Source organism: Candidatus Lernaella stagnicola (assembly GCA_030765525.1).
Taxonomy (GTDB): Bacteria; Lernaellota; Lernaellaia; order Lernaellales; family Lernaellaceae; genus Lernaella; species Lernaella stagnicola.
Genome location: JAVCCK010000042.1, coordinates 115,344 through 173,014 on the forward strand (window position 1 = coordinate 115,344; position 57,671 = coordinate 173,014).

Annotated in this window: 42 protein-coding genes (2 of these 42 cut by a window edge); 11 read left to right on the plus strand and 31 right to left on the minus strand. The window is 59.4% G+C overall.

Annotated features, from left to right (window positions below; all coding sequences use genetic code 11):
* Positions 1–569, minus strand: the 5' portion of a protein-coding gene (lsrF, locus tag P9L99_20120; GenBank protein ID MDP8225677.1) for a 3-hydroxy-5-phosphonooxypentane-2,4-dione thiolase. The gene continues 253 nt to the left of window position 1, outside the view; only the first 569 of its 822 coding nucleotides appear in the window; the start codon lies at positions 567–569; its stop codon lies off the left edge, out of view.
* A gap of 235 nt (positions 570–804) precedes the next feature.
* Between lsrF and P9L99_20125 the strand changes: the two genes are divergently transcribed.
* Positions 805–3,198: a hypothetical protein gene (locus P9L99_20125; protein MDP8225678.1), complete on the plus strand. Its 2,394-nt coding sequence runs from the start codon at positions 805–807 to the stop codon at positions 3,196–3,198.
* Positions 3,199–3,387: 189 nt separating this feature from the next.
* The gene (locus tag P9L99_20130; GenBank protein ID MDP8225679.1) at positions 3,388–7,410 is read left to right on the plus strand and encodes a S8 family serine peptidase; all 4,023 of its coding nucleotides are present in this window, start codon (positions 3,388–3,390) and stop codon (positions 7,408–7,410) included.
* A 226-nt stretch (positions 7,411–7,636) separates the two neighbouring features.
* Here P9L99_20130 and ftsZ read toward each other — a convergent pair whose 3' ends face one another.
* The 16 genes from ftsZ to P9L99_20210 all read right to left on the minus strand — a co-directional run bounded on the left by ftsZ (position 7,637) and on the right by P9L99_20210 (position 25,929).
* The gene (ftsZ, locus tag P9L99_20135) at positions 7,637–8,893 is read right to left on the minus strand and encodes a cell division protein FtsZ (protein MDP8225680.1); all 1,257 of its coding nucleotides are present in this window, start codon (positions 8,891–8,893) and stop codon (positions 7,637–7,639) included.
* Between the two features lie 55 nt (positions 8,894–8,948).
* A complete protein-coding gene (ftsA, locus tag P9L99_20140) occupies positions 8,949–10,181 on the minus strand; it encodes a cell division protein FtsA (GenBank protein ID MDP8225681.1) in 1,233 nt (410 codons plus the stop codon).
* On the minus strand, positions 10,178–11,032 hold the full coding sequence (locus P9L99_20145) for an FtsQ-type POTRA domain-containing protein (protein MDP8225682.1): 855 nt from the start codon (positions 11,030–11,032) through the stop codon (positions 10,178–10,180). The genes ftsA and P9L99_20145 overlap by 4 nt, the downstream gene beginning before the upstream one ends.
* Positions 11,033–11,983: a D-alanine--D-alanine ligase gene (locus tag P9L99_20150; protein ID MDP8225683.1), complete on the minus strand. Its 951-nt coding sequence runs from the start codon at positions 11,981–11,983 to the stop codon at positions 11,033–11,035.
* Positions 11,970–12,905, minus strand: a complete 936-nt coding sequence (murB, locus tag P9L99_20155) for a UDP-N-acetylmuramate dehydrogenase (GenBank protein ID MDP8225684.1) — start codon at positions 12,903–12,905, stop codon at positions 11,970–11,972. The genes P9L99_20150 and murB overlap by 14 nt, the downstream gene beginning before the upstream one ends.
* Entirely contained in the window at positions 12,902–14,284 is a 1,383-nt protein-coding gene (gene murC / locus P9L99_20160) for a UDP-N-acetylmuramate--L-alanine ligase (protein MDP8225685.1), read from the minus strand. The genes murB and murC overlap by 4 nt, the downstream gene beginning before the upstream one ends.
* Before the next feature lie 2 nt (positions 14,285–14,286).
* Positions 14,287–15,465: a putative peptidoglycan glycosyltransferase FtsW gene (locus P9L99_20165; GenBank protein MDP8225686.1), complete on the minus strand. Its 1,179-nt coding sequence runs from the start codon at positions 15,463–15,465 to the stop codon at positions 14,287–14,289.
* Positions 15,462–16,793: a UDP-N-acetylmuramoyl-L-alanine--D-glutamate ligase gene (murD, locus tag P9L99_20170; GenBank protein ID MDP8225687.1), complete on the minus strand. Its 1,332-nt coding sequence runs from the start codon at positions 16,791–16,793 to the stop codon at positions 15,462–15,464. The genes P9L99_20165 and murD overlap by 4 nt, the downstream gene beginning before the upstream one ends.
* The gene (gene murF, locus P9L99_20175; protein MDP8225688.1) at positions 16,790–18,196 is read right to left on the minus strand and encodes a UDP-N-acetylmuramoyl-tripeptide--D-alanyl-D-alanine ligase; all 1,407 of its coding nucleotides are present in this window, start codon (positions 18,194–18,196) and stop codon (positions 16,790–16,792) included. Before murF ends, murD begins: the two co-directional genes overlap by 4 nt.
* 2 nt (positions 18,197–18,198) lie before the next feature.
* Positions 18,199–19,716: a UDP-N-acetylmuramoyl-L-alanyl-D-glutamate--2,6-diaminopimelate ligase gene (locus tag P9L99_20180; GenBank protein MDP8225689.1), complete on the minus strand. Its 1,518-nt coding sequence runs from the start codon at positions 19,714–19,716 to the stop codon at positions 18,199–18,201.
* A 10-nt stretch (positions 19,717–19,726) separates the two neighbouring features.
* A complete protein-coding gene (locus tag P9L99_20185) occupies positions 19,727–21,814 on the minus strand; it encodes a penicillin-binding protein (GenBank protein ID MDP8225690.1) in 2,088 nt (695 codons plus the stop codon).
* On the minus strand, positions 21,801–22,175 hold the full coding sequence (locus P9L99_20190) for a hypothetical protein (GenBank protein ID MDP8225691.1): 375 nt from the start codon (positions 22,173–22,175) through the stop codon (positions 21,801–21,803). The genes P9L99_20185 and P9L99_20190 overlap by 14 nt, the downstream gene beginning before the upstream one ends.
* Positions 22,176–22,214: 39 nt before the next feature.
* Positions 22,215–23,147, minus strand: coding sequence for a 16S rRNA (cytosine(1402)-N(4))-methyltransferase RsmH (gene rsmH, locus P9L99_20195; protein MDP8225692.1), 933 nt, complete (start codon positions 23,145–23,147; stop codon positions 22,215–22,217).
* The gene (locus tag P9L99_20200; protein MDP8225693.1) at positions 23,144–23,605 is read right to left on the minus strand and encodes a hypothetical protein; all 462 of its coding nucleotides are present in this window, start codon (positions 23,603–23,605) and stop codon (positions 23,144–23,146) included. The genes rsmH and P9L99_20200 overlap by 4 nt, the downstream gene beginning before the upstream one ends.
* A 210-nt stretch (positions 23,606–23,815) precedes the next feature.
* Complete coding sequence (locus P9L99_20205; GenBank protein MDP8225694.1) at positions 23,816–24,220, minus strand: NUDIX hydrolase; 405 nt, start codon at positions 24,218–24,220, stop codon at positions 23,816–23,818.
* Between the two features lie 8 nt (positions 24,221–24,228).
* Complete coding sequence (locus tag P9L99_20210) at positions 24,229–25,929, minus strand: serine/threonine-protein kinase (GenBank protein ID MDP8225695.1); 1,701 nt, start codon at positions 25,927–25,929, stop codon at positions 24,229–24,231.
* A gap of 270 nt (positions 25,930–26,199) precedes the next feature.
* Here P9L99_20210 and P9L99_20215 point away from each other — a divergent pair, with 270 nt between their 5' ends.
* A complete protein-coding gene (locus tag P9L99_20215) occupies positions 26,200–26,823 on the plus strand; it encodes an MBL fold metallo-hydrolase (protein ID MDP8225696.1) in 624 nt (207 codons plus the stop codon).
* An 11-nt stretch (positions 26,824–26,834) separates the two neighbouring features.
* Complete coding sequence (gene coaBC, locus P9L99_20220; protein ID MDP8225697.1) at positions 26,835–28,016, plus strand: bifunctional phosphopantothenoylcysteine decarboxylase/phosphopantothenate--cysteine ligase CoaBC; 1,182 nt, start codon at positions 26,835–26,837, stop codon at positions 28,014–28,016.
* On the opposite strand, the gene P9L99_20225 is transcribed toward coaBC, so the two are convergent.
* Genes P9L99_20225 through P9L99_20240 form a run of 4 tightly spaced genes read right to left on the minus strand, consistent with a single transcriptional unit; the run spans position 28,013 to position 31,533 of the window.
* On the minus strand, positions 28,013–28,399 hold the full coding sequence (locus P9L99_20225; protein MDP8225698.1) for a hypothetical protein: 387 nt from the start codon (positions 28,397–28,399) through the stop codon (positions 28,013–28,015). The two genes, coaBC and P9L99_20225, sit on opposite strands and share 4 nt — an antisense overlap.
* Positions 28,400–28,449: 50 nt before the next feature.
* Positions 28,450–30,072, minus strand: a complete 1,623-nt coding sequence (locus P9L99_20230; GenBank protein MDP8225699.1) for an alkaline phosphatase family protein — start codon at positions 30,070–30,072, stop codon at positions 28,450–28,452.
* A 4-nt stretch (positions 30,073–30,076) separates the two neighbouring features.
* Positions 30,077–30,934 carry a hypothetical protein gene (locus P9L99_20235; GenBank protein MDP8225700.1) on the minus strand — a complete coding sequence of 286 codons (858 nt, stop codon included), beginning with the start codon at positions 30,932–30,934 and terminating at the stop codon, positions 30,077–30,079.
* Positions 30,935–30,954: 20 nt separating this feature from the next.
* Positions 30,955–31,533: an ATP-dependent Clp protease proteolytic subunit gene (locus P9L99_20240; GenBank protein ID MDP8225701.1), complete on the minus strand. Its 579-nt coding sequence runs from the start codon at positions 31,531–31,533 to the stop codon at positions 30,955–30,957.
* Between the two features lie 124 nt (positions 31,534–31,657).
* On the opposite strand from P9L99_20240, the gene P9L99_20245 reads away from it, so the two are divergent.
* Positions 31,658–34,249: a penicillin acylase family protein gene (locus P9L99_20245; GenBank protein MDP8225702.1), complete on the plus strand. Its 2,592-nt coding sequence runs from the start codon at positions 31,658–31,660 to the stop codon at positions 34,247–34,249.
* Between the two features lie 16 nt (positions 34,250–34,265).
* Positions 34,266–34,664, plus strand: coding sequence for a rhodanese-like domain-containing protein (locus tag P9L99_20250; GenBank protein MDP8225703.1), 399 nt, complete (start codon positions 34,266–34,268; stop codon positions 34,662–34,664).
* 129 nt (positions 34,665–34,793) lie between these two features.
* On the opposite strand, the gene P9L99_20255 is transcribed toward P9L99_20250, so the two are convergent.
* From P9L99_20255 to P9L99_20280, 6 genes are all read right to left on the minus strand, one after another.
* Entirely contained in the window at positions 34,794–34,958 is a 165-nt protein-coding gene (locus P9L99_20255; GenBank protein ID MDP8225704.1) for a hypothetical protein, read from the minus strand.
* Between the two features lie 457 nt (positions 34,959–35,415).
* Positions 35,416–37,752, minus strand: a complete 2,337-nt coding sequence (locus P9L99_20260; GenBank protein MDP8225705.1) for an MBL fold metallo-hydrolase — start codon at positions 37,750–37,752, stop codon at positions 35,416–35,418.
* Positions 37,727–40,834 (minus strand): hypothetical protein, encoded by a 3,108-nt coding sequence (locus P9L99_20265; protein ID MDP8225706.1) that lies wholly within the window; start codon positions 40,832–40,834, stop codon positions 37,727–37,729. Before P9L99_20265 ends, P9L99_20260 begins: the two co-directional genes overlap by 26 nt.
* A gap of 218 nt (positions 40,835–41,052) precedes the next feature.
* A complete protein-coding gene (locus P9L99_20270) occupies positions 41,053–42,270 on the minus strand; it encodes a glycosyl hydrolase family 18 protein (protein ID MDP8225707.1) in 1,218 nt (405 codons plus the stop codon).
* Positions 42,271–42,447: 177 nt separating this feature from the next.
* Positions 42,448–44,379: an acetate--CoA ligase gene (gene acs, locus P9L99_20275; protein ID MDP8225708.1), complete on the minus strand. Its 1,932-nt coding sequence runs from the start codon at positions 44,377–44,379 to the stop codon at positions 42,448–42,450.
* A gap of 55 nt (positions 44,380–44,434) precedes the next feature.
* Positions 44,435–44,584, minus strand: a complete 150-nt coding sequence (locus P9L99_20280) for a hypothetical protein (protein ID MDP8225709.1) — start codon at positions 44,582–44,584, stop codon at positions 44,435–44,437.
* Between the two features lie 332 nt (positions 44,585–44,916).
* Here P9L99_20280 and P9L99_20285 point away from each other — a divergent pair, with 332 nt between their 5' ends.
* Positions 44,917–45,936 (plus strand): creatininase family protein, encoded by a 1,020-nt coding sequence (locus P9L99_20285; protein ID MDP8225710.1) that lies wholly within the window; start codon positions 44,917–44,919, stop codon positions 45,934–45,936.
* A gap of 84 nt (positions 45,937–46,020) precedes the next feature.
* Positions 46,021–46,704, plus strand: a complete 684-nt coding sequence (locus P9L99_20290) for a tetratricopeptide repeat protein (GenBank protein ID MDP8225711.1) — start codon at positions 46,021–46,023, stop codon at positions 46,702–46,704.
* Positions 46,705–46,717: 13 nt separating this feature from the next.
* On the opposite strand, the gene greA is transcribed toward P9L99_20290, so the two are convergent.
* Both greA and P9L99_20300 read right to left on the minus strand, forming a co-directional pair.
* Complete coding sequence (greA, locus tag P9L99_20295) at positions 46,718–47,194, minus strand: transcription elongation factor GreA (protein MDP8225712.1); 477 nt, start codon at positions 47,192–47,194, stop codon at positions 46,718–46,720.
* Between the two features lie 50 nt (positions 47,195–47,244).
* Entirely contained in the window at positions 47,245–49,479 is a 2,235-nt protein-coding gene (locus P9L99_20300; protein ID MDP8225713.1) for a transglycosylase SLT domain-containing protein, read from the minus strand.
* Positions 49,480–49,590: 111 nt separating this feature from the next.
* Between P9L99_20300 and P9L99_20305 the strand changes: the two genes are divergently transcribed.
* The 3 genes from P9L99_20305 to P9L99_20315 all read left to right on the plus strand — a co-directional run bounded on the left by P9L99_20305 (position 49,591) and on the right by P9L99_20315 (position 55,041).
* Entirely contained in the window at positions 49,591–50,388 is a 798-nt protein-coding gene (locus tag P9L99_20305) for a nitrilase-related carbon-nitrogen hydrolase (protein MDP8225714.1), read from the plus strand.
* Positions 50,389–50,467: 79 nt separating this feature from the next.
* Positions 50,468–52,033: a hypothetical protein gene (locus P9L99_20310; GenBank protein ID MDP8225715.1), complete on the plus strand. Its 1,566-nt coding sequence runs from the start codon at positions 50,468–50,470 to the stop codon at positions 52,031–52,033.
* A gap of 104 nt (positions 52,034–52,137) precedes the next feature.
* Positions 52,138–55,041 (plus strand): pentapeptide repeat-containing protein, encoded by a 2,904-nt coding sequence (locus P9L99_20315; protein MDP8225716.1) that lies wholly within the window; start codon positions 52,138–52,140, stop codon positions 55,039–55,041.
* 3 nt (positions 55,042–55,044) lie between these two features.
* Here P9L99_20315 and P9L99_20320 read toward each other — a convergent pair whose 3' ends face one another.
* On the minus strand, positions 55,045–56,805 hold the full coding sequence (locus tag P9L99_20320) for a hypothetical protein (GenBank protein ID MDP8225717.1): 1,761 nt from the start codon (positions 56,803–56,805) through the stop codon (positions 55,045–55,047).
* On the minus strand, positions 56,802–57,671 hold the 3' portion of the coding sequence (locus P9L99_20325; protein MDP8225718.1) for a HEAT repeat domain-containing protein. Its footprint extends 615 nt past the window's final position; 870 of the gene's 1,485 nt are visible here — the last part of the coding sequence; the start codon falls outside the window, past its right edge; the stop codon is at positions 56,802–56,804. The genes P9L99_20320 and P9L99_20325 overlap by 4 nt, the downstream gene beginning before the upstream one ends.

Below are 57,671 nucleotides of genomic sequence, written 5' to 3' on the forward strand. Positions count from 1 at the left end.
TCTTCGCAGAAGTAGGTCTTGACGATGTGGGCACCCAGTTCCGCCGCGATGCGGCTGGCCAGCGAAAGGTAGCGCGCGTCGCGAGCCATGTCGCGCCCCACGGCGGTCACGGCCAACACGGGGATGCCGAGTTGCTCGCCGGAATTCACCAGATCCGACAGGCCCAACAGCGTTTGCCGCTCGTAGTCGCCGCCGACAAAAATGGAAATCGCCATGCCCGCCACGTTCAAGCGGACGGCGTCGTCGACGTCCACCGTGACGCCTTCGTTCGAAAGTTCGGTCAGCACGCTCGTGCCGCCGGACACCCGCAGCATGATGGGCGTTTGACGGGCATCTTCCGGTGAAACGCAGTTACGCAAAACGCCGCGGGTGATCATCAGCGCGTCGGCGTAGGGCACCAAGGGTTTGAGCAACGAAGCAGGGTCGCCTAGACCGGTGGTCGGCCCTTGAAAATATCCGTGGTCGACCGCCAGCATCAGGCAGCGGTTGTCGGTCGGATTGATGATCCGCGCCAAGCGGTTTTTCATACCCCAGTCCATTTTTTCCTCCGTTTGGAAGGTGTTTGTCATTTTGTGCCGTAACCAAGTGGCGAATGTACCACGAGCGAGGCGCCGGTCGCAATTTGAATGAGATTCTCGCGCAATCTGCGTCGCAAGCACCTCATCCCTTAACTCGACACATTCCGCGGCCGGGGTGACTGAGGCGGGCTCGCTTACCGCCACAAAACGAGCGCTGATGCTTGCGGAAGGTTGCGCATTTATGCTAACTTTTTAGAGTGTTTTGCTTTTTGAAAAGGCATTTATTATGAAAACTATTTTTCTCTCCGCGGTATTTTTATTGATTTGCCTCCTCGCACTCCTAACTGGCGTCTCCGGGTGTACCAACGACGACGACGATGACGACGACAACGACAATGACGACAACGATGACGACAACGACGATGACGACAACGACGATGACGACAACGACGATGACGATGACGACAACGACGATGACGACGATAACAATGACGATAACGACAATGACAATGACGATGACAATGACAATAACGACAATGACAATGACGATAACGACAACGATGACAACGACGACGACACATTTTCCGTGCCGGAAGGCATCTCATACGAAGTGGTTGAAGGCGGCGCGCCGGGGTATTCCGGCACATCCATCGCCCGTGGACCCGATGGCGCACTTCATATCGCCGCGGTAAAAGAACGCGACCTGAATATCTACACGGTAACGGCCAAGTCGATCACCGTTGAAACGCCGGCCTCCCTGGCGTCCGGACCGTTGTTGAGAGCGGACGCGGCCGGGCATCTGTATCTTCTCTATACGGACTTGACGCGACAGCAACCCGTTTACGGGACCAATGCGACCGGCCAGTGGACCTTCACCGATCTGGTTTCCACCGGCGGCCCGGTGACGAATCGAACCATGGCCGTGGATTCTCAAGGCGCGGCACATATCCTTTTACAGGCGGGCGAGTATCGAAGCTACGGCTTGTATTACCAGACAAACCGCGGCGGCAATTGGCAGGAAACGCTGATCGCCGAAAACGTGCTCGGCAGCAACTCGATCACGATCGACGGGGAAGACAACATTCACGCTGTGTATGCGCGTAACGTGACGCCGTTGGCGACGTTGGTCTACGTCACCGACGAAAGCGGGACGTTGACTACTCGCGTGCTCGCCTCGGCTATGTACACCGAGATGCTCGGCTCTTCCTTCCACTACCCGGCGATCGCGATGGACCCGACGGGCGAGCCGAATATCATTTACCAAGTGAATTACAGGTATCCTTTGGGCGGCGACTCCTGGCAGGTGCATGCACTCAGGGCGGGCGAAACGTGGACCAAAACCGAATTACCGAGCTTGTGTTTCGGAGGCCGCCTGACCATCGACGAGAACAACATCGCCTCGGTGATCGGCACGAACCGGACCAGTTCGTCGTATCGATCGCACTACCTTTGCTTCTCGTCCAATGCGACGGGCACGTGGCAAACCGAAACCGTCGATGAGGACGGCGGTATCGGCACGGCGATCGCCCTGGACGGAACCGACGTGCTCGTCAGCCATGTGGACGACCTACGTATGAACCTCAAACTGGCCCGCAACCACAACGGGAATTGGGACACGATGCTCGTAGATGATTCGGGATGCTCCGGCGGGTCGTCGATACTTTTTCGGGATTCCGACGACGCCCTGAACATCGTTCACCTCAGCTACGGGGAATCGGCGTTGCGCCACACGACCGACCGAACCGAATCGTGGAGTTCGGAAAACATGGCGGATGTTTCGTTTATGGACTTCGATTACGCGGGTTGGTACGAGGTGGCAGCCGGCGCAGGCTCCGAAGGCCATATCCACGCGGCATTGCACGATGCGCATTACGGCTATTTGAAATACGTGACCAACCACTCCGGCACATGGACGTCCGAAACACTCAGTGAAGACTGGGAGGCACTGGAATGCGACCTGGCCGTGGATTCGCTAGACACGGTTCATTTCGTGTTTCTGGAGGAAATCGACTATAGCGGACAGTATTCCATACGTTACGGGACCAACGACGGCAGCGGATGGACCTTCGAAAACGTGCTGCCGACCGCCGCAAATACCGGTTTCAGCCTCTCGATGGCGTTGGACGGCAGCGATCGCGCGCACCTGGTTTTTATCAAGCCCGGCGCCGGTGGCACCGTGAAATTGGTTCACGCCCTCAACGATGGCGGTTCCTGGCAATTCGAAGACGTGTTGTCGGAAACGGCAGGCCCGTACTATGGTTCGTCTAGCCTCCAGATCGACACCGCCGGCGTGTCGCACGCCACGATCACGCGGTTCCACACCGGTAATTCTCAATTGCTTTACCTAAGCAACGTCGCCGGAACTTGGGCATCGGAATTGATTGATTCGACGGACTTTGACTTGATGCAAATGCGGATTTCGGAACTTTCACTGGCGGTCGATGCGAACGGCGCGGCCTACATCGCATACCACTTTTCGCCGACGGGCTTGAGCGCGTTAAAATTCGCCACGAACCAAGGCGGCACCTGGCGGACGTTCTTTCTCGATCGCCGACTCACGGGAACGCCCGGATTCATGCCCTCGGTACTTGTGGAACCATCCGGCGAATTACGCGTCGCGTATTCGAACTATCACGCCCTGCAAATGGCGCAGTTCCCCGCGACGATCGGCGGGTTTTAGCACCTCGACACATGTCCTTTCGTCCTGTGCGCCCGCACAGAAAAGATGTCGGAAACGCTGCCCGGCGACCGTTACGGGTAATATAAACCCGCCGCATTTGAATCACCATTCAGCAAGCTTGGCGAGCGATAACGGGAATGCTAAAGTACCCCGGCCTTGTGGACCGAGCTCTTATTCCCGGAGTGTGTCATGAAGCGTCTGAGCGTCCTAATTCTCTCGTTATTCGTAGTCATCGCGTGCCCCGCAGCTTCTTGGGCTTTCGGCGTCGTGTCGATGCAGCCGCATTACGATCGTTACTTGGTTTACACCGAGGAGCCGCTCGTAATCGTCTTCGACGCGTCGCTCGATGCAGCGACCGTTGGCGGCGACAGCCTGACGATCACGAACCTGCGTGACGGCACGACGGTTTCGGGAGTCATCACGCTGGGCACTACCACCCTTGCTAACGACACCCTTACCTTCACACCCGACGGGCGATTCCCCTTCGGGCGGCGGCTGTCGGTGGAAGTGAGCGGCGATCTGGAGGACATCGGCGGTGTCGGATTTACCGGCGCCTTGCCCAGCCAGGGCGTGTTCGTGGCCAACATGCCTAACGACTTGGATCCGCCGGACCCCAACGATCCGCTCAGCGCCGCCGCTTCGTTCTACGGTTTCAACCCCGTCGACCCCGAGGGTACCGACCCGACACAAATCAATAAGATCACCGGCATGAGCGTCACCGAGGCGTGGAAAATGTCGACCGGCCGGCCCGATGTGGTAATCGCCATTATCGACGTGGGTATCGAACGCTTCGACAAAATGGAATTCGCCGACAATATCTTCCTGAACCGCGCTGAGCTACCGCAGCCGACCGCGAGTGGCACGCCGTGCACCGATTGGGATTGCGACGGCGACGGCGAATTCACCGCCCGCGATTATGCCGACGATCCGACATTCTCCGACCAGAACGCCAATGGATGGGCCGACCCGGAAGACCTCTTCTTGCTCTATGAAGACGGCGCCGACAACGACGACAACGGATTTGTCGACGACATCGCCGGGTGGGATTTCTTCCGCGACGTCAACACACCCTACGGCGTCGACGAATTCCCCGAAGGCACCCACGGTGACGGTATCGGCCGTGACGCGGCGGGCATCGCCGACAACGGCCACGACGACAAGCCCGGAACCTGCCCCGACTGTTCGCTGCTCTTCCTGCGGGTCGGCGACGCGGTCGTCAACAACCACAACACGATGGCGGCGGCAATCGATTACGCCGCGGCCATGGGCGCGGATGTGGTCGGCATCGCCAACGGCGCGTACAACTACAGTGGCCAGGCGGCCCAAGCCTTCATCGACGCCTTCGAATCCGGTGTGTTCATCACGGCGGCCTCCGGCGACGAGCTCGGCTTCCACCATATCTACCCAGCGGCGGGCGACGACGTATACAGCATCAAGGCTGTCCTCCCCTTGCCGCCCATGGAACTGTTCGGACCGATCGATCTCTCGCTCATCGCCTTCACCGAGAGCTATTGCACGAACTACGGCCCCTCGATCAACACCTCAGTGTCCTCCGACCAATGCACTTCCACCGCCACCGGGCACCTCGCGGGCTTGGCGGGCCTGCTCAAATCTTGGGGCCGCGACAACGGTCTCGAATTGAGCCCGACCGAAATCAAGATGCTCTTCAACATGACGGCCGACGACATCAAGCGCAATTGTTTCTCGTTCAATCTGCGCGGCTGCAAAGAGGGCTTCGAGGAAAACTTCGGCTACGGCCGGGTGAACATGAAACACGCGATGGAAGCGATCGGTGATCCCGTCTTCAGCTTCCCGCAGCAGATTCCGCCCGCGGTGCGCGTCACCGATCCGGCTTGGTGGGATACGATCGACCCGGTTCAGAATCCGTCCTTCGACATCGTCGGGGAAATCGACGCCCGCGGTCGCTCCTTCCAGTATGAGATTCAAATCGGTTTGGGTCAGGAACCCAACGACGCCGATTTCGAAGTCGCGGCCACCGGCAGCGGCACTGACAGTTTCAGCGGCGTCTTGGGCAGCGTCAATGCGCTGGACTTCGTTGATACGGGCTGGCTGCGCCGGACCCCGACGGAAGCCAATTCCCATACCGTCACGATTCGCGTGCAGGCTTGGTACAACACCGACAAAGGGCGGGTGTACGGCGAAGCGCGCAAATTGCTGGGCTGGCACACTGACGACGAACAGAATACCGGTCTGCTGCCCGGGTTCCCGCTGCGAATCGGCGAATCCGGCGATTCCAGCCCCGTGCTCTACGACCTGGACCGCGACGCCGACGGCGCGCTGGAAATCATTATGGGAACGTCGTTCCCAGCCATCGAGGCGTTCAAACGCGACCCGGCCACCGGCGAGTATGTCGAGGCGCCGGGCTTCCCCGTGGTGCTGCCGCTCGAACGCCTGTGGCGCGATTCGGTGTTGGCCTCGGTCGCCATCGGACCGCTATTCGGTGACGGCGTGCCCTATATCGTGGCCTCGACGTGGTACGGCAAAGTCTACGTCGTGCATCCCGACGGCGAATTGCACGAGGGCGGCCCCTTCCTCGAAGGCTTCCCGGTTAGTGCCGACCCGCGCGACAACAGTTCAGCCCTTTCCTACGGACACGGCAATTCCTTCCTAGCCAGCCCGGTGTTGGCCGACCTCGATCTCGACGGCATGCTGGAAATCATCGCCGCGTGTTCCGATCAAAAACTTTATGCGTGGAAGCCCGTCGACGAAGACCTCGACGGCGCGGCCGACCCCCTGCCCGGTTGGCCCGTGCCGCTGGATTCCAGCGACGACGCGGGGCTCGTCCCGCCGGCCAAACGTTGCCAGGCGCAAGGCGCCGCACAGGTGTTGGGCACTCCGGTTGCGGGTATTCTCGACCCGGATCACGACAATCCCGATATCTCCGGACACCCGGCGATTGTCGTAGCGACTACCGAGACCTGCGAAGAGGGTTTGCTGCCCACGGGCCGTGTGTACGCCGTGTACTGGAACGGTATGGACAATGCGCGCGGCCCCTTCCTGCCGGATTGGCCCGCTGAACCACTCGCCCCGTTGGGCGACGCGCTGCCGATTCCACCGCTCACCGTCGGCATGACAGCCAGCCCGGCCGCCATCCGTTTCGACGGGCAACTCATGGTCGGCGTCGGCGCGTTCTTCTGGTTCCCGCAAATGATTTACTGGGATGGCGAAAACACCAGCGTGCGGCACCTGCGCTCGAGCTTGAACCTCGGCGCTTCGGCCGCCGGTACCTTCGGCCGCTTCGACGGTAGCGACGTACCCTGGTACTTCTTCCCGACCGCCGGAATTTTGCAGAAAGTGAAGGGGATCAATTCGCTGATCGACTTTACGATTGTCGGTTGGCGCCTCGACGACATCGAGGGCCGCACGCCCTTCGTCCTTGGCTTGGACGACATCAATCTCTTCCTTAACCCGGTCCTGGCCGACCTGAACGCCGACGGCCGCCGCGAACTTATTGCAGGCAGCGGTGGCTACCTCGTACACGCGGTCGATCCGACGGGCGCCGAGCCCGCCGACTGGCCGAAATTTACGCTCGGTTGGCAGACCGGCGCGGCCGCCGTGGCCGACCTGGACGGTGACGGTCTGGTGGAAGTCGTAGCCTTCAACCACGAGGGCAACCTGTTTGCCTGGCACACGATCGGCAACGCCTGTGATGCGGGCCAACTTAACGGCGATTGGCCCAAATTCCACCACGACCCTTACAACTCGGGCCTTTCCGGACTCGACGCCTATCCGCCGCGCATGGTCACCGACCTGACTGTTTACAACACCGACGACTCCGACGTGTTCGAAGTTCACTTAACCGCTCCGGGCGACGACCTAGCCTGCGGCAAAGCCGCCGTATACGACTTGCGCTACGCCACCGATTCCGGTGTTGATTTGCGCGACGAAGACACGTGGCAAAATGCCACCGCTTTGACCGTCGAAACCACCGTGATGGGTGGCACGGAGATCGTCGCCACCGTCACCGCGCCGGGCGCGGCTGTTTTTGCTTTCCGATCCTATGATGACGAAAACCTCGTGTCGCCGATCTCCAACTTGGCCGAGCCCGAAGACGCCCCGGTCGATGACGACGACACCACCGACGACGACTCCGGCGACGACGATGACGACACCTTCGCCGACGACGATGACGACGCCGCGGCCGACGATAACGACGACAACGACGATGACGACGGGGGCTGCGGCTGCTGAGACACGTGCCGCGAATTTCACCGCACCGATGGGCGAGCTGGTAACGGCTCGCCCTTCTTTATTGTTCGCGATCTCCTATCACTTAACAAGAAACCGCCGGGCCAAAACCCGGCGGCTATACGGTTGGGCCAAAAGGTTGGATGGCCCGTGTCTATAAGCGCGGCGCTGGGCGCATGCGCCACGCGGCTTGATTCAGGACGATGGACTTGACCGCCGACTTGGCGGCTTAGTCCGGACGACGACGATTGCGCAGGATCGCCGGCTCCATGTCGTAGGCGTCCACGTCGCCCGACAATCCGGGGCGCCGCTGCGTCCACATCTTATGGGTGCTGCTGGTGTGAACCCGCGTGCCGCGGTCGCCGCCGGCCGCTACCTGCTGTTCTTCCTCTTCCTGCATCTCCGCCTCAACAGGCCTTTCCGGACGTGATAAAGACGTCGGGCGCGCGGTCCGCTCCTCGCCGAAGTGCGGTTTGTGCTGATTCAGGGGCGAAGGCCGGGTGCGGGTCAACATTTGCTCGCGAGCCTCGTCGAAGCCGGTGGCGATGACCGTCACGCGGACTTCCTCCTGCATGGCCGGATCGATCACCTGGCCCCAGAAAATCGCCGCGTCTTCGCTGCACGACTTCATGATCAACTCGGCCGCTTCGTTGACCTCCGACAGGCGCAAATCGATGCCGCCGGTGATGTTGATCAGAACTCCGCGGGCACCGTCGATGCTGACATTTTCCATCAGCGGGCAACTGATCGCCTCGGCTGCCGCGTCGACCGCGCGCTTATCGCCGGTGGCCACGCCGGTGCCCATCAGCGCCAATTCGCCGGTGATCTCGGTGGCTTTCATCACCGATTTCACGTCTGCGAAGTCGAGGTTGACGTGCCCTTCCTGCACCACCAGGTCGGCGATCGAACGTACGCCCTTGAGCAACACGTCGTTGGCCTTTTTGAAGGCTTCCATGAGCGTCGTGTCGCTGCCGGCGACGGCGAGCAGTTTCTGGTTGGGGATGACGATGATCGTGTCCACCTGCGAGCGCAATGCTTCGATGCCCTCTTCGGCCACCCGCATGCGGCGACGTCCCTCATAGTTAAAGGGCTTGGTGACCACGGCCACAACCAGGGCACCCAGTTCCCGGGCGACCTCAGCCACGATCGGCGCCGCGCCGGTGCCCGTACCGCCACCCATGCCGGCGGTGATGAACACCATGTTGGCGTCTTCCAAAGCGTCACGAATCCGCTCGGTGGAATTCTCGGCCTCGCGTCGACCGGCTTCCGGGTTGCCGCCCGCGCCCAATCCGGCGCCCAGTTGAATGCGCAGGGGTGCCAGGTTGTTCGCCAGCGCCTGCTTGTCGGTGTTGACCGCGATGAACTCCACGCCCTGCACGCCATCGTCGATCATAGTGTTCAAGGCGTTATTGCCGCATCCGCCGACGCCAACCACCTTGATTCTCGCCGCGTGATCCTGCTCGATCACATCAAATTTCAAGCCCATATCGTCCTCCATTGCATAGGAGCCTCACGGCTCATTTCGCATTGACGCCACCGCGTCATGTAATTAATTTCCCAACTTTGTCTTTCAACCACCGCCCGGCCCGAGAGACGACCGACAGCTCGGTTCGACTGAACTTCGATAACGCCAGGTCCTGGGCGCCGAGCAACACCAGACCCACGGCGGTTGAATACATCGGGCTGGACACCACATCGATCAGCCCGCCGATATGTTGCGGTTTGCCCACGCGCACGCGTTTGCCCGTGAACACCGATTCCGCCAGCTCCACAATGCCGCGCATGCTCGCCGAACCGCCCGTCAGAACAATCCGCCCGAACACGTTATGCAGGTCATTGCGGTGCATTTCCTCGTAAGCGATTTGCAGTACTTCCAGCACGCGCGCTTCGACGATTTCGCACAGCTCCCGCTGCTCGACGAATTGATAGCCCGCATCCTCACCGCCATCGATTTCGACTTCCTCGCCGGGCATCACCTCGCCGATGCACAGATGGCCGTGGCGCTTTTTCAGCCACTCCGCCTTTTCCATCGTGAGGTTGAGCATGCGGCTGACGTCGTTGGTTACGTGCATGCCGCCCAGGGGCAGCACGCCCGCATAGACAACCGCGCCGCCCGAGAAACCGATGACGTCCGTCGTACCGCCGCCGAAGTCGATAAGCAGCGTCCCCAACTCGCGCTCTTCGGAAGTGAGCACCGCCTCGGCCGCCGCCAGCGGTTCCAGAATGACGTCGGTGATTTCCAACCCGCTACGGTGGCAACACTCCACGAGGTTGGCGACGCTCGCACTCTGCGTGATGACGATGTAGCAGTTCACTTCCAGACGCATGCCTTGCATGCCGATCGGATCTTTGATGCCGCGCAGGCCGTCGAGGATGTATTCCTGCGGCAGCACGTGCAGGATCTCCGAATCTTTGGGAATCGCCACCGAACTTGCGGCATCGACCACCCGCTCCATATCCTCGCCCGACACCATCTTTTCCCTGAGCGGCAACATGCCTTGGCTGGTAATCCCCTTGATGAAACCGTTCGCAAGCCCGATATTCGCCGAGTCGATGTGCACCCGCGCCATCTTTTCGGCTTCCTCGGTGGCCCGCATGATCGCGTCGACGGTGGCGTCGATACTGACCACCACGCCCTTCTGCACGCCGGTGCACGGATGAGTGCCCAACCCGACGATTTCCAATCCGCCGATTTTGTGTTCGGCAATCACGACGCAGACTTTCGACGAGCCGATGTCGAGTCCGACGATCTGGGTTGCGCCCTTACGTCTCATGCTCCGGACTCCTCCGGCAGGCCGCGCACCACGACACGGCCCGGCACGGCCAAATCCACTACGCGGGCCTTGGCGAGGCTCGCTTTCAAACGTTGGGCCACGGCGCGAAACGCCTGCAATTTCGTCTCGTAGTCGCCGAAACCGAAACGAATCGTGAGCCCAACGTCGTTGGTAATCAGTGAAAACCCGGATACGAGGTCGTAACGAACCTCGCTGATGTCGTCCGCCCCCAACGCGCCTGATTCCTGCGCTGTGGCGATCAATTTCACGGCGTCGCGGATACGTCGAGCCTGCCGCGCAGCCGTCGCTCCACCGGCGTGGAAGGCCTCGGCCGAGAAACCCGTCACGATCGGCAGATCGCTGGGATCGCCGTTTTCCAGGCGTTTGAACACCCGGCCGGTATCGTCCACGAGATACAGATGGTTCACTTTCAGCAGCGCTACGGGCCGGCGTTCAACAACGTCAATGACGACGCGGTTGGGCAGCTCGCGAGTAACCACCGCGCCCCGTACCCAAGGGTGCGAGACCACGCGCTCGGCTTCTTGCTCCAAGTCGATGGAAAACACGTTTTGCCCGACCCGCATGTGCAGGTACCTACGCAGTTCGGCATCGGCCACCTGCTTGCAACTCGAAATGCGGATCTCGGTCAAGCGGAACGTGTCGGAGTGGCGGAATTGCGACCACACGATGCCCACCAGTAGCGCCACGACGAGCAGGGGCCACAGCCGCCAAGACTGTGGTAGATAGATCCGCAGCCAACCGCCGCCGAGGGCCGCGGCGTTCCGCCCCGCTTTCGTCGCGCGTTGCACGACGGTGTTCGGTTTACGTTTCCGGCGCTTGACCTTCGCCAATCAAGACCCCACTTTCAGCCGCGCGGTACTCAACACGAGTTGAACCAAGTCGCCGAATTCCATACCGGCCCAGTCGTGGGCGATCATCGGTACGAGCGACAGTTCCGTGAGCCCCGGCAGCGTGTTGACTTCCAGCAACCAAGGTTGCTGTTCGTGGTCGAGGATGAAGTCGACTCGCACGACGCCCTCACCCTGCAGTGTTTGCGTGGCCAGCACGGCCAACTCACGCATCCGGCCGTGGACTTCGTCTGTCAGCCCCTCGGGATGCGTGATGTATTCGGTCATGCCCTTGGTGTATTTGTGCTCGTAGTCATAAAATGTGAATCGCTTGCCTTCGACGGGTTTCGGCCGAATCTCGACGATGCCCAGCGCCCGATCGGCGAGCACCGCCACCGACATCTCCCGCCCGGCAACGTATTGTTCGAGCAGCACGCGATCGTCATATTCGAAGGCTTCTTCCAGCGCGGCGTCGAATTCCATCGCGTCGCCGACGATGGCGATGCCCACGCTCGATCCTTCAGTCGCCGGCTTGACGACAATCGGGAAACCGAAATCCGGCGGGCTTACGTTTCCCAGCAGCCGCGCCTTGCGCGAGACGAATTCGTACGCGGGCACCGGCAGGCCGGCCATTTGGAACAGTGTTTTGCTGACGACCTTGTCCATGCCCACCGCCGAGGACATCACGCCCGAGCCGGTATAAGGAACCCGCATAATTTCCAGCATGCCCTGCACGCAGCCGTCCTCGCCCCATTTGCCATGTAGGGCGTTGTAGACGATTTGCACCTTTTCGCTGATCAGTTCGTGGGCGGTCGTTTCGTTCAAATCGAGTTCGACGACTTCGTAGCCTTTGGCCCGCAGCGCCGTGGCAACGGCGGCGCCGGTCTGCAAGGAAATGTCGCGCTCTGCGCTCGCGCCGCCCATCAATACACCGATCTTCTTATCTAGATGCATGCCGTTCTCCCCATATCTTGACTTCGGGTTCCAACCATATTCCGGTCTTCTCAAAAACGGTTTGCCTCACATGCTCGATAAGCTGAAGCAAATCCTCAGCCGTCGCATCGCCCACGTTGATCAGAAAATTCGCGTGCTTTTCGCTCACCTGCGCGCCGCCGATCCGATACCCCTTGAGACCCGTCGACTCAATCAATTTGCCCGCGTGCCCGCCTTCGGGGTTCTTAAACGTCGATCCGCAACTCGCGCAGTCCCAGGGCTGGCGTTCGCGCCGCTTGGCGATGATTGCCGCGACCTCCCGCCCGATCGTCTCGGCGTCTCCCCTGCGCCCGCGCAGCTTCGCTTCGGTCACGACAAAGGGACCGTCCAGTGCGAGGCCCCGGTATTTGTAAACCAGTTCTTCGCGCGGCAGCCGCCGCACGCGCCCGGTCGCTTCGACCACTTCGATTTCGAGCAAAATATCGGCGAACGTACCCCTGTCGGTCCCGGCGTTCATTCGCACGCCGCCGCCGATACTGCCCGGCACGCCGGCGATGAATTCCATGCCCGCCACGCCGTGGTCGACGCAGCGGCGACTGAAATCTTCCACGTCCAGGGCGCCGCCGACCGTCACATGCACTTCTTCGTCGCCAGCTTCCTCCACTCGGAAGTAATCGAGCGCGCCGCGCATCAAAATCGTCACACCGCGCAGCCCGCCGTCGAGGATCAGTAGATTCGATCCGGCGCCCACGACGCGAACCGGCTCGTTTTCCGCCTGGCAAATCTTGAACACGGCGGCGATTTCGTCGCTGCTTTGCGGCTGCACGAGGCAATCGGCCGGCCCGCCGACGCACCAGGTCGTCAGCGACGCCATCGGCACGTCGAAACGGCACCGCTCACCGAGCAGTTCCGTAAGTCTTTTCTGGGCGCGAATTCCGATCACTCGTGCCTCTCCTTCAATTTGGCCAACAAGCGCACCGCCAGCTTGTTGAGGTCGCCCGCGCCGAGGGTCAATACGAGATCGCCGGGCTGGACGGTATCGACCAGCGTTTGCAGCAGTTCTTCCTGGTTCGGGTAGTACTCGACATCCTGCTGGCCCACCGCACGGATGCCGTCGACGAGTTTCTGGGCCGTCACGCCTTCGATCGGCGTTTCACTGGCCGCGTAAATGTCGGTGATGAACAGCTTGTCGGCGCTGCGGAAGGTCGTCAGGAATTCGTCGAACAAATCGCGTGTACGCGTGTAACGATGCGGCTGAAACGCCACGACCAACCGTCGGTCGAATCCGGTCTGGGCCGCCGCCAACGTTGCCTTGATCTCCGTCGGATGATGGCCGTAGTCGTCGATCAGCAAAATGTCGGCCACTTCGCCGACCCGTTGAAAACGGCGACGCACGCCGGTAAAGCCGGCGATTGCTTCGGCGGTTATCGCGAACGGCACTTCCAACTCTTCGGCCACGGTCACGACGGCCAGGGCGTTTTGCACCATGTGACGGCCCGGCAGCGGGACGGTCACCCGGCCGATGGTCTGCTTGCCGCGCATGGCCGTGAAGGTCGTGTTAAATCCGTCGAACGTCATTTCCGTGGCGCGGAACTCGGCCTCCTTGCTCAAGCCGTACGTGATCAGCCGCTTGCGGACCGAGGGAATGATCGCCCGGATGTTTTCATCATCGACGCACAAGATACACACGCCGTAGAAAGGCACCTTGTTGATGAATTGTAGGAACGTGCGCTTGAGTTGCTCCATCCCGGCGTAATGATCCAGGTGTTCCAGGTCGATGTTGGTTACCACCGCCGCGGTGGGGTCCAGCAATAGGAAACTGCCGTCGGATTCGTCCGCCTCGGTGACGAAGGTTTCGCCCTCGCCGAGCCGCGCGTTGGAGCCGATGGAATCCACCCGGCCGCCCACGACCACGGTCGGGTCGAAACCCGCCGCGCCCAATACCGTAGCCAACACGCTGGTCGTCGTCGTTTTGCCGTGACTGCCGGCGACGGCGACGCTGTATTTTTTCATGCGCATCAACTCGGCCAGCATTTCCGCCCGCGGGATCACCGGAATTTTTGCCGCCTTGGCGGCGATCAACTCCGGATTGCTCGGGCGAATGGCGCTCGAGGTCACAACTACGTCGGTATTCTCGACGAATTTACTGTCGTGTCCGATGTAAATCGTGGCGCCCAGCCGCTCCAGATTCTCGGTGATATCGCTTCCGCTCAGGTCGGAACCGGAAACCTGAAAGCCGAGGTTGAGCAGGATTTCGGCGATACCCGACATGCCGATCCCGCCGATGCCCACGAGGTGAATGTGCTTCGTTTGTCCGAGCATATTTAATCTCCGGCTGCGCCGGCGAGTTCCCGGCGTGCCAACACGTGAATGACGCGGTTTTGTGCGATGGCCTCGGCTTCGCAATGCCGCGCCGCCGAAAGGATCACACCCATCAAAATAAAATTGAGTAGGGTGTTGGAGCCGCCGGCGGAAAACCAGGGCAGGCTCAACCCCTTGTTGGGCAGCAGCGACATGACGACTGCGGCGTTGATCACCACCTGAATACCGATCAGCGTGCCCGCGCCGATACCGAGGAAACGCAGGAAGGAATCCGTGGCCTTGGCCGTGATGCGGATCGTGCGCCAGATCAACACGAAAAACAGCCCGAACAGCACCAGCAGGCCAAGCAGCCCCAATTCTTCCCCGATGTGGGCAAGGATAAAGTCCGTGTGGATTTCCGGCACGTAGAAGGCTTTCTGCCAGCCGTTTCCGTATCCCGCGCCGAACCACCCGCCCACGCCGATGCCGATCTTCGCCTGCCACGGCTGCCAATTGACACCGAACAAACTCTCGTCGGTCGGAAATAGGAAAGCCAGCAGGCGTCGCAGGCGCCAGGGCGCCAGCCAAATCTGCGACACCACAAACAGCACGCCGACGCCGAGCACACCGGCAAGAAACCGCTTCTGCACGCCGGCTAGAAAGAGCATCACAAAAAGCAACATGCAAAACACGGCCGCGCCGCCCAGGTCGGGCTCCCAGGCAATCAAGGCGACAAAAATCGCGGTAACGCCGGCCATCGGCAACACGCCGTAGAGTGGATCGCGGATCTTCTCACCGATCTTCGACAGATAATGTGCGTAATAAATCACGATCGCGGCCTTGGTGAATTCGGACGGCTGCAGGTTGATCGGCCCCACGGAGATCCACCGGTACGCGCCGTTTGCTTTGTGCCCAATGCCGGGAATCCACACACAGAGCAGCAAAAAAACGCAGACGCCGAGAATCGCATAGACGACCTTCGGGCGGTTGATTTTGCTCAAGTCCACTTGAATCAAGCCCAGCATCATCGCCATACCTAGCGCGATGTAGATGGCCTGGCGCGTCAGGTAATACATGGGACCGTTCGGCAACTGCTGGCTGACACTAAACAGTGTCAGCAGCCCCCACGTCGCCAGCGCCAGCACTATCGCCAGCAACATCCGGTCCGGACTCGTTTGCCGTTTGGCTTCGTCGACTGTCATGGCTCCGTCCCCCACGCGCGCATTGCTGCACCGCGTGCCTCGAAATTCTCAAACTGGTCGAAACTGGCCGCTCCGGGTGACAGCAGCACCGCCTGCCCCGGTTGCGCGAGCGCTCTGGCGCGGTCGAGCGCCTCGGTGAACGGCACGACGATCTCCACGCCGGCGCCCGGTAACGCCGCCGCGATCGTTTCCGCCGCTTCACCGTAGGCAATCACCGCGGTCGCCCGCGTCGCGATGGCATCCGCCAACGTCGGCCATTCACCACCCTTATCCCGCCCCCCCAGAATCAAGACGACCGGCCGGTCCACGGCCGCCAAACTCGTGCGGACCGCGCCGGGTGTCGTCGCTTTGGAATCGTTGATATAGACCACGCCGTCGATGACGCCGATCGTCTCCAAACGGTGCGGCAAGCCCGAAAAACGGGCGACGACTTCCTCGATCGCCGCCGCATCCGCGCCCGCCAGCCGCGCCATGAGCGCCGCCGCCTCGAGATTGCGCCTATTGTGCTCGCCGGGTAGTTGGAAGTGATCTAGGTCGATGCTCTCCTCCACGTCCCCGAACTGCAGGATCAATTCGTCGTCCACGCAGAACGCGTTCGCGTCGTATCGGCCGAAGGTCAGCCGCTGCGCCGTCAGGTCCGCCACCCGCGCCGTGAGGCCTTCGTCGCCGACGTTGATCACCGCGAAATCGTCCGCGTGCTGGTGAGTCAGCAAATTCATTTTGGCTGCCGCGTAGGCGTCGAAATCGGCGTAGCGGTTCTGGTGATCTGGCTCCAAATTGAGCACCGCGCCGATCCACGGCCGCAGCGTGTCGATAGTCTCCAACTGGAAGCTCGACAACTCCGCCACGATGATTTCCGGCGGTGTTTCGGCCAGCGCCGCCTCGGCCAGCGGCGTACCCAGATTGCCGCCGATGAACGTGTTTTTGCCGGCCGCTTGCAGCATCCGTCCGCACATGACCGTCACGGTCGACTTGCCCTTGGTGCCGGTGATGCCGATCAGCGGAACGTCGAGACAATCGACGGCCAACTGCACTTCGCCGATCACGCGCGCACCGTTTTCGCGGGCCAGTTTAAAAATCGGCAGCGCCATCGGTACGCCCGGGCTCGCCACGACCAAATCCGCCCACCGGAACATCGCCTCGCTGTGCCCGCCCCATTCAATCGAACTGACCATGGATCCGAGCCGAGCGGCTTGCTCGCGCAGCTTCTCGTTGTCGCCGCTGTCGCTGATCGCCACTTCCGCGCCACGGCGAAAAGCCAATTCGGCCGCCGCACGCCCGCTGGCGCCCAGACCGACAATCAACACTCGGCGTCCGTCGAGATTCACGCGAGCGATTCCCCCTTCAATCCACGCACTACCCGTTCCATGCGCATGCCGCGGCTGCCTTTGACCAGAATGACGTCGCCACGCAGCGCGGTTTCCCGCAGGTCGTTTACGATCGAAGCATGATCCGACGCCTTGACGACGGCCGCCGAGTCCATTTGTTCTTCGGTGGCTCCCGCGGCGACAAAGTGGGCTTGGTCGCCCAGCAGGATCAAACGATCCAATCCCATCTTGGCCGCATGGCGCCCCAACCGGCGGTGCGCCGCCTCACTCTCGTCACCCAATTCGAACATGTCGCCTAACACCGCTATCTTCCGGCCCTCTTTGGCCAGCTCGTTCAAGGCCGAAAGCGCCGCGTCCATCGATCGCGGATTGGCGTTGTAACTGTCGTCGATCACCGTGATGCCGAATATCGACAACACCTTGCTGCGCATCGCCGCCGGCCGAAACGCTTCCAGACCCGCGACGATCGCCGGCAAGGGCACGCCGAACGCATGCGCCGCCGCCGCCGCCGCGAGGGCGTTGTACACGTTGTGACGGCCGAACGTGGAGAGCGCGACCTTCGCCAACTGCCCGGCCACGAACAGCTCCACGTCGATGCCCTCGAAACCCTTGGTGTGGATCGCCAGCGCCTTGACCTCGGCGTTTGCCTCCGGGTCGGCTGAGAAATACACCGCCCGAAACGGCTTGCCTTCGGCCATGCGCGCGACTCGCTCGTCATCGAGGTTGAGCACGGCGATATTGCCGGCGCCGAAGTTCTCCAGCAGTTCGCCTTTGGCCTCGGCGACCGCGCCGATTGTTTTGAGGTGCTCCAGGTGCACGGCCGAAACGTTGGTAATCACGCCGATGGTCGCTTCGGCGATTTCGGCCAGCCGCCGGATTTCGCCCCTCATCGACATGCCCATTTCCAAGAGCACGACTTGGTGGGCCGCGGTTTGTTGAAACACGCTTAGCGGCAAGCCGATCAGATTATTGAAGTTCCCGGCCGAACACAGAACCTGTTCCGGCAAATGGGCCTCAAGGATCTGCATGCACATTTCTTTGGACGTCGTTTTTCCCGTGGAACCGGTAATGGCAATCACCGGCACGCCGCGCTGGCGGAGCGTCCATCGAGCCAGGTCGCCCAGCGCCTGGAGCGTGTCGTCCACGCGGATGATCGCCGCGTCAAAACCCGTGGGCAGGTCGGCTTCGCGGCTGACCACCAGGCCCGTCGCGCCGCGCACCAGAGCTTGATCCAGAAAATTGTGGGCGTCGAAATGTACACCGGCCAACGCGAAAAAACAGTCGCCGGGTTGAATGCTACGCGTGTCGGTGCTGATGGCGTGAAAACGCGCTTCCGGCGCTCCGGTCAGGAGCGTCCCGCCTGTGGCGGCGACGATGTTGGCGGCGGTGTAGAGATCGTGCATCACTATTTCTTTGCCCTCTTAGCAAGCGCCTCGGTCGCGACTTCGCGGTCGTCAAAATGAATCCGTTCGGTTCCGATAATCTGGTAATCCTCATGGCCCTTCCCGGCGATCAACACGACATCCCCGGGCCGGGCGATATCAATGGCGACGCGAATCGCCGCGGCGCGGTCGGGCTCGACGGCGTAGTAGGAATCGCCGTTGCCGTTCAAGTCCCGCAACTGTTCGGGCTCCAACCTCTTGCGCCCGGTTTTCTCGACGCCGGGCAGGATTTGGCGGATGATTTCCGCGGGATTCTCTGTGCGCGGGTTGTCGCTGGTTATCAGCGAAATGTTCGCTTGCTGCGCCACTGCCTTACCCATCATCGGCCGCTTGCCGCGGTCCCGATCACCGCCGCAGCCGAACACCACGATGAGCCGGCCCTTGCTCAGACGCCGCAGCGTACCCACCACGTTCTCCAGCGCGTCCGGCGTGTGTGCGTAGTCGACCAACACCAGGAACTCCTGCTTGCCGACTGGCTCCAGGCGGCCGGGAATGCGGTCGCAAGCGGCCAAGCCGGCGATCACGGCCTCACCCGGCGTGTCTAGCCCGCAACACACCGCGGCGACGGCCAGCACGTTCATAGTCTGGAAATCGCCCAGCAGCGGGCTTTTCACTTCCAGTACTTCATCGCCGTATTGCAGTCGGCCGCGCAGGCCGTCGAAGTCGCATTCGACGTCGATCCAGTGCAAATCGGCGCCGGCGCCGTAAGTGATCGCGCGCACCGACGTCGCTTCCCGCACCTTCCGGCCGGCCGCGTCCTCGGTGTTGATTGCGGCGAACACGTGCGGCTTGCGTTTGGCCGATACCGGCAACATCTCCTCAAACAAGCGCAACTTCGCGGCCAAGTAGGCGTCCAGCGCCCCGTGAAAATCGAGGTGGTCGCGCGACAGGTTCGTGAACACGCCCGCATCGAAATGACAGCCGACCGCGCGCTGAAGTTGCAGGGCGTGGCTGGAAACTTCCATCACCACGGTGTCGACGCCGAAATTCTTCATTTCTTGGAGAATCGCCACCAAATCGGGCGCCTCCGGCGTCGTGAATCGCGCGGCCAGCACGTGGTTGTTGTAGTGATAGTTGACGGTACCGATCACGCCGACTTTCCGCCCCTCGGCTTGGAAAATCGCCTCCAATTGATACGTCACCGAGGTCTTGCCGTTCGTACCGGTGATGCCCACAACCCGCAATCCGGCTGTCGGGTCGCCGGCCAACCGATGCGCCGCGACCGCCGCGAAACGACGCGCGTCCGCCACCGTGATTCGTGCCACGCCGTCGGCCGCAAAATCTGTTTCGGCGGCCACCGCCGACGCGCCGGCGGCAATGGCTTGAGGAATGAACTTGGCGCCGTCGAGCTTTTCGCCCCGAATGGCAACAAACAGGTCGCCGGTGCGCACCTGGCGTGAATCCACCACGACGCGGTGGACCTCGGCGTCCCGATCGAACGTGGCCCAAGGCAAATCATCGACGATACGACTCAGCAGCATGCCTTACCCCTCAGTGCTTGGCCGCAAACACCAACTTAACTTTCCGCGCTTGACTCATTGACCGGCCCGGCGACGGCGATTGACGCACGGCGATGCCGGTCCCTTCCAATTCGAGTGTGACGCTGTGCCGACCGGCCAGCGCCTGTGCCTTGCGCATGGTCAATCCCAAGAAATCGGGAACGAAGCCGTCTTTGCAGTTGCGACTCGCAACCCGCGCCGCGTCGACCCGCGGCTGTTTTTCGTCACGATTCATGTTTGCCGCGATCTTGGCGGCCAACGCTTGCTCTTCTTGTTTTTGGACGGCGAACACGCCCAGGTAATCCAGCGACCGCGTCGCAATTTCCCGGAACGCCGGCGCCGCCACGACGCCGCCGAAGCCGACGCCGCGAGGTTCGTCAACCACCACGATGATGCCCAATACCGGCGCGTCGCCCGGCACCATCCCGATGAAACTGCCGACCCGCTTGGTGGGGTGGTATTTGCCGGTGCGCGGGTCGACTTTGTACGCGGTACCCGTTTTTCCGGCGACCGGGAAGTTACCGAGCGCGGCGCGCGTGCCGGTACCGCCGGAAGTCGTGACCAAGCGCATCATTTCGAGGACATCGTCGGCCACTTTTTCACTGACCACCCGCCGCACGATCTGGGGATTGTTCCGCTTGAGCACCTTGCCGTCGGCGTCAATGATTTCCGAGACGAGGTACGGCAGCATCAGCCGGCCGCCGTTGCCCAGGGCGTTGGTGGCCATCAGCAACTGAAGCGCGGTGACCGAAATGCCTTGGCCGTAGGAATGGGTGGCGATGTCGATCGGATACCAGTCTTTGTAGTTACGCAGGATGCCCTTGGATTCGCCCGGCAGGTCCACTCCGGTTCGCTGGCCCATGCCGAAACGGCGCAGCCAGTTGTACAACCCCTTCGCACCTAACCGCTGGGCGATTTTGCTGATACCGATGTTCGAGCTTTCCTTAATGATCGTCGCCGGGCTCGCCAAGCCGATGTTGTGCTCGTCGTGAATCGTGTGACCGCCGTAGTAATACTTGCCGAGGCCGCAGTGGATTTTCTCGTTCAGATCAACCTTGCCGTCTTCCAGCGCCATGGCCATGGTCAGCGGTTTCATCGTCGAGCCGGGCTCATACATATCCAACACGGCGCGGATGCGCCGATCACCCGGTTTGGAAATGTTGGCCGCGGCGGGATCGTAGGTCGGCCGATTGGCGATCGCCAAGATCTTGCCCGAACGCACGTCCGTTACGATCACCCAGCACCCTTTTGGGTGGTGCTTTTTGACGATCTCGTCCAGCGCCTGCTCGGCGAACCATTGAATCGTCGCATCCAGCGTCAACTTGAGATTGACGCCCTGGGTCCGGCCTTCAATATGCACCCCTTCGGAGAGGTACACGTTGCCTTTAGCGTCGCGCAGGGCAATGATTTCGCCGGATTGGCCCGCCAATTGATCTTCGTACTCCCGTTCGAGACCTTCCAGCCCCACCATGTCCACGTTGGTAAATCCGAGGACCTGCGCGGCCAAGTTGCCGCGGGGATAGGTGCGCGTGGATTCCTTGACGCGGTGGACGCCTTTGAGCATTTCGTCATCGAGTTGATCGATCGCGTCGGATTGTTCCGCGCTGATTTTGCGCTTGATCCAAACGAACTTGCGCTCGCTACGAGTCAGCCCGGCGAGAATCTTGTCACGATCCATGCACAGGATTTTGCTCAAGGCTTCCGCTGCCTGTTCCGGGTGCTTCACTTTGTGTGGATGCGCAAATACCGAGTCGACGTCGATGGCGCCGGCCAGACGTTCGCCGTTTCGGTCGAGGATTTCGCCGCGCGGCTTCGTAAGGGGCATGGCGGTCAGGCGACCCGCTTCGGCTTGTTTGACCAGGAAATCGTGCTGCAGCACGGTCAAATGGAAGGCGCGACCGCCTAGGATCGCGAAGGCGCCGATGAAAAACACGAGCAGCCAACCGGCGCGCACCCGCTGCGTTTCTTCCACGTCAAAAGGCGCTTTCTTGCGCATCGGGCGCACTTGCCGGCGGCGGCGCCAGAAGGGGCGCCGGCGGCGCCGGTAACGTAACAGACTGTCGTGGTTAGTTGGATCCATCGATCACAATCACTTTCTCGGCTTTCGGCGGCGCCAGTTTCATTTGGTGCGCCAATTTCTCCAGTCGTTTCGGGCGGCGCAGGCTTTCCCATTTGTCCTGCAATTCCTGCACGTCAAGTTCGAGTTCCCGCACATCGGCCGAAAGCAGCGTCATTTCGCCGCCCATTTGGGTCACCGTGCTGCGGATGTTGGCCAGCAACAATAAATAGAAGGAGAGGATCACGAGTGCGCCGGTCATTAACAGAATGCCGCCCCACCCAAACCAACGCGTAATCTTCTGAGCGATCGTCCGCCGCCAGCCGAGGTTTCTGGCACGCTTGCGCCTTCCTGCATGAGTGCGGGACAAAATAGATTCAGCCATCGTGCGCCCTCTCTCCCGGTCGTGCCTTAGCCTTTTTTTTTAAATTCGCTCTGCGACCCGCAACTTGGCGCTACGCGATCGCGGATTGCGTTGTATTTCCGCTTCGCTCGGAACAGTCGGTTTGCGCGTTACCCGCCGCAACGTCGGCTTTCTGCCGCATACGCACCGCGGAATTGTCGGCGGGCATTGGCAGCCTTTCTCCTCATCGCGGAAAAACTGCTTGACGATGCGGTCCTCCAGGCTGTGATAGGCGATCACCGCCACACGCCCGGCCGGTGCCAGTGCCGTCACCACCGCCGGCAAGAAATCCCGCAAAGCGCCTAGTTCGTCGTTTACCGCCACACGCAGGGCTTGCAGGACCTGAGTCGACGGATCGATCGCCTTATCCCCGCGTCGCGGCCTGCCTTTGACCCCGCGGGCGATTTCCCGCAGCCGCGTCCCGGTAAACGACGGACTCTCCTGCCGCGCCTTCACGACCGCCGCCGCCATCGCCCGCCAGCGCGTCTCTTCGCCGTACTCGCGGAAAATCCGGCCCAGTTCCTTCTCGGAAGCTGTAGCCAACAACTTCGCGGCGGTCAGGCTCTGCCGGCGGTCCATCCGAGCGTCCAATTCCACCTCGCTACGAAACGAAAAGCCCCGCGAGAGGTCGTCGAAATGAAAGCTCGCCACGCCTAAATCCGCACAAATCGCATTCACGTGCTCGATTGCGAAAGAACCAAGGATGCTATCCAACGTGCGAAAATTCCCGTGTACGAAACGGATTTGTGAGTGATGTCCGATTCTCTGTTTGACTTTTTCCAGTGCCGCTTCGTCCTGGTCGATGGCGATCAGTATGCCGTCGGGGCCAATCGCCGTTGCGATCGCCTCGCTGTGACCGCCCGCGCCGCATGTGGCGTCAATCGCCGTGTCTCCTGGCCTGAGCTTGAGTTGCGCAATGGTTTCGGTTAGCAGTACTGCATCGTGCCCGGTCATCCGCGCAGCCGTGCGGCGATCGCGGCTTGGATTTGATCGAATCCCTCCGCGGTCGTCTGGGCGATCAACTGCTGATACAGCGTCCCATCCCAGATGTGGAAACGATCCGTTCCGCCGGTCACGATCACATCGCGATCCAGCTTCCCCCATTGCCGGTGGTAGGGCGGCACCAGGATGCGCCCGGCGCTGTCCAACGACACCGATTGACCCGGCGTGATGTAAATCTCACGAAAATCACGCACGACCGGATCGAACTGCGGCTCCTTGGCCAATTTCTCAACGATCTGCTGCCACTCACTCACTAACACAACCTCAATCAGCGGGAACTTTCGGTTCAACGTCGTTGTGATGATGAGTTCGTCAATACCCCCATCGGCCAGGAGATCACGATACGCTTTGGGCACGTTAACGCGCCCTTTTGCGTCTCCCTTGACGGGATGAATCCCCATGAATTCCATCTGGCCCTCGCGCCCACGTTTCGGGAAGTGTATTGACACCTGCCCCCATTTAACCCCACTAATCGACAACATGTCAAGAGAAAAATGCGCATTTGTTGTCTAAGGGTTCAAAATAGCGGACGAATTCTCCGTCGGGGTAACGAAGCGCCATATATGGACGCGGCGCTTTTGCCGCCCCCTATATATTGATTTTCTAAGGGCGAATCAGCCCTATTTTATATCAAAATAATCAAGCAAAATGCGCCGATGATCGAATGCCAGGTCCAAATTTAATGCGCCTTCCCGGTCAAATATCCCCACTTCGCGCGCATCGTCCGCCGCTTTGGGCGTTCCCGTGGCCGTGGCAGCGTAGACGACCGAGAGCGTGTGAAATCGCGGATCGCGGTTCGGATCCGAATATACGCCGATCAGGTCGGTCAACTCCACCTCGAGCGACGTCTCCTCTTTCGCTTCGCGGGCCGCCGCAGTCTCGGCCGACTCGCCCACGTCGATAAAACCGCCCGGGATCGCCCACCCGTACGGCGGATTCTTTCTTTTTATCAACACGATACGACCGTCTTGCAGCCGAATGATAATGTCTACGGTGCACAGTGGGGTGACAGGTTTGAAACTCATTGGGGACTCTATTTCTTTTCGCAAAATTGCTCGTATGCGCGCAACCAAGGGCCGCGTTGATGGATACGCAACGCCCATTTCATATAATTTGCGGCTTTCCGGTATTCACCGTGCTGGGCATAGCCATGGGCCACGGTCGCCAGGTGCATCGCGGTACGGTTGAGGGCGCGATCGGCGGCGTGATTCCCGCTGTCGTAAACCAACGCCAATTTGTAGCTACGGATACAGTTGAATAACGGCGGAAAACCGTAAACTTGCTGCTCGAAGAGCCAATCGCCCGCGTTGGTCAGACCCTGGCTGGTTGCCGGCGCGAATATGGCCGAAATTCCGATAGGAAGCGCCAGAACGGCAAGGACGATCCCGGCGATCAAAAGCCGTTTTTTCCACGACCCCGGTCCTTTTGTTCTTTTCTGCTGTCTGACCTGTGTTGCCGCGCCCATCAAGCGGGTCTCAGGCAGCGGCGACGTAACCGGCTCCGTGCTCGGCGGCGGCGTGATGTCGGGTTGCTCGATCAGGACCGTTTCGTCCTCGACGAGGATCGATTCGAGCAACTGCCGGGCGGCACTGTGCGGATATTGGCTCACGTGGTCTTCCAGCAACTGCCGCGCCTGATCGGTTTCTCCCTCCGCAATCCACTCTTCGGCTTGCCGGCGAACTTGCTCGTCTTTCTCGGCCAGTGATTTGAGGTCGGCCAGTTTTCGGGAGAGCTCGTTGTGGGTCATGTCTTCCGGCCACGCATCCAACAACGTATTGAAGGCCTCACGCGGGCGACCGGTCGAAAGCAACCTGTCCACCTCGGCCACGACGGTTTGTTCGAGTATCGGCTCGGCGGAAAAATCGAACCGATCCTGAAAATCGCTTTCAGGGTCCGTCTCGCTATCCAGTGCTCGCTCGGCGTAATCCAGGGCCGCAACCAGATCGTTGGCCGTCTGGAAGCGCGCCTCTGGGTCTTTCGCCAAACAGCGATGCACGATTTCGGCCAGCGGCTCCGGGATTAGCGGCCGAATCGTTCGTAACGGCACCGGCGGCTGGCGCAGGTGGGCCGCCATGATTTCCGAGAGGCTATCGCCGTGGAAGGGCGGCGCACCGGTGAGCATTTCGTACATCAACACGCCCAAGGCGTAGATATCCGAGCGCAGGTCGTTGCGTCCTTCCCACTGCTCCGGCGCCATGTACGGCGCGGTTCCCAGGACTTCCCCGTCGGTGGTCAGATTGGCGCCGCCGGCGATTTTCGCGATACCGAAATCCATGAGGGTCGCGTTGTCTTCGTCGTCGACCATGATATTGACCGACTTGATGTCGCGGTGAATCGCTCCGGCCTTGTGAATGTGGCTGACGGCGCGGGCGATTTGCCGCATCACGTGAATCACGTGAGGGGGAGTGAGGCTACCGCGCCGGCGAATACACGCTTTCATGGTGACGCCGGCGAGGTACTTCATAACGTAATAGATCGTGCCGTTGGATTCGTCGACTGCGTGAATCGGCACGATATGGGGATGGTCCAAGTGGGCGAGGATCTTCATTTCCTCGACGAAACGCTGCACCAGCTTTTCATCGGACGCCAGATGCGTCGGCAGCACTTTGATCGCCACGGTGCGACCCAGGCCGAAGGTGATTTCCTCCGCCTTGTAAACGGCTCCCATGCCGCCCATCCCGATTTTCTCGACAATCTTGTATTTGTCCGAGAGTATGTCGCCCGGTTCAAACATGCCGTCTTTCGTGACTTTGGGTGCAACATTCCCGGCCCGTCCGTCGTTTGCCCGGGCGGCGCCGGCTGGTACTTATCTCTCAAGTTTCCATTATCATCGGCGACGATCTGAATGCAAGCAGTGCACGGCAACCTTTCTACTGGTCGACGGCCGCTCCCGCCTTTCCCCCGGCGGGCCGGGCACGCGAAGTCCCAACCGCCGCGCTCAAAGCTTGACCCCTCCGGCCGCAATGCCTATTCTAACCGCGCCGTCAACGAAGAAAGGTGCGTCATGATCATCAAGCAATTGCCGACCGGCCCGCTGGCCGTAAACTGCTTCATCGTGGGCGATCTGGATACCAAGGAGGCGATCGTCATCGATCCGGGCGGTAGTGTGGATAATATCGTCTCCGCGCTGGCCGAACACGAACTGCAATGCAAAATTATTTTCAACACGCATACCCATTTCGACCACATCGGCGGCAACGCCGACCTAAAAGACATCACCGGAGCCGAATTGATTACCCACCCGAAAGAAGCGCCCTTCCTCCAACAGGCCGACCAGGCCGCGCTGATGTTCGGGCTGCGCACCAAGTCGAGCCCCCCGGCCGACCGCACCGTCGTCGAGGGCGACACGATTGTGGTTGGCAAGTACGAGGGCGTCTTGGTGGAAATTCCCGGCCACAGCCCTTGCGGCTTAGCGTTGATTTTCCCGGGACACGCCTTCGTCGGCGACGCACTGTTCGCGGGCGGTATCGGTCGCACGGATTTCCCCGGCGGCAGCCACGACGCGCTGATCGGCGCGATTCGCGATAAACTTTACACCCTGCCCGACGACACCATCGTCTACCCGGGTCACGGGCCGAACACGACCATCGGGCACGAAAAGCGGACCAATCCGTGGGTTCACGTATAGGGGAGGCAACCATGCTCAGCGGCAAAAACGTCGTGGTGGGAATCACCGGCGGCATCGCCGCCTACAAAACGGCCATGCTGGTGCGGCTTCTGACCAAGGCCGGGGCGAATGTCGATGTGATCATGACGAAAAACGCCGCCCATTTTGTCGGCCCCCTCACCTTCCAGACGCTTTCGGGCAATCCGGTACACGTGGACACCTTCAAGCTGCTGGATACTTCCGACATTTCTCACACCAGCCTCGCCGACCGCGCCGATTTGGTCATTGTCGCGCCGGTAACCGCGAATCTGATCGGCAAATACGCCAACGGCATCGCTGACGACCTGCTGACCACAACCTTACTGGCCACCGTCGCCCCGGTGTTGCTCGCCCCCGCGATGAATCCCAAGATGTGGAATCACCCGGCCGTAACTGAAAACATGAAAACCTTGACCGCCCGCGGCGTGGCCCACGTCGGCCCCGAACCCGGGGAGGTCGCCTGCAAAGATTACGGCTACGGGCGCATGAGCGAACCGGAAGACATTCTCGAAGCCGCCCTGCCCTTACTCGTCAAGCCGACACTGGCCGGCCGCAAGATCGTCATCAGCGCCGGGCCGACCCGCGAACCCATCGATCCGGTGCGCTACATCTCCAACCGTTCCAGCGGCAAGATGGGCTACGCGCTGGCTCGCGCCGCGCACATCCTGGGCGCCGACGTCACGCTGATCTCCGGCCCGACCGCCCTGCCCGCGCCCCCGGGCGTGCATCGCATTAACGTCGAGTCGGCCGAGGGCATGCTCACCGCCGTGCACGCTGCCTTTCAGCAGGCCGACGCGTTGATTATGGCCGCCGCAGTTTCCGACTTTCGCCCCGCCGACCCGGTGGAGGAGAAGCTACCGAAAGACCAATTGCACGATTCGCTCAAGCTGGCCCGTAACGCCGATATCGTGGCCGGTCTTGCTGCGGAAAAGGGCAAGCGGCTTGTATTCGGTTTCGCCGCCGAAACCGGTGACGCCGACGCCAAGGCCGCCGCAAAAATGAAACGCAAGGGGCTCGACGCCATTGTAGCCAACGACGTGGCCGCGCCGGGTATCGGCTTCGACACCGATGAGAACGAAGTGCAGGTCATCTTCGCCGACGGCCGCACCGTTGCCCTACCTCGCCGGCGTAAGGAAGACTTGGCTTTCGCGATTCTGGAGGCGCTGTTCGGCTAATCACCCGTGGCGCAGGCGGGCGCCCCGGGGCAATCCTCGCAGTCGTCGCATTCGCGTACCATTTCGAAATCGCGCAGAGCGCACGTCGCGCCCAGGCACGTGGCTTCGGCCCAAGTTTCACAATCGGCGGGAATTCGGAAATCCATCGTACAGCCGGGGTTCAGCAGGCATTCTTCACTGCACCGATAATAGCAGGGTGCCGGTTCGAGGCCGGTGGTGTCATCGTCGGTGGGGATGTTTCCCTTGCGTTCCGGCTCGTTCTCGTCGTCCTCACTGCTCGTACACGCCCACCAAGTTACGAATACGAGTAGCACAACGATCACCCACGCGACCGTGAAAGCCGAGGATTTCAAAGCGCCGAACATCGTTCGCGATGATTTCATTTCCGTCACTCTCCCGCGAAAATCGCGCGTTTCACTCCCACGGTCCGGCGTCAGCCCAGATAACCCAGATCCTTCAGCCGCTGAACGATTATCTGCCGCTGCCGTTCGCTGACGTCGGCCGGGTCAGTCGTCACCTGCGGTGTCGGCGGACCCACGGCGACGTCGCGATGCTCGGGCCGCAATGAATCGACCAAAACCAACCCATCCAAATCGGCGGGCACCGGCCATCCGGCTAGGTGAAACAATGTCGGCAGTACATCCAGAATGTCGGCGTCGTCGAACCTGCCCGGGGCCACCTTGGGGCCGGCCGCCGCGAACACGCCGTGCAGGCGGTGGTTTCCCGTGTGGCCGACAACCACCGGCCCCACCGGCGTGCGACCCCAAAATTCCGTGGCGCCGCGCGTGGTGTAGGCGTAATCACGCATCATGACCAACAGGTCCGGCGCGTCGGCCATCGCCTCGCCGTGGTAAATGTCTTCTTTCTCGAGCACCGCATCGACAACCGGCCGGCCGTCCTCCGGATCGACCACCGCCAGCAGGGCCGCTTTGATCTGCTCCCGCACCCGCGGCGCTTCATCCTCGTCGACGATGCCCTCGGGTTCCCGGCCCGCCAGATTAAGCCACACGTTGCCGCACAAACCGGCGGCGTACGCGACCGTGCACGACCAATCGACGGTGGCAAAAGTGAGCTTGCGCGGATCGCCCAATCCCAACGCGAGAAGTTGATCGTCGTCGATGCCGTCCTGCGCCGGCGGCATGTTTTCCTTCACCCAGGCGTGCTTGCGGTCGGGATTCTCCGGCTCCGGCGGCGGCTGATACGCGCGAACCTTATCCGGGTCGAAGCGCAGCAGCCCGGCGTCGATCAAAACGCGATTCAGATAGACATCGCGCCGCAGGCTGCCGAAACCGTGATCGCTGACCACCATCAGGTGATCCTCCGGCCCCAGGCGTTCGAGCCATTCCCCCAGGCAGCGGTCGAGTTCAAGATACGTGCGGAAAACCGCGTCGCCCAAGTCGCCGGCCTGCCCCGGGTGCTCGATATGCTGCTCCTCCATCTCGCCCCACAAGGCATGCTGCACGCGGTCGGCGGCGACGTACACGAAAAAGCCCACGTCCAGCGCGTGCGCCTCCCACAAACGCAAAAAGGCTTGGTGGCGGGCGCTGAGCATGGCGAACACGTCGCGCAGGAAGGGCTCGGGTCGGTCGTACCAATGAATCATGGCGTCGATTTGGTAGCCGTCACCCAGTTGGGCGAGGATCTCCGGCGGCCACACGCCCTCCGGCAGCGACGGTGTGTGCATGCCCGTGACCATAAACCCCGGCAACGGTTCCGGCGGCCAGGTGAGCGGCACATTCGCCACACCCACTTGCGCGCCTTCGGGTAGGAACTGCCAGAAGGCCGGCGCGCGGCGGTCGCGGCTGGTCACCAATTCCACGTCGTACCGGCCCGCGGCACGTTTCCCGAAATCGAATATGCCGTGCCGACCGGGGTTCACGCCGGTGATCATGCTCGTCCACGCTTGCGGGGTCAGCGGATGAATCGTACTGCGCAGCGGCCCGTGGGACGACGTCTCCAGCCACCGTTGAAAATGCGGCAAGTGACCATCTTCGGCCCAACGAAACAAAAGTGACGGTTCGGCGCCGTCGATGCCCAGCACGAGGATGCGTCCCAACTTTCTACTCCACCACGAACACCGGCGCCGTGCCGGGTTCGCCGCCCGTGTCGCCCAGCAACACCAACGCGTTAGCTGTGACCGCAGCGGCAAGACTCATCGCGAGCGGCGCGTCCAGAAGCTCCCGGCGAAAATCCGCCCCCGGCGCTCCCAACCGCCCCCATACCCAACGGGGAGGTCCTTCGGCGAGGTCCGTCGAAACTTTCACGCGCGCGGTCGGCAGGTCGAAATGGGCATGCCCGGCGAATCGACGCGCCGCCGGCAAAACGTATAGGTGAAACAACGCCAGCGCCGCACTCGGCTCGCTGGGCAGGCCAAACCAAAAGCCATCTGCGGTCGGCACGAAACTCAACTCCGACGGCGTGTGGCCCACTTCGGTGAACTCGAGTTTGCCGTCAAAATCGTGCGCCACGGCAGCCGCCGTTTCGGGCGATGCGCCGATCGTGCACACGAACTCGGCGACCTCGAAAGCCCGGCGCACCGCGGCCAGATGCAAGTCGGCGCGATCCGGCACCTGCCCGACGTCAACCGGCATTACGCCGCGCGTTTGGGCGGCCGCGGCCAGAGCGGTCAGGCCCGGATGGGGTTCCACGTCGGGGGGTAGTTCATTGCCGGTCAGATCGCGGTTCACCGCCGTAAGCCCGACGCCCACCTGCCCGTAGGTGGGGATTTCCCGCATTCCGCCTTGGGTGAGCATGGCTTGATGCGCCGGGCGCAGCGTCGTACCGCGCGCCAGCCGCGGCGGGCCGACGAAATCAATTGCCAGCGCTCGCCCGAGGGCCAGGTGCGCGGGCCATTTTTCAACATCGGTTGTGTCGTCAAAATCGAGGATGCGTTGCCTGGCCTGGTGGAATTCGAGCAAAGGCATCTCCTCGTCAGCCGTTAGGGGAGTTTGAGTTGCCCGACTTCGTCGATGATTCCGTAAGCCTTGGCTTCATCGGCTCCCATGTAAAAATCGCGCTCGGTGTCAGCGGCAATTTTTTCGTACTTCTGGCCGGTGTGATACACGAGGATTTCGTTGAGCCGTTTTTTCAGGCGCAGGATTTCCTGGGTTTGGATTTGCACGTCGGTGGCCACGCCGTAGGCGCCGCCCAAGGGTTGGTGGATCATCACGCGCGCGTTGGGCATGGCAACTCGTTTCCCGGCGGTTCCCGCTGTCAGCAGCAGCGCTCCCATGCTGGCGGCTTGACCGAAGCAAACGGTCGATACGTCGGCATCGATCGAGTGCATCGTGTCGTAAATGGCCATGCCACCGGTCACAATACCGCCCGGACTGTTGACGTAGAGCTTGATGTCCGTCTGCGGGTCCAAAGCGTTGAGGTACATAAGTTGCGCCACGACTACGTCCGATTTCCTCTCGTCGATCTCGCCAGCCAGGAACACTATGCGCTGGCTGAGCAAATGGGAATAGATGTCGTAGGCAAGCTGGTTCTCTTCACGATCCACAACAAAAGGTATCATTGAGCCCTCCGAAAATCAGAACGGATCGCATCCTAGCGCCAAATTGCGGCGGCGTAAACCAGTGGTCTGGCAAGGTTTCCGGAGCCGTACTATAGTATGCGCGTTTTCCCCGACGGAGGTTTCGATGCGTACTCGTATCTGCATGCTCGTCTTTTTGCTCGTGGCTCTGCTTTTCCTGACTTCCTGCGCCGCCGCCCTGAAATGGATGGCCTACCGCAGCGACCCGCGCGGCCCTATCATCGCCGGCCAAATTGAAGTCGCCGCGCTCGACAGCCGCGTCGAAGTGATCCGCGATAAATGGGCCATTCCGCACATTTTTGCCGAAACCGAACACGATCTCATGCGCGCCGTCGGTTACGTGCACGCCCAAGATCGCCTCTTCGAAATGGACTTCTTCCGCCGCGTCGCCACCGGCCGCCTGGCCGAAGTTATCGGCGACCGGCCGCTCGTCACCGGATTGATCTACGGCGCGACGACCTCCCGCGAACAAGATATCGGCATGCGCATTCTCGGCTTCGAGCACAACGCGAAGCTGTATCTCGAATTGGCGCCGCCTGAGAGCGTCGCGCTGCTGCAGGCTTACGCCGACGGGGTCAACGCCTATCTGGCCGCTCACCATGACGACCTCCCGATCGAATTCGGCCTGATCGGTTACCAGCCCGAATTGTGGAAACCCGAAGACACAATCGCGCTCCAGCGTTTTCTCGGCTGGATGCTTTCGACCAACGGCGTAGTCGAGTTGCTGCGCGCCGCCTCGGACAAGCTCTTGGGTTACGAACAAACGGAGCTGCTTCTGCCAACTTATTCGCACCCGAAAGCGCCGCGCATTCTGCCGAATTACAAATTCCCGCGGCGCAAACCGTCGATCCCCTTCGATCCCACGCCGCTTAAACCTCTCGCGGCGGAAAACATTTCGTTGACCACCGTGTACCGCATGCTCGGCAGCGTCGGCAACGAAGCGACCGACGCCAGCAACAACTGGGCGGTCGCCGGATCGCGTACCGCCAGCGGATATCCCATTCTCGCCAACGACCCCCACCTGCCGCACCTCGCGCCGGGGATCTTCCACCTGACGCACCTTTCCGGCGCGGGCTACGACGTGATCGGCGCGACCTTCCCGGGCGTGCCGTTGATCGTGCTCGGCCACAACCGCCACGTCGGCTGGGCCGCCACCAACAACCAGGGCGACGTGCAGGACCTCTACGCGCACCAAGTCGACCCCGGACGTCCGGAGCGGTACAAGTTCAATAACACCTGGGAAGATTTCGTCACGCGCGAAGAAACCGTTTACATCAAAGAGGGTGCCGACCGCCGCGCCGAGCGGGTCCTGGTGCGCGTCAGCCGTTTCGGGCCGGTTGTCACCGACATGTTCGCACGCGATCGCACCAAAGACGTGATCAGCCTCCGATGGGCGGGGATGGATTTCATGGACTCCCCCACGGCCTTCTGGGAACTGCACCGCTCCAAAACACCGGAGGAACGGCGCATCGTCGCCGATAAATACTGGAAGAAAAAACGCGGCGACGACATCGCCGTCATGCGCCGCGTGAACCGTGACGTTACAAGCTGCGCCGAGTACTACGAAGCCATGAGCCGCTACGGTACGCTGCGCCAGAACTGGGTCTGCGCCGATACCAGTGGACACATCGGGTACGCGCCGATGGGCTTCGTCCCCGTTCGCAACCGCGGTGACGGACGGCGCATCGCCCGCGCTTGGCGCGACGAGGGACGCTGGATCGCCTGGGTTCCGCCCGAGGAAATTCCGCAACGGATGGACCCGCCGTCGGGTTACTTCGTCTCGGCCAACAACGCCACGACCGATTTGGATGCCTACCCCTACCCCTGGGCCTATCAATACGTCGCGGGGTACCGCGCCGCGCGGATCATCGAACTGATCGAGGCGCAAAAGCCGATCGACGCGGCCTACATCGCCCGCATGCACACCGACGTCTACAGTAAGCTTGGCGAGGAATTCGTGCCGCTGTTCGTCGAGGCCGGCAAGGGCGACGACGCGCTGACCGACGCCTGGCTGATCCTGGAACGCTGGGACCTCAAGGCCACCGCCGACAGCGCCGGGGCCGCGCTGTTCAACGTGGCCTTCGACGAACTCGCGAAAAAGATGCTGGCCGACGAAATGGGGCCGGATCTGTACCGCGCCTACACCTCTACGCACATGACTAACGGCATGCTGGCCGCGATTCTTCGCCAAAAGGACAGCCCCTTCCATGATTCGGTGAATAGCAAGCAGCGTGAGACTTGGGAGATCACCTACCGCCGCGCGCTGTCGGCCGCCTACGCGAAACTGCAGCAGGAACTGGGTCCGGACCCGGCCCTATGGCAGTGGGGCGACGTCCACATGCTGACCATCGCCCACCCGCTCGGCTCTCAGAGCGCGCTGGCTGACTCCGTGAATATCGGCCCCGTGCCGCACGGCGGCGGCAACGATACGATCTGGGCGTCGTTCTTCCGCGTCGGCTCGGGCGATTTCCACACGACCGCCGGCCCGGCCTATCGGCACATTGTCGACATGAAGAACCCGGCCTATTCGTGGCTGGTACTCGATACCGGCAACTGGGGTCGGCCGTTGACCGATTATTACGACGACCAATACGAACTCTGGCGCCGCGGCGAATACGCCCTCGGGTTGATGGATCGCGGCGACATCGAGGAACACGTGATGGGCGTGCTGGTGCTCGAACCGGCGAAGCTGCCCTGACGAAAGGACATACGCCATGAAAAAGCTGTTCTTGCTATTGCTTGTCGCGATGATGGCGGCGGCGATCGGCTGCTCGAATTCCTCGGCCATCCGCGATGCGTCGCTTGAGGAGTTTCACGCCGCGCTGGCCAGTGACGACACGCTCGTCGTGGACGTACGCGTCGGCCTGGAACTGGGCGGCGACCTCATTTTCCTGAAAGACGCCAAGCAAATTCCGCTTACAACCTTGGAAGTCAACCTGCAGAAGATCCCGAAGGAACGGAACATCTACGTCGTGGGCGCTAAACCCGAGCAGGCCACCAAAGCCGCCAACATCTTGACTAAGGCGGGCTACCCCTTCGTCTTCCGCGTTAACGGCACCCTGACCGACTACGCCACGAAGTTCGATGCCGAAGGCCGCAAGTATTTGAAGTGAGGGGTAGGAAGGGCGTTTCCAGGCAACCCGTTGTTTTCGCCAAAATGCATCCGTTAAGTGGCATAAAACCTGATTTTAAGACACTTTTGCGCTTTTGAATCCGAGGGGAACCGCGGCCTCGGAAGCCTTTTACTCTTTTCTCGATTGATCAATCGGTGCAGCAGGCAATAAGTCCCTGCCGCTCAGTTGAGTTCCCACGTCGCGGTCGAAATTCAAATCGACAGAAAAAGGGCTTCTCTCCTCTTCGTCTTCCTCCGACTCACCGGTTTCCGGTGCTTTGCCGTGATACTTCACGCCGGTTCCTCCCGAAGTTCGAGGCCCAACGGGCCACTCGGTGAAGGAGCGAGAGTGCTTTTCCGGCCAACCCAAGCTTTTTCGCACAATCAAATATGCCATCGGCTCACCTTATCAAAATTTGTTGCCCTTATCGCTAAGTTGCACACGAGCAACGTTATAGCCCACCGTTTACTGCCCGCTCTCAGGCGAATGGCTGATAACAGTAACCTCATCATTCGGAATGTCAAGCTAGCCGGTTCTCTGACATCAGAGACCAGATTATGTTTATGTTTTAAACGAGTTCGTCTCCGAATAGCACATAAACTCACTGAAAGCGATCTAAAATCCGAAGTTTCCGGAAATTTCCTCTCCCTTCTAATAATTGCATTACCTCTACTCTTTATATCGGTGCCGTTTTAGCCCATCTTGAGTGAAAACCACGTTAATAACCCGTTTTCGCCTTCACTTGAGCTGATTATGCCAGCGTACACGATGGGCAGAACGTAACTAAGCGATCGTTTCGTTGATGCTTGGCACCCAGTTTTCCTTGGGTAGCAATAGTCGCAAGCGGGTATCGGCCGCTGAAATCCGAGCACTGGCAGGAGACGTGTATTTCACCGTTTTCGAAAATAAACGACAGTCCAAGCTCGGCCAAGAAAACCGGTACCCGAACGCTCAGTTTCCTGTTCTTGTCAAGTTTTTGTTGAACAATATCACGGAAGTCAGTTCTCCAATCGTAAAATGACAAGTTGTGCAACAACTCGGATATCAGCAATACTTTGGGCTTCAATTTGACGGTGAGATCGATAAGTTTGGTTAATCCTAAGTGACTTCCGCTTTCTCGATTATCTCCCAGCAATTCTTCAAATTTCACAGAACCGAGATTCGCGATTAGAAGATCGATACGCTTATCTTGACGTCGTTCGGTGATGTCGGCTGAGTTAATCGCTTTTGCGTCACCTGTGTAAACGATCCGATACTTCTTTTCCAGGTGTTCAAATATTAAATCAAAACCACATGAGTGATCCATACACTCTTCCGTGGCGGGAAAAGTCGTAATTCCACGGGTTAAGTGCTGTACGGAAAAGGAACTAACACTCAACCACTTCGCTGTTTCGTATTCGTGCGGGGCAGGACACTTGCCCCCGTACCACGTTGATTTCGTGAGTTGGAGTCGATCGACCCCAGGTACCTCGACCGGACAATGACGATCCTCCGGTACGCATTGGCGCACGCAGTCACATTTTTGACTAGTTATTGTCTCGCGTCCCAGGCCAATCGGGTGCATTTTCGAGCAAAGATTCCTATCCCGAGTTAAGTCACTTATCGGCGCAAACACATCGAAAGGCGCAATAATATTAATTGGTTGCAGCTTTTTTCCCGGGGCAAGGTTCTTATTTATTTTACCTTGGACCAGCATTAACCGGATGAGGTCTCCGGCGTGGTCAATGTGAGAGTGGGACACCAGGACGTATCGAATATCGTGAAACGAATACGGAGTAAACGCATAAAACGCCCGGAGATAATCTAGTCCGGGGTCGATCACCACACCTTTCTTTTCGCCTAGACCGAGAAAATAGCCGCCACCGATATTGCCCATCGGCTCCTTACTCCAGTCAAACAACGATGTGTCGGAGCCCCACCGGCGTAAACAAACAAGGCGCGCGCCGAATTCAGGTGGTTGCCGGCGCTCTTCTAACCGAATTGTCGGCCACGAGGAAATACCCGCCGCCGGCGCGAGCATTAATTTAAAAAGCTGTTGAAGGGGCGGCGGTGACTTCGAACGCGGCGGTGCCTCCGAAAGCTTTTGAAGCGTTTCCCCCGATATCGTGCCGCTTTTAAAATATTTTGATTCCAAAAACGTTTCTATGAAAGAATACCCTGGTTGACCCGCAATTTGGTTTTCTTTGTCCGTAGTTACAGCAAGCCTCGCCGCCTCAAAATAATCAATACCGGCCTGTTCATCCAGCCCCATACTCCACGCCGCCTCGGCAATATTTACCCGCAAATCCTTCGATAGCCCCGATTCCTTGGAAGTCGTCAACCAACGTGGCTTCCTTGCGCCATTGTCATCGATAGACAAGAGAATAAATCTCAAATAAGCAAGCTCAAAAACGGGAAGCTCCGTAAAACTCGAAATATTTGACGAAATGCCAAGAAGGACCCCTAAAACAGTGCGAGCTTTTTCCACCATTCTTCGGGTCCAGTTTTCGTCAAAACCCATCAATCGCGTCGCCGTTTTGCCTATTTCCTTTACTAGCTTTTCCGACGCATTGTCCATGATTCCAAGAATTTCAGCTTGTCGGGCAACCTCGTGCCACAAACCCGCCTCGCATAATAACCATAAGCCAGTTCTTAGAAAGACAAACCTGCGACTGTCTCTTTGAAGCAGTCCGTTAACGTAAGAGTAGTATTTCGATATCAGGTCTTCACGTTTACGCGCACCGATTGAAAATAAGAGCATCTCTGAATCTAAAACCTTTTCGCGCTCATTTTCGCTTTTTGAATGAATTAGTGCCAAGATACAATTTTCACCCAGCAATCCGACCACAAAACGAAATAAACAATCTTCGTTCGGTTTCTTTCCTTTCTCCCTGGGAATCAATATCATTGAAGCCAAATACAATTGTTGCGAACAAATCGACGTTGCCGAATATTGCACGATCAGGGCTTTATGAACTTGATCATAATCCAAGACATTCCGAATTGCCCGAGGACAACGCCCGAATCTCTTCTCAATCCGAAGCCGTGCCCTCCTGAGGAGTTGCCGTGTTTCGATAATTTGCTTAGGCATAATCATCCAGGTACTCAAGCGTTTCTCTTAGCCGTTCATATTTGACAAACAACCCGAGATCCCAAAGCGAAAAAATCGAAACAATTGCCGCCCCGAAATATTTTCGCCTCGTCCCCGGCTCCGCCGCATACAATCCTCCGGCAGGGTCTACAACAAGCGGCGGATTCCCCTTTTTGAAGTCGAATGTGCCGTCCGTCCTCTTTCTCTCGACGACGGCAAGCGTGCTTTCCGATAAAACGTGCGTCAAATACTCTGAAAGAACATACCGAGAGTAAAACACTCCAGCTTCATGTTTGTTTTTCCCGGCTGACCTGTCGAAAGCCGAAACAATGTTTTTGGTAAAATCTATTCCGGACCCGTAATGTTTCTTTGTTCGACAATGACCGCCCCACAACGCACGACGAACTGCAAAAAGAAACTCAACGAACCCCGGGTATCGTTGATTTATCTTTGCGTCTCCATGCAATTGCTTCAACTTCAGAGACCATTCGGCAATTTGCTCCAGACTCTCAACGATCTTGTCTCCAAATTCGCCAATCGCCAGGTCCACTTCCGCACAAGCAAGGTTATCAAAGCACTGCCATACTTGGTTCCAATTCTTTGCGTCTCCTCCGGCCAAACTTTCAAGGAACGGGTCTCCCAGAAGCCAACCTCCACACGCCTCCATTTCCTCGCCGTAATGTTTTTTTAGCGCAATGGGTGAATTGAACGCGGCCGTCGTTGGTTGCTGCCGCAATGACAACAGATATCTGACAACCAATTGACAGCGGTAATCATTATTCGACTCCAATCCAGGCCCATAATTCACTGTGTTGGCGTAATACACACCGAACCACTTCTTATAAAGTTCGTCGCCCTTCTCGTCGCTCGAAAATACGAGGTCGCGACACATCTGGTCTGCCGCGATTTCTTCGAAAAGGTCCCCTAACTGCGCGACCAGCGATTCTGAATGACCGGCAATAAAGGTCTCCATAAGGCGTTTTGCTATTTTTTTGTAAATAGTAATGATCTCAAATACTGGCCTCATTCCATCTAGTTGGCGCAAGGAGTGATGAAAGCTCTCATGCATTTCGTACGGATAAGTCTCCGGTTGCATCATTTCTATCATGTTTTTTTGCGTGACCGCGCCAATTCTCGACGACAACAAAACTCCCGTTCGTTTCTCTCCAATGACTGTGAATCCCGGCAATTCAACATATGGCTTTTTCACTTCTTTACATTTTCTTGTTGTCGCAACCAGACCCGATGCGAACAATCCGTCTATGCCTGTCAACAAATGCTGGATGCCTCCTTTAAATTCCAGCGTGAAATCAGACACCTCGCTAAACGGCGGCGAAGCGTTCAAGCGATTGTTGAGCGCTTGTCGAAATGACTGTACACAGCGCGCCAAATCGGCGACAACATCTTCCCATTGTCTTGAGGTCCGATTAGTCGCTCCGTCTTCCTCTCGTATTGCCGCGCCTAAATGACTCAACCAGTTGATCAAAAGCACTAGTGGCGGGCCCAGATCAACAATGGTGTCATACAATACTTCATCTTTCACAATCATATCATATACCGCGATTAACGATTCGATTTCCGATCTAAGATGCCGCGGTAATTGTAAAACGCGAGCGGCTGTTTTTGGTTTTATTTCATCCTTTGAAAGGGTTTTTTCACCACGGTACAAAGGCCCCATTTGCAGCGATTCTAGATCAAGACAGAGCCGATCAGATTCTTTTTCTTCTGCCTCATTATATTGCACCGGAACACCAAGACTGGTGACATGTTTACTCAATGGCAAGCTCAGTTCTACATCATGTGTCAAGCGAACAAAATCGACAATAAAGTCAATCGTGGAAACCGCTCGTCCGTCGTCTTCGAAGCCTTTACCGGTGCGCCAAACCAAATCTGTATGACCCGGACGCGACACGTAACGGCGTTTTTGTTCGGAATCGCCGTTCGAAGTTCCCACGCTAGTCTTTTTGTCGGCGTTTTCTTCATTCGCTTTTTCGCCAAGCATTTCTTTTCTTATATCTTCCGCATCGCTGATCGTATCACCGAAGTAACCGGGTAATATTCCCAATCCAATATCCGGCACAACACGTCCTTCGATACTGTAAACATTTTTGACGTGTCTCGCAATCTGTTCGGCGTTTTCGCCCTTTTTATTTCTTTCAAGAACATCAGTAAAAACACCAATGTGAAGACCAAGCGTCGTCCAAGACGCTGCATACAAGCTCATTTCCCGCAATGCTATTTCTAATTTCGCGCCATTTTCAGGCTTTTTCAGTTCTTCATCGTCGAGCAGCCTCAACAGGACTGGGTTCTTGCGCAAAGTCTTGATTGATTCCGGTTTCTTACTTAGTAATTCGCCGAGAGTGGTGTCTCGAATGGACAATATTGAACTGACCATCTGAGAGTAGTCTTTACCGAATACCAAAAGCGTTATCTCATTCCAACCAAGCGGTTCGAGAACACAACATCGAAGGTCGTCATTATTGTCCTCGCTTTGAGGTTTCACTTGTTCTCGCGTTGCCAAGATGGCTTCGCGCACAATACTCGCCCCTAGAACCAAGGTGAGGATGGGATTCACCTTCAGCTTACAGAATGCAAAAAGCGGCCATTTTACTCTGCTTGAATTATCACCGTTCTTGTCGTCGCCACAGCCTAGTTCCGCTAGTAGCTTATCCGGCGCGAAAAACCAGGGATTTGTCCTTGAACTTCTGCTTTCTCGGGGTGTTTGTGTCGCTTTTGTGAAATCCGGCACCGCCTGCATCGCGATTTGAATTGAGCCACTCAACGGAACGTGAAGTTGCGGTGCCAAAGAAAACGCGTCGACACAGCTAATTGAACAAAGGTCGAATGGACCCCACATATAATAAAATAACGGATTGTATAATTTCTCGAATTCCGCTTTATGTTTAGGAGATACCCTTTTTTTGTTTTTTGTTTCGTATCGTCCTAGCGTTTCGGAAACTCGTTCTTTATATTCTCCGTACCGGCCGCGCAGTTCTTTGTAGGTGTCAATCGTTTTCCCGGGTCGTGTACTGTGAAGAGAGGTTATTACGCCGTAGTCGGAAAGTACACAACTCTCTTGGTCCGATGGTGTGTTTGCCAATATCGCCTCGTAATTGTTTAGTGAGATTTATTACAACTTCTGCAAAGGTAATGTCAAGTCTTAATACGACTTAGTAAAATATTTTGTTCGCGCTGAATATGTCGAGGCTTTCCCGGTTAGTCGAGGAATGACCAGAATTCACGCCTGAAGTCGCCCGCAAGATTGTTTTGTGTGCGGAGTTCGCCCGCGGAAATGCTCGGCAGAACAATGGATTATTTCTAAAAAACCACCTGCCCACAGCCGCCGCTATCGTCGTCGTCGTCATCGTTATCGTCGTCATCATCATCATCATCGTCGCCGGGGGAACCATATTTGTATTCGGCAACAAGGTCCCAGATGTCCTGGTTATCTGCGGCGTAGTAGGCCGTCCAGAAGCCCACGCCGCCCACCTCGCGCGTGGCCGCGTAGTCAAGCTTATCGGCCAGCGAATCCAAATCCTCATACCACAACTGCCGCCAACCGCCCTCATAGAAAATCGCGTACGCCGTGGAGGACGGCGCATCCCACTGGCCGCCGCCGTGCGCATCGGCCCGGTCCCACGCCTGCAGGATGCCGTAGGCGGTCGCCGAACCCGTCGCCGTGCCGGGAATGCCGGAGCCGGCGCTGGGCCAGTCGTATCCGTAAAACGGCACGCCCAGCAGCACGCGCTCCAAGGTATAAGGCGTGATGTAGGTTTGATAGTCGTCGAGGGTCCAGTCGTAGGCGTACTGCCCCCAGAAATCCGACCCGAGCAGCGGCGCCACGGGTCCGGGATCGCCGGTGCGCCAATGGTAGTCGTAGGCCATGATGAACAGCCGGCCGTGCGCGGCCAGCGCGTCGAAATCAAACGCGCCGGACCAATCAACCGCCGGGGTATCGACGGACACGATCGCGTCGGGGTCTTCCACCTGCAGGCCGGCTTTCAACTGCTGTACGAAGGTGACGAAATTCTGCTTTTGCGCTACCGGCAAACCCTCGAAGTCAACGTTGACGCCGTCCGCCCCGCCCTCGTTGACCGCCTCGACCAACTGGTCGATCGCGTTGGCGCGGTTTGTCGCGCTGGGCAGAAGCTGATTCATGTCGGTCGCCGAAAAACAAATCACCGCCAGCGTCACGCGCGTTCCCTCCGCATGCGCCGCGGCCACGAGGTCCTGCCGGGGCCACCCGTGCAGCGACGTGATATCGCCCTGCCCGTTGAGGTCGGCACCGAAGTAGATAACCTCGTCCAGCACGTCGTATTGCAGCAGGCCGATGTCGTCGCCCCAATAGGGGTAGAAGCCCGCCACGTAGGGCTCGTCGCCCGCCTTGGCCGGCGCGAGGGGCGGCACGTCGTCCACGTACACGGGCGACGGATCAACCAGTGTCCGGTAGGCGTTATGCTCAAGTTGGTGAATGCCGGCGAACGCGAAACCGGCGGCCATGGATAGCAACAAAAGGGCGAGCCACAAACGCTTCATGGGTCAGTCTCCTACCCGAAAAGGATCGGCTACCACGCGGCGCTTGTCAACGAAAGCCCGGCATCGTTTCGTCAGGCAGAGTATTCACGGCTTGAAATCCGGGGCCGCTACCGCCGAAGAACCAAGGTTACGACGGCGGCAACGACCTGGGTTTTTCACTCTACGAAGTCGCGCCGATCAGCCGTCGTGGCCCATGCCTTCGAGCGCCGCCTTGACTTCCTCGACGCTGGCGCCGTCTTCCAACGTAGACAGATCGCCCAGTTCGTTTTCTTCGCACAAGGCGCGCAGCACGCGGCGCATCACTTTGCCCGAGCGTGTCTTGGGCAACTGCATGACCACTCGCAGGGTTTTGGGCGTGGCGATTGCGCCGATCTTTTGGCGGATGGACAGGATCAACTCTTTGATGACTTCCTCGGTCCCCTCGACGCCCTGCTTGAGCACGACGAACGCGGCGATCGCCTGGCCCTTGAGTTCGTCCTTGATGCCGATGGCCGAGGCTTCAGCGACCTTCGGATGTTCCGAAAGCACTTCTTCGATCTCGCGCGTGCCCATGCGGTGCCCGGCGACGTTGATCACTTCGTCGGAGCGGCCGAGCATCCAGAAATAGCCGTCTTCGTCACAGCGGGCATAATCGCCGCTGAGGTAAATCAACGCGCCGTTATCGCCCGTCTTCTGCCAATAGGTTTCCACGTAGCGCTCGTCGTCGCCCCAAATGGTCAGCAGCGAACCGGGCGGCAGCGGCGGTTTGATGATCAGCGTGCCGCGCATCCCGGCGGCGACTTCCTGTCCCTTCTCATCCACGACGGCGGCGTTCCAGCCCATGGCGCCCTTGGTCGGGCTGCCCGGCTTGATGGGCAGGGTTTCGATGCCCATGTGATTGGTCAGCATCGCCCAGCCGCTTTCGGTCTGCCAATAGTGATCGAGGATCGGCTTTTGCAGCGTGTCGCTCGCCCACTTGTAGGTGGATTCATCCAGCGGCTCGCCGGCGAGGAAGATGTGGCGCAGCGAACTCAGGTCGTGTTTTTCGATCCACTCGCCTGGGAATTTGCGCAGAATACGCATCGCGGTCGGGGCGGAGAAAACAACGGTGACGCCGTACTTTTCGATGACCTTCCACCAAATGCCGGGGTTGGGATTATCCGGCGTGCCCTCGAAAACGAGCGTCGGGATGCCGGCCAGCAGCGGCCCATAAATGATGTAACTGTGCCCGACGACCCAACCGATATCGGAGGTGGACCAATACACGTCGTCGGGTCCGCAACCGTAGATTTGTTCCATCGAGGAGTGCACGGCGACCATGTAGCCGCCGGTGTCGCGCAGCACGCCTTTGGGTTTGCCGGTCGTGCCGGAGGTGTAAAGGATGTAGCTGGGATCCGTAGACTTCAGATGCGCCGGCTCGACCACGGTGTTGGGCGCGGCGTCCATTTCGGTCTGCCAATCCAAGTCGCGGCCTTCCTTCGCCTGCCACTCGGTGATTTTACGATCGTAGACCAGCACGTGGGGAACGTCGGTCGCGGCCAAGTCCAAAGAGGAATCGACGATCTTCTTCAATAGAACCGGCTTGCCCTTGCGGCTGCTGCCGTCAGCGCAGATCACCATTTTAGGTTGGCAGTCGTCGATACGGTTGGCCAGGGAGTCGGAGGAGAAACCGCCGAACACAACTGAATGAATCGCCCCGAGGCGCGCGCAGGCCAAAACGGCGACGAGCGCTTCGGGCACCATCGGCATATAAATGATCACGCGGTCGCCTTTGCCGACGCCGTACTTCAACAAAACATTCGCACAACGATTGACCAGACGATACAGTTCAAAAAACGTGATGACCCGACTTTGGCCCGTTTCCGGGCTCTCCCAAATGATCGCGGCCTTGTTGCGCCCGGCGCCGAGCGCGTGACGATCCACCGCGTTGTAACACAGGTTGGTTTCACCGCCGACAAACCAGCGATAGAAGGGCGGATTGGAATCATCCAGGACCTTGTCCCACTTCTTATACCAATGAAGCTTTTCCGCTTCCGCGCCCCAAAAACCGGCCGGATCCACAATTGAGCGTTGATGCAACTCCTCGTACTTCTGACTCATGAATAAAACCCTTTCCTGCTCCGAATTGATCGATGCAAATTATGAAAACGTATTAACAAAAACTCTCATTCTGAAATGTCGTGCCTCACGAGAAGGTGGGGGCGTAAACGCCCAGCAGCGTGTTGTTGTAATTGAAATCGGCGTTTTTCTGTTCCCAGGTTCCGTATTCCGCCGCCGCGGGCGCCGCTAGTGTCAGCACGCGCAGCAGCGCGGTCGCCGTCATCAACCTCTTCATCGCAAAACCCTCCCGTCACATGGGTTCAACAAAGCTTCCCCGGTGCCACGGCGTACCCGGAGCGCACGACTGCAGGCTCTTTTGTTACCGGAGGAGTTGAAGGCATCATCATCGCTCTTGCCGTTGCGGTCATTGCTGAAATCACCGTCGTCGAAGGATATCGAGTCGCTTCCCGCATAGGCAGTTAAAACCACCGCGAGAGTGATTCGCATCAGATCAACCAGTTGTATGATTTTCGCTTACCACTCGTCGAAAGCGGAAAATGGCCCGCGCCAAGTTCAAAACACCGCCCGCCGATTGTCAAGCGGGGCGAAAATGGCTAGCTTCCCCGCATGCCTGAAAACCTGTTTTGGTACCACAAAGTGTCCAGCGCCGAACTGGCGCGCGCATCGGTCGACAAGGATATCCTGATCCTCGCCGTCGCCGCGCCGGAAAACCACGGGCCGCACCTCCCGCTGGGCACCGACGAAATTCTCGGCGAGGCCATGGCCGAACGCCTCGGTCGTCGTCTGGCTGAAAGGTATCCGAACCGCCGCGTCTGGCTGCACCCTACCTGGCACCTGGGCGGCGCGACGATCCGCGGCACCGGCTCGGTCAAAGTGCCCTCGCGCATCCTGCGTAAAACGCTCAAACACTACATGCGCCGTTTCCTGAAGCAGGGCTTCACACACTTCGTGTTTCTGACCGGCCACGGCGCGGTGCCCCATGTGGGCGCCTTGGATGACGTCTGCGCGTGGCTGCGACGGCGTAGTCGACCGGGCCGCGTCGTCCACGCTATCTCGCCCTCGTCGCGCATCGGCGGCAAGGTCTTTTTCGGACGCCACGCCAACGCCGTGCGCCGGGCAGGTATCGAACTGAGCGACCAAGAGGCGCGCGACCTGTGTTGGGACCTGCACGCCGGACGCGTCGAAACCTCCATGGTGCTCGCTGCCGCGCCCGAGACCGTCGCCCCGATTTACCGGGAGTTGCCGGTCATCCAGCCGCCGAGCCGCTGGTGGCTCAACGGCTTGGAACGTTTGTTCGAGAGCGCCGTGCGACGCATCGTGCGCGACGAAGATATCCGGCAGGACGTCCTCCACGCCCTGTGGGCCGGGGTGCAGGATTTCTCGTGGATCCTTCGCGGGCGCCGCGAGGGCTACGTCGGCATGCCGCATCGGGCGAGCGCCGCCGAGGGTGAGATATTGCTGGACGAAATCACCGCCGACATCGCCACGGTAACCGCCGATGTCTTCGCCGGGCGTCGCGATCCGGCCACGACGCGCAGCGGCGCACATTTATTTCGCGGTCTGATCGCCGCGTTGGCCCTGTTGATTGCCGGCGGATTGGCCGGCGTGGCGTGGTGGCTGTTTTAACGAACAGGCGACCGGCGGTGTCGGACAATCGCCGTTGACGAATTCGCCGGCGGCCTGCTAGCGTCGGAATCCAAGGAGGGGAGAATGAAACGGGCGTTGTGGATCATGATGCTGATGCTTTTCGTGGCCTGTCCCGTCATTCAGGCGCAGGAACCCACGCCGCCGCCCAACGCCGCCACACCGGAAGCGCTCCCTCCTCTCACGGCGGAAGATAGCTTCCAACTGGCGGTAAAAGCCTTCCAATCAGGCGATCTAGCCGGTTCTGAGCGGCACGCCCGCACGGCGATTGCGCTCAAGAGCCGCTACGTCGAGGCGCACTATTTGCTGGGACGTATTTTGGTGTTTCGCGCCGCGCAGAAAACGCGGCTGCTGATCGAGCAACGCGGCGACGCCGGGGCGGTGCTGCCGCGCGAGGCCAATTGGCCGGCGGGCGAAAACGAGTTGCAAGACGCAATCGCGCAGTTCCGCACCGTGATCAAGCTCGACCCGAGCAACACCGACGCTTGGCTGCTTTTGGCCACCGCGTTGGATAACCTGGGCCAGAACGAAGATGCCGTTAACGCTTATCGGCAGACGATCAACCTGAATCCCGCGTCCAGAAACGCCCGCGACGCCCACAACAATTTGGGATTGGTATTTCGCCAGCAAAAGAAATTCGAAGAAGCGAAAGACGAATTCGAAGCGGCGCTCGCGCTCGATCCGACCTTTCAACCGGCCCGCCTGAATTTGGAAAAACTCAAGAAACAGAAGCCCAAGCTATTCCGCTAGCGCCGCCGTCCGGTTATTTGTATTCGATTTTGATGATTTCCAATTCGCGCAATCCACCCGGTGTTTCAAACTCGACGATTTCGCCTTCTTTTTTGCCGATCAGCGCCCGGGCGATGGGCGAATTGATACTGACGCGCTTCTTCTTCAAATCGGCTTCGTGATCGCCGACAATCTGGTACATTCTTTCCTGGTCCGTATCCAAATCCATCAGCGTCACCGTCGCTCCGAAAACGACCTTATCCTCATCGATTTGGGCCGGATCGATCACCTGGGCGTCGGCAACGCGGTTTTCAATGTCGGCTATCCGCGCCTCGAGAATTCCTTGCTTATCCTTCGCCGCGTCGTACTCGGCGTTCTCTGAAATATCTCCGTGCTCGCGCGCTTCTTCGATCAGCTTGATCACGGCGGGCCGCTGCTTGGTTTTCATTTCATGAAGCTGCACCTTGAGCGTTTCCAAGCCGGCAGGTGTTACGGGATAGCGTTGGGACATACATCACCCTCCAGTCAAAAAAGAAGTCGGAACATAGCGACCTTCGAGCCCTATGGCAACCCCTTTGCTTTCTGATTCAATAAGTTAAGCACACTCGGACGGCGTTTACCCGTCGCCCCGGGGTCCTTGTACAGTCGCAGGTACATCTCGTAATTTCGCACTATACCCTTGACGTAACCGCGCGTCTCATCAAAGGGAATGCGTTCAATCAACTCGTCGTACGTGCGCCCGACATTCGGCGCCCACCACCGCGGCGGCCGCCCCCAACCGGCGTTATAGCCGGCGAGCGCTGCAGGTAGATCCCCATCGAAACGCTTTTGCAACAAGTGCGCCATCAACCAACAGCCGAAATCAACCGATACTTCGGGCTTGTAGAGTTTCTTCGTGTTGAAGTTTTTCATCCCCCGCCGCTTGGCAATATACTGGCCCGTGCCCGGCATCACCTGCATCAAACCCCGTGCTCCGGCCCAGCTCGTGGCGCGCGTCTGAAAGGCGCTTTCCTGCTTGATGATGCCGAATACCAAATATTTATCGAGCTTGTGTTGCTTGGCGGTTTTCGCGATCAGCGCTTCCTGCAGCAGGGGAAAACGCCGGCGCGACAACAGTGCGTGCGGGTCGGCCAAGCGGTTGTCGCGTACCATTTCGAAACCCCGGTACGAGGCCCGAATTGACGCCAGGTTATCCCCGGCCAACCCGTATGCGACGCTGAGGAAATAAGGCGATGTGGCGTCCTCGTACATATCGTCACGCCAAAGATCCAGCAGCGCCTTGGCTTCCGCGTCCTCACCCATGGCGAATAGTTCCCGCACCTCGCGAAATACCGGCGCGAAGCGAGAATCGCCGGCGGCTACATAGTCCAGAGCCTGCGTGGCGCCGGCATCGCGGGTTTCGCCGCCGCCTTGGTTCTGTTCCCATTCGCGCTGCAGTTCCAGAAGGGCCGTAGCGCGGGCAACGACTTGCTTGGCTTCCCCGGTAAACGGCAGGCGCGGCAACTGATCACTGCCGATACCCAGCGCCAGGAGGCGCGCTTCAGCCGCCAATCCGTAGTACGTACCCTGCCAGCGGTCGTAACAAACGTGGAAAACGTGAACGGCGTTCTTTTTGTCGCCTAGGCGTTCATACGTGCGGCCCAGCCAATACGAAGCCCGGTCGTGGTCGCCGTGTTTTGGATAGCGCTTCAACCACTGGTTCAGACGCACTGCCGCGTTCTGGAAGTCCCCGGCCAGATAATAAGCGAACGCGGTTTGCCACAAGGTTTCTTCCGGCAAAAACAAACTCGCGGCGTCATCGTCGACCAATCGGGCGCCCCAACGAGCCGCGTTTCCAAAGCGTTCGGCGTCCATTTCCAGTTGCAGCAGCGCCAGCCGGGCATCGACCCGCGATCCCCACGAGCCGGGCTTCCCGGCAATTTTCGTGAAATACAGGCGCTTTTGCTCGACTCCGTTCTTGGTGTTGTACCGCTTGAGGCGAATCGCCACGGCCGCTTTACGGTCGGCCGACGAAGCTTGCCGCGCCAACGTTTGCAGCGCCTTTTTCGCCTCCTTGTGTTTGCGTCGGGCAATCAACATGTCCGCCGAAACCAGTCGCGCCCGAAATCCCTTCTCGGTCCCGGCAAACACCCGCGCGTAGCGGTCGGCGTACAGGTTGGCGGTCCAATAATAACGGCGCGCAATGTTCTCGCTGATGCGATCCCACAATCGCTTTGCGTCGGGCTTGGGAAGTTTCATGCCCGTCTTCTTCAATTCGCCGAGCCGCTTAAACGCCTTGTCGGAGTAATCGCCCCGATGGAAATACGCGGCCTCCGCATAGGCAGCCGCCGCTTCCTGAGCACGCCCGGTCGCTAAAAGCGCCTCGCCTAACAGGTAATGGGCCTGAGCATCGGCTTTGCCGGGATGGTCGCGCAGCAGCGTGTTAGCCAACTTCGCCGCCTCGGACGCCCCATTGGGTTCGGCCACGAGCGCTTCGGCCAACGCCACGATGGCGTCGGGCCGGTACCGGCTGTACGGAAAACGAGACACCAGGAAACGATTCCATTGCCGCGCTTCTTCCTTCCGGTCGGCCTTCTCGGCCATATCGCACAGCCGCGCGGCCGCCACGTCCGCCGCGGGCCAGTTGCCCTCGGCCAATTCGCGCAACGATTCAGCCGCTGCCGCGCCGTGACCGGCGGCCAGATTTCGTTTCGCGGTTTGGTATGCGGCGCGCTGGTCGGCGTGAGCCGTATCCCAGGCCTGGGCCAATCCCGGCAACAACAAGCACAACACGACAAGAAAGCAGCTTCGTTTCACGCGATCTCCCCAAATCTCGAGTCGATAAAACCAGCCGCGCGACGGCGCGGCCACGTCCAACAGGATAACGACGCCCTTGCTCCGGTTCAACTATCGAGGCATGCTATCTTCATGAAAGTTGCCGCTGTTCAATTCACGCCAGAATTCGGCCAGGTGGCAGAGAACCGCGAGCGGGCGGCCAAATGGATTCGCGAGGCTGATGCCCGCCTGACGGTGCTGCCCGAGGTCGCCTTTACCGGATACGTCTTCAAGGGACCGGAGGAACTCGCCGAGCTCGCCGAACCCGTGAACGGCGAAACCTTCGACTTCATGGTGGCCCTGGCAAAAGAAACGGGTAGTTTATTATGCTATGGCTTTCCGGAATCCAAAGACGGCCGGTACTACAACTCGGCGGCGTTGCTCGGCCCCGATGGCTTGATCGCGATATACCGGAAAATACACCTGTTTATGGACGAAATCGGGCTGTTTTCCCCCGGTGAGCAGCCGTTTTTCGTTTGTGACGTCGACGGCCTTCGTTTGGGAATGATGATCTGCTTCGATTGGTATTTTCCGGAGTCGGCGCGAAGCCTTGGCCTATTGGGAGCGCAAATCATTCTGCATCCGGCGAATCTCGTACTACCTTTTTGTCAGGACGCGATGGTCACGCGATGTCTGGAAAATCGCGTATTTGCCGTCACCGCCAACCGCGGCGGCTCCGAATTTCGCGCCGGCCGGGAAATGTCCTTTACGGGCCGCAGCCAAGTAACGCAGCCCACCGGGCGTTACGAGCGCCTGCCGGACACCGACGACGGTTTCGTGGCAACCGAAATCAATCTGTCACTTGCGGATCACAAACAAATGACGGCACGGAATCACCTGTTCCGCGACCGTCGACCGCAATTGTATACACTTGGCGAAATAAACAAGTAAACAACACCGCTCGGGGCGAACTTGACAGTCCCGGGACGGGACCCGAAAATCGAAATGCGGGATCGGCGCTGGAGGCTGAATGTGTATTGAGCGAAAGTGGTACGTCATCCTCGCGGTTTTCGTGGCGCTCATCTTTGCCCTTGGCGCCTGCGACCGCGGTGGTGATGGTCCTCCTAAGAATGATAAGCCGGATAACTCCACAGGGTTTACCGGCTCGCTATATTTTTCGGGAAAATGGGACGGCGAGGCCGGAACGTTTTCCTTGGACCTGGAGAAATTGCAGGCCGTAAAGCTCTCGAACACCGTCGGCAGTTTTCTGCAAACGACCGGCTTTGAATCTCAACTGTTACTCGTCGATGATGCCCAGAACGTACAAATTATCGATACCGCTGAGAAATCTGCCCGCGTGGTCGGCACCGCGCCTCAGGCGTTCGCCGCCCCTAACGGGCGCAAATATTTCTACCACGACCCTGGAACCGGCGAACTCTACGAGGCCCACGTCGGCGCGGTCGGCGCCCGTCTGATCGCGCCCGACGGCCGTTACGGAGCCTACTCGCCGGATATGCGACAAATCGCCTATCTCAACGCGGCCGGACTCGTGATTACCAACGCCGCGAACACCGAACCGGTTTTTGCCAACTTGCTGGGCTTTCTCAAGCAGGGCGAGATTTACGCCCTGCCGGTTTCGGGCGATTTTTTCCCGCGCTGGACCGCCGACGGCCAGTTTGTCGCGGTCTCGATGCAAATTTCCAATCCGTCGACTGGTTATTTGGGCGGCATCGGCTTCGTAGTGGACGCCGAGGGAAGCGTCGTCACGTTCCTGGCCAACAATCCGACCGAAATGAGATGGTCGCCCGACAACCAGATCCTTTACTACACGTCCAATAATTCGCTTTACGCATGGAATCTGGCGGAGGAAACCAACATTCTGATTTCCGGCGGCGCCAACACCACGAATTACGGACAACAGGTTAACGAGGACGGTCAATACATCGCATTTGTTCGTCGGTTTATCGGCGGCGAAGCCGGTTTGTTCGTACTCGACGCGTCCGCCGACCGCACTCTGGAAGCGGTCGCTCGCGCCGAAGGCGGCGTCGCGGCGCTCGACTGGCCGCGTGGCTCGTTCTGCGCCCCCGACACCAACCAAGCGCCCGCCATCTCCCGCGTTGAAATCTTCGTGGGCGGCGAGCCGACAGACGATCCACTGATTGGCCCCGATACCGTCGCGTCGGTGAAAATCACACCCCTGGACGCTGAATGCAATCTCGGCAACGGCGTGATTCTTTACGATGTGGGAGAGGGTTGGCGTCCCTTCACCCTCTACCTTGGCGGTAACACCGGCTGCGACGGAAATGCTTTGGAATTTGACTTGCCAAAGCCGGCGACAGCGGGTCATACGCCGTTGAAAGTTGTAGTCGAAGACGTGTGCGGCGCTCGATCCGGCGAAGTCTCGATCCCCTTCCGCTACCTCCTGCCCGCGGAACCTGTCGACGACGACGACACCGGGGACGACGATACGACGACCGATGACGACACGACGACCGACGACGACACGACGACCGACGACGACACGACGACCGACGACGATACGACGACCGACGACGACACGGCCGCGGACGACGACGACACGACCCCCGGTCAATAGAGCAGCCAGGCTGTCGCGCGTCGAAATACGCATTAACTTGTGAACGCGAGCGCCGCGGTTTCGAAACCTGCGACCCCGACTAGAACGAAGCGTGGGAGCGACAGATGGCCGAAGAGCAAAGCGGCGAGAACCTCAAAAACGCGAAATTAAGCAAAGCGGATCTTACCGATCGCGATTTGCGCGGCGCCGATCTGACCCGCGCTAATTTGAGCAGTGCCCAACTCACCGGCATGGACTTGACCGGCGCCGTGCTCGTCAAAGCTAACTTGCAGGACGCCGATCTGAATGGCGCCACGCTGCGGGATGTCAACGCCACCGGTGCCAAAGTGCGCGGTGTGTGGGAAAAAGTCGTCCTGAAAAACGTGAACCTTTCCGATGCTACCTCGCCCAAATGGTCCTTGGTGGATTGTGAACTCGACGGCGTATCGCTGCAGGGCGCGAGCGTGCGGCGCTTGTCGCTAACCCGCTGCCGCGTGACGAATTGCCGCTTCGTAAAAGCCTCGTTTCCGGACGTGGTGTTCGTGAATTGCCAGTTCATCGATTGCGATTTCTCGGGCGGCGACCTGTCATGCCCCGATATCAAGAACACCGAGTTCCACAATTGCCGTTTCGAAGGCGCCGACTTGTCCGGACCGGTGATCGAACGATGCGGATTTCCCGGCTGCAATCTCACCAAGACCGATTTTATCGCCGGTGAATTCAAGGACGTCAACCTCGCCGACGCGCAGGTGGAAAAGGCGAATTTCCGGTACGCTCGCGGACTGCCCGACGAATTCGTTGCCGAACTGCGCGAACGCGGCGCTCGGGTCAGCCGAAAGCTAATGCGCAAGGCTGTGGCGGCGGTCTTCTCCTCCAAGATCGGGCGTATCGCTGTCGTGGCGCTGGTACTGCTCGTAGTTTTTTTGGTTCACGCGCACCGGCGAACGCCGGACAACTGGGACAACTCCAAGCTTTTCGAAGCCGCGAAACATCAGCGGGAATCCGGCGATCGCCACGAGGCGTTGAAGTACTACGACATTCTTCTCGACCGCCATCCGGACGACGAAATGGTGCAACTGACGGCCTTTATGCAAAAGGCGCAGACCTACGTCGAGTTGGAGCAATACGAAGACGCCATCAAGATCTATCAGTCGCTGCTGGAATCCGAGACCGTCGAGTCCATGGTGAAACTCTCGATTCGTTTCGAATTACTGCAGGCGCTCCAACTCAAGGGCGAAACAGAAGAAGTGATGCAACAACTGCTGGAATTAGCGCCCCTGCCGCAGTTTTCGCAAAACCTGTTCGAGATCCTCGGGCGATTAGTCGGCTCGGGCAGCGACAAAAAGTACTTTGAATGGCTGGTCGTCAACCTCGAAGAACTCGAAAAGCGCGTGCCCAAAACCGCGCGCGCCAGATTGTTGCTGACTCGCGGCGTCGTACTCACGAATCTGAATAGAACCGATGAGGCGCTCGACACAATGCGGCGAATCATCAAGCTGGACGGGGCGCCGGAGCCCGTCGTGCTGCGAGCCTACATGCAATTGGCGCGGCTGCAGCAGCAACTCGGCGATATAAAAACGTCTCGCCAGACCTATTCCGAAATGCGCCGACGCTTTCCCGACGCCAAAAGCGAAATCATCTTTTCCCGCCTCAACGAAGCGGTTGTGGCTCAGGGACAGGGACGATTCGAAGAAGCGGAAAAAATCTTCCTCGAGGTTCTCCAGAACTCAATGGAAGATCTGCCGCGCAATACCGCCCGCCTTGGACTAGCCTCCGCGTACATCAGCCGGCGGCGATTCGACGAAGCCGAAAAGCTCGTCGAGGACGTGCGCGCCACAACCGGCGGCTGGGATAACCAGCACATCGACTCCCTGCGCCTGTTGGCCACGCTCCGCTCCGAGCGGGGGGACATCGACGGCGCCGAAAAACTGTTGCGCGAAGCCATTGAAGAAGCGCCGAACAACCGAGTCGTCAACCGCTTACGCCGCGAACTGGTCCACGTGTACCGCCGCGGCGGCCGCTATAACGAAGCCATCGACCTGATGAAGACCGTGATCGACTCCGACAACGTCGACACCGCGCAACAGATCATGGATCTGAATCAGTACGCGGACATGCTCTCCGCCATCAAGGATTACGGCCGCGCCGTCGACGTGTACGAGCGGGTTGTCACATTGGCCGGGGACGACGCCGCAACCGGAATGATCGAACGCTACGTCGACTCCATGGTACAGGCCGGCATGATCGGCTACGCCAACAAATACCTGCAAGGCATCATCGACAAAAACCCGGCCGCGAGCACCTTCGGCGTTTGGGCGAAGCTGGAATTGGTCAGTCTCGAGCAAAAAGAAGGCCGGCCGCAAGTCGCTAACCGGTATCTGCGCGACGTGCTCAAGCTCGATTTCTCGTCGTTCGATACTCCGGCCAATTTCATGAAAGCAACCTGGGCCAAAGACCCCGAAAGCCAAAAACTGGCCGTGGAGCTCTTGCGGAAAATAGCCGCCGCGCAAAGCGCCGATTCTTTCGCCGGCGGCAACGCGCGCCTCGTGCTGGCCAACAAAACTATCGACACGCGGGAGGATCAGCCCGAAGGATGGGCCGATCTCGTCCAGACATTGGCCAACGAAGTCGCCGCCAATAACAAAGACGCCAACCTCGTCGTACAAGCCTATGAACTGCTCACTCGTCTCGCGCAGCATTCCGGCGATACGCAAAAAGCAATTGACGACTTCGCGCAAATCATCAAACGAACTGACGACAATCGCCTGCGATCGATAGCCCGCTTCGATCAAGCACGGTTGTATTACAACAAAGGCGAAAAGAAAAAGGGGCTGACGCTGATGGAAGAAGCCCGGGCGGAATGCGCCGACCCCAACGATTGCTGCACCATCGCGTTCCAACTCGGTCAGAAACTTGTCGACAACGACCGCCGCAAAGAAGCGCAAGAAATCTTCGTTTACATTCGCGACGCCCTGCCCAATTGCTGGTCGCGTGACGAAGCAATGGTCATGCTGGATGCCATGAAATAAAAGTTATTCCTTCTGCGGTCGAAATTGCAGCATCGCCAAATGACCCGACACGAAACCCGGTAGGTCGTCTTTTTCGCCCTCCGGCGCAAGTGCCGCAACGTCGATGGCCGAGGCGAGGCCGCAACTCCAGTGATCCGCCCGCCCCGTCCAGATATTGCCCACGCACGCGCCCAACGTCAGCCACGGGCGAGCCGCTGCCGGGGAACCGCGCAGCACCTCGTTGCGTTGCGGAAGATGCAGGTACGCATCGCCCACGTACAACCCCGTGCCGACGCCGATGAGGCAATAGGGCACCAACGCGTCGGATTGCGCGGCGCATTTGTCCAACGCCACCGGCAAACTCGTCGGGTGGTCCAGCCCGTATTTGATTCCCGCCCCGTGAATGAAAGACCGCAACGCTTGGCCGTCCAGCCGGCGCTGGATTTTCGTCAACTGCGCGTGATCCGCGCCCCACTTGCTGCCGATCTCCATGTAGATCACGCCCATGTCGTAAGCCGGGCGCCGCAGCCGCTCGTGTTGCGGTCGGTTTGGTGTCAGTAAGCCGCCGATAGCGACCACGCCCATGATCGCCAGCACGGCCGCTACCGTCGCCGCCGGCCACCGCAATCGCGTGCGCCAGGCATGCCCGACCGCCAGCCCGGCCGACAGCAACAACATGGGATACAACGCAAAAATGTGGCAATAAGGCTCCGCATCCAGCGTCCCCCATTGCCGTGCGAACAAGTCGTAATCGCTCACGCTGTACACGAGACTGTAGAGAAGCACGAACCCGACCGGCGCCAGCGACCATAAGGCCGCGTCCGACACCGCGCGGGGCTTGGTCGGCCATAACGCCCGCCAGCCGTCGCGCCACCGACGCCGCAACAACACGACCAACGTGACCGTCAACGCCAATAGCAGCACGTAGTATAGATAGGAAAGCGCTTTCGTCCCGGCGAGTGTCCCGGCGTGAAAGCTCAGGCCCGCCGGGATGTCGTCGATTAGCAGCATGCCAAAGCGCTTGACCGCCGCCACGATTCGCGAGCCGGCGTCGGGCGATTTATTCACGGCGTCGGCAAACCGGCCCAGGCCCCACCAGTTGTGGGTGATGTTGTAAATGATCCACGGCGAAAAACCGACCACGCCGCCCACCGCGGCGGCCGCTACGTGGCGCAAACCGCTCGTGCGACTCACCCACCACCACAATGCCAGCAAGGCTACCGTCACCAGAAACCCGTAGTGAATCCACACTCCCAGGCCGAGAACGGCGCCGAAAAGAAAGTACTGCCAAAGGCGCGGCCGTTTTGCCGCGAACAAGTACGAAGCGGCTACCAACATGCCCAGGCTGAGGGTCGCGTTTTCCGCGTAATTACCCCAGGGCAGCAAACCCACTTGGGCCACGTAGGCCGGCGGCAGCACGAAAAGCACGCCAGTCGCCACCGCCGCGGGTGTGCCGCCGTGCCGCGCCGCGAACCACGCGGCGAAAATCGCCATGAACAGCGAGGTCGTCAGTGCCAGCAGTTTGAGCGCGAAGTAGGTTTTGCCGAACAACGCGAAAAAGGGGACGGTCAACAAGCCGAACAACAGCGTGCCGCCTTCGTAGTCGCCCGGCTGATATTCCAGCAACGGCAGCTTCGGGCCGTCCATGATCAGCGCCGCGATCGACCCCGTTTTGTACTCTTCTTCGTCGTAAACGTATTCGCTGTAGTACAGCAAAAGCAGGCGGCCGAAGACGACCAGGGCCACCAGCAAACACAGCAGCGTGATTCGGGCGCGACGGCTCACAATGCGGATCCCGGCCGGCTATGGGGGTCGATCTCGAAGTCCTTGCCGCGGTTGGCGCCGAAAGAGCATCCCACGACACGCCCGTAGTCGGAGCCGGTGATAAACGCGACGCCCCGCCCGTTGCCCGTGACACGGCTGTTCAACACCGTGCAGTAATCGCTGTCGAACAGGAACAATACTCCGTCTTTACCGTTGCCCGCCGCGACCGCATCGACCACCAGGGTACGCGGACTCGAACGCACGCTGATCCCCTGGTAGCTGCAGTGTTCCGCCCCGCCGCCGCGTACCACACCCAGCGGTGAATAGTAGAAGAACATCCCGTGACGGTCGCAGTACCGCGCGCGGCAGTTGACGAATGAGACGTACATACCGCCCGCCGCTTCCAAACCCGTGTCGGGGGCGAATTGCGCGTCGATTCCCTCGACGACCACGTGGCTCGCTCCGTCCACGTGCAGCGCATCTTCGGCGAAGGCGACTTCAATAAATCCTCGCCGCGGCCGCGACCCGATGTTGATGTGCAGAAAACTGGTCCCCGCGTCGTAGCGGCAGGTGCCGGGGCCCATTTCGTCCTTACCGGTCACCAGCGACAGGATCTTCGTCGAGCCGCCGGGCAGGACGTGAAAAGCCCCCTTCGGTTCGAACGCGACGCGTAGCTTGTCCTCTTCGTCAAAGGCGTCGAGCGGACGGCGCACCGTCGGAGCGATCACCGGCTTGGGTTTGCCGGGCCACGCGACAATCCGCGTCGGCTGATTCCACAGCCCTGAGAGCGCGGCCGGCACGACCACGGCTTCGCGAACGTAATCGCGCGGCACGCCGGCCAGGCGCAACTCGCCGCCGGGTTTGAGTAGTTCCAAACCTTTCTTGAC

Coding starts and splice junctions, on each gene's coding strand:
- murC (MDP8225685.1), bottom strand. CDS start 14,284: ATGCTCGGACAAACGAAGCACATTCACCTCGTGGGCATCGGCGGGATC.
- P9L99_20310 (MDP8225715.1), top strand. CDS start 50,468: ATGTGTATTGAGCGAAAGTGGTACGTCATCCTCGCGGTTTTCGTGGCG.
- P9L99_20305 (MDP8225714.1), top strand. CDS start 49,591: ATGAAAGTTGCCGCTGTTCAATTCACGCCAGAATTCGGCCAGGTGGCA.
- coaBC (MDP8225697.1), top strand. CDS start 26,835: ATGCTCAGCGGCAAAAACGTCGTGGTGGGAATCACCGGCGGCATCGCC.
- P9L99_20165 (MDP8225686.1), bottom strand. CDS start 15,465: ATGACAGTCGACGAAGCCAAACGGCAAACGAGTCCGGACCGGATGTTG.
- P9L99_20215 (MDP8225696.1), top strand. CDS start 26,200: ATGATCATCAAGCAATTGCCGACCGGCCCGCTGGCCGTAAACTGCTTC.
- P9L99_20185 (MDP8225690.1), bottom strand. CDS start 21,814: ATGGATCCAACTAACCACGACAGTCTGTTACGTTACCGGCGCCGCCGG.
- P9L99_20150 (MDP8225683.1), bottom strand. CDS start 11,983: ATGCATCTAGATAAGAAGATCGGTGTATTGATGGGCGGCGCGAGCGCA.
- P9L99_20125 (MDP8225678.1), top strand. CDS start 805: ATGAAAACTATTTTTCTCTCCGCGGTATTTTTATTGATTTGCCTCCTC.
- P9L99_20270 (MDP8225707.1), bottom strand. CDS start 42,270: ATGAAGCGTTTGTGGCTCGCCCTTTTGTTGCTATCCATGGCCGCCGGT.
- P9L99_20315 (MDP8225716.1), top strand. CDS start 52,138: ATGGCCGAAGAGCAAAGCGGCGAGAACCTCAAAAACGCGAAATTAAGC.
- P9L99_20225 (MDP8225698.1), bottom strand. CDS start 28,399: ATGAAATCATCGCGAACGATGTTCGGCGCTTTGAAATCCTCGGCTTTC.
- P9L99_20130 (MDP8225679.1), top strand. CDS start 3,388: ATGAAGCGTCTGAGCGTCCTAATTCTCTCGTTATTCGTAGTCATCGCG.
- P9L99_20200 (MDP8225693.1), bottom strand. CDS start 23,605: ATGGAATTCATGGGGATTCATCCCGTCAAGGGAGACGCAAAAGGGCGC.
- P9L99_20210 (MDP8225695.1), bottom strand. CDS start 25,929: ATGTTTGAACCGGGCGACATACTCTCGGACAAATACAAGATTGTCGAG.
- P9L99_20280 (MDP8225709.1), bottom strand. CDS start 44,584: ATGAAGAGGTTGATGACGGCGACCGCGCTGCTGCGCGTGCTGACACTA.
- P9L99_20250 (MDP8225703.1), top strand. CDS start 34,266: ATGAAAAAGCTGTTCTTGCTATTGCTTGTCGCGATGATGGCGGCGGCG.
- murF (MDP8225688.1), bottom strand. CDS start 18,196: ATGCACGATCTCTACACCGCCGCCAACATCGTCGCCGCCACAGGCGGG.
- rsmH (MDP8225692.1), bottom strand. CDS start 23,147: ATGACCGGGCACGATGCAGTACTGCTAACCGAAACCATTGCGCAACTC.
- P9L99_20245 (MDP8225702.1), top strand. CDS start 31,658: ATGCGTACTCGTATCTGCATGCTCGTCTTTTTGCTCGTGGCTCTGCTT.
- P9L99_20290 (MDP8225711.1), top strand. CDS start 46,021: ATGAAACGGGCGTTGTGGATCATGATGCTGATGCTTTTCGTGGCCTGT.
- greA (MDP8225712.1), bottom strand. CDS start 47,194: ATGTCCCAACGCTATCCCGTAACACCTGCCGGCTTGGAAACGCTCAAG.
- P9L99_20285 (MDP8225710.1), top strand. CDS start 44,917: ATGCCTGAAAACCTGTTTTGGTACCACAAAGTGTCCAGCGCCGAACTG.
- P9L99_20180 (MDP8225689.1), bottom strand. CDS start 19,716: ATGCTGCTGAGTCGTATCGTCGATGATTTGCCTTGGGCCACGTTCGAT.
- P9L99_20240 (MDP8225701.1), bottom strand. CDS start 31,533: ATGATACCTTTTGTTGTGGATCGTGAAGAGAACCAGCTTGCCTACGAC.
- P9L99_20205 (MDP8225694.1), bottom strand. CDS start 24,220: ATGAGTTTCAAACCTGTCACCCCACTGTGCACCGTAGACATTATCATT.
- ftsZ (MDP8225680.1), bottom strand. CDS start 8,893: ATGGGCTTGAAATTTGATGTGATCGAGCAGGATCACGCGGCGAGAATC.
- P9L99_20190 (MDP8225691.1), bottom strand. CDS start 22,175: ATGGCTGAATCTATTTTGTCCCGCACTCATGCAGGAAGGCGCAAGCGT.
- ftsA (MDP8225681.1), bottom strand. CDS start 10,181: ATGAGACGTAAGGGCGCAACCCAGATCGTCGGACTCGACATCGGCTCG.